The 46,781-nt window shown below is 73.5% G+C and carries 36 protein-coding genes, 2 tRNA genes and 1 pseudogene; 12 read left to right on the plus strand and 27 right to left on the minus strand.

Going from position 1 to position 46,781, the window contains the following annotated elements:
- Positions 1-28: 28 nt before the first annotated feature.
- Positions 29-2,587 carry an FtsX-like permease family protein gene (locus tag ACFT41_RS22245; RefSeq protein ID WP_377588271.1) on the minus strand — a complete coding sequence of 853 codons (2,559 nt, stop codon included), beginning with the start codon at positions 2,585-2,587 and terminating at the stop codon, positions 29-31.
- Positions 2,584-3,336 (minus strand): ABC transporter ATP-binding protein, encoded by a 753-nt coding sequence (locus ACFT41_RS22250; protein WP_377588272.1) that lies wholly within the window; start codon positions 3,334-3,336, stop codon positions 2,584-2,586. The genes ACFT41_RS22245 and ACFT41_RS22250 overlap by 4 nt, the downstream gene beginning before the upstream one ends.
- Before the next feature lie 153 nt (positions 3,337-3,489).
- On the opposite strand from ACFT41_RS22250, the gene ACFT41_RS22255 reads away from it, so the two are divergent.
- Positions 3,490-4,749, plus strand: coding sequence for a sensor histidine kinase (locus tag ACFT41_RS22255; protein ID WP_377588273.1), 1,260 nt, complete (start codon positions 3,490-3,492; stop codon positions 4,747-4,749).
- On the plus strand, positions 4,746-5,387 hold the full coding sequence (locus tag ACFT41_RS22260; RefSeq protein WP_377588274.1) for a response regulator: 642 nt from the start codon (positions 4,746-4,748) through the stop codon (positions 5,385-5,387). Before ACFT41_RS22255 ends, ACFT41_RS22260 begins: the two co-directional genes overlap by 4 nt.
- Positions 5,388-5,515: 128 nt before the next feature.
- Here the strand turns inward: ACFT41_RS22260 and ACFT41_RS22265 are convergent, their stop codons facing one another.
- From ACFT41_RS22265 to ACFT41_RS22275, 3 genes are all read right to left on the minus strand, one after another.
- Positions 5,516-5,890: a VOC family protein gene (locus tag ACFT41_RS22265; protein ID WP_377588275.1), complete on the minus strand. Its 375-nt coding sequence runs from the start codon at positions 5,888-5,890 to the stop codon at positions 5,516-5,518.
- Positions 5,891-6,125: 235 nt separating this feature from the next.
- Positions 6,126-6,986 (minus strand): amidohydrolase family protein, encoded by an 861-nt coding sequence (locus ACFT41_RS22270; RefSeq protein WP_377588276.1) that lies wholly within the window; start codon positions 6,984-6,986, stop codon positions 6,126-6,128.
- Between the two features lie 60 nt (positions 6,987-7,046).
- Positions 7,047-7,937, minus strand: a complete 891-nt coding sequence (locus tag ACFT41_RS22275) for an SDR family oxidoreductase (protein WP_377588277.1) — start codon at positions 7,935-7,937, stop codon at positions 7,047-7,049.
- Between the two features lie 151 nt (positions 7,938-8,088).
- Between ACFT41_RS22275 and ACFT41_RS22280 the strand changes: the two genes are divergently transcribed.
- Positions 8,089-8,991, plus strand: coding sequence for a LysR family transcriptional regulator (locus ACFT41_RS22280; RefSeq protein WP_377588278.1), 903 nt, complete (start codon positions 8,089-8,091; stop codon positions 8,989-8,991).
- Between the two features lie 46 nt (positions 8,992-9,037).
- Here ACFT41_RS22280 and ACFT41_RS22285 read toward each other — a convergent pair whose 3' ends face one another.
- Positions 9,038-9,868 carry a helix-turn-helix domain-containing protein gene (locus ACFT41_RS22285; protein ID WP_377588293.1) on the minus strand — a complete coding sequence of 277 codons (831 nt, stop codon included), beginning with the start codon at positions 9,866-9,868 and terminating at the stop codon, positions 9,038-9,040.
- A 41-nt stretch (positions 9,869-9,909) separates the two neighbouring features.
- Here ACFT41_RS22285 and ACFT41_RS22290 point away from each other — a divergent pair, with 41 nt between their 5' ends.
- On the plus strand, positions 9,910-10,407 hold the full coding sequence (locus ACFT41_RS22290) for a VOC family protein (RefSeq protein ID WP_377588279.1): 498 nt from the start codon (positions 9,910-9,912) through the stop codon (positions 10,405-10,407).
- 307 nt (positions 10,408-10,714) lie between these two features.
- Here ACFT41_RS22290 and ACFT41_RS22295 read toward each other — a convergent pair whose 3' ends face one another.
- Genes ACFT41_RS22295 through ACFT41_RS22305 form a run of 3 tightly spaced genes read right to left on the minus strand, consistent with a single transcriptional unit; the run spans position 10,715 to position 13,814 of the window.
- The gene (locus ACFT41_RS22295; protein ID WP_377588280.1) at positions 10,715-11,959 is read right to left on the minus strand and encodes a BREX system ATP-binding domain-containing protein; all 1,245 of its coding nucleotides are present in this window, start codon (positions 11,957-11,959) and stop codon (positions 10,715-10,717) included.
- A complete protein-coding gene (locus tag ACFT41_RS22300) occupies positions 11,959-12,936 on the minus strand; it encodes a BREX system ATP-binding domain-containing protein (protein ID WP_377588281.1) in 978 nt (325 codons plus the stop codon). Before ACFT41_RS22300 ends, ACFT41_RS22295 begins: the two co-directional genes overlap by 1 nt.
- On the minus strand, positions 12,933-13,814 hold the full coding sequence (locus tag ACFT41_RS22305; protein WP_377588282.1) for a hypothetical protein: 882 nt from the start codon (positions 13,812-13,814) through the stop codon (positions 12,933-12,935). Before ACFT41_RS22305 ends, ACFT41_RS22300 begins: the two co-directional genes overlap by 4 nt.
- Before the next feature lie 61 nt (positions 13,815-13,875).
- On the opposite strand from ACFT41_RS22305, the gene ACFT41_RS22310 reads away from it, so the two are divergent.
- The 4 genes from ACFT41_RS22310 to ACFT41_RS22325 all read left to right on the plus strand — a co-directional run bounded on the left by ACFT41_RS22310 (position 13,876) and on the right by ACFT41_RS22325 (position 20,102).
- Positions 13,876-16,056: a TerB N-terminal domain-containing protein gene (locus tag ACFT41_RS22310; RefSeq protein WP_377588283.1), complete on the plus strand. Its 2,181-nt coding sequence runs from the start codon at positions 13,876-13,878 to the stop codon at positions 16,054-16,056.
- Positions 16,053-17,351: an ATP-binding protein gene (locus ACFT41_RS22315; RefSeq protein WP_377588284.1), complete on the plus strand. Its 1,299-nt coding sequence runs from the start codon at positions 16,053-16,055 to the stop codon at positions 17,349-17,351. The genes ACFT41_RS22310 and ACFT41_RS22315 overlap by 4 nt, the downstream gene beginning before the upstream one ends.
- A gap of 4 nt (positions 17,352-17,355) precedes the next feature.
- Positions 17,356-19,566 (plus strand): DEAD/DEAH box helicase, encoded by a 2,211-nt coding sequence (locus ACFT41_RS22320; protein ID WP_377588285.1) that lies wholly within the window; start codon positions 17,356-17,358, stop codon positions 19,564-19,566.
- 302 nt (positions 19,567-19,868) lie between these two features.
- Positions 19,869-20,102 carry a hypothetical protein gene (locus tag ACFT41_RS22325; protein ID WP_377588286.1) on the plus strand — a complete coding sequence of 78 codons (234 nt, stop codon included), beginning with the start codon at positions 19,869-19,871 and terminating at the stop codon, positions 20,100-20,102.
- A gap of 825 nt (positions 20,103-20,927) precedes the next feature.
- Here ACFT41_RS22325 and ACFT41_RS22330 read toward each other — a convergent pair.
- Both ACFT41_RS22330 and ACFT41_RS22335 read right to left on the minus strand, forming a co-directional pair.
- Positions 20,928-21,134 carry a DUF397 domain-containing protein gene (locus ACFT41_RS22330; protein WP_377588287.1) on the minus strand — a complete coding sequence of 69 codons (207 nt, stop codon included), beginning with the start codon at positions 21,132-21,134 and terminating at the stop codon, positions 20,928-20,930.
- Entirely contained in the window at positions 21,127-21,993 is an 867-nt protein-coding gene (locus ACFT41_RS22335) for a helix-turn-helix domain-containing protein (protein ID WP_377588288.1), read from the minus strand. The genes ACFT41_RS22330 and ACFT41_RS22335 overlap by 8 nt, the downstream gene beginning before the upstream one ends.
- 183 nt (positions 21,994-22,176) lie before the next feature.
- Between ACFT41_RS22335 and ACFT41_RS22340 the strand changes: the two genes are divergently transcribed.
- Complete coding sequence (locus ACFT41_RS22340) at positions 22,177-22,917, plus strand: helix-turn-helix domain-containing protein (protein WP_377588289.1); 741 nt, start codon at positions 22,177-22,179, stop codon at positions 22,915-22,917.
- A 365-nt stretch (positions 22,918-23,282) separates the two neighbouring features.
- Positions 23,283-24,728 (plus strand): UDP-N-acetylmuramate--L-alanine ligase, encoded by a 1,446-nt coding sequence (murC, locus tag ACFT41_RS22345; RefSeq protein WP_377588290.1) that lies wholly within the window; start codon positions 23,283-23,285, stop codon positions 24,726-24,728.
- A 9-nt stretch (positions 24,729-24,737) separates the two neighbouring features.
- On the opposite strand, the gene murF is transcribed toward murC, so the two are convergent.
- From murF to ACFT41_RS22370, 5 genes and pseudogenes are all read right to left on the minus strand, one after another.
- Positions 24,738-26,129 carry a UDP-N-acetylmuramoyl-tripeptide--D-alanyl-D-alanine ligase gene (murF, locus tag ACFT41_RS22350; RefSeq protein ID WP_377588291.1) on the minus strand — a complete coding sequence of 464 codons (1,392 nt, stop codon included), beginning with the start codon at positions 26,127-26,129 and terminating at the stop codon, positions 24,738-24,740.
- A 221-nt stretch (positions 26,130-26,350) separates the two neighbouring features.
- Positions 26,351-26,424: transfer RNA gene (locus ACFT41_RS22355), tRNA-Ile, on the minus strand.
- Between the two features lie 213 nt (positions 26,425-26,637).
- Positions 26,638-26,908: pseudogene (locus tag ACFT41_RS22360) on the minus strand (FAD-dependent oxidoreductase); the annotation flags it as partial.
- Between the two features lie 49 nt (positions 26,909-26,957).
- Positions 26,958-29,072, minus strand: coding sequence for an MMPL family transporter (locus ACFT41_RS22365; protein ID WP_377588292.1), 2,115 nt, complete (start codon positions 29,070-29,072; stop codon positions 26,958-26,960).
- A gap of 324 nt (positions 29,073-29,396) precedes the next feature.
- Positions 29,397-29,469: transfer RNA gene (locus ACFT41_RS22370), tRNA-Asn, on the minus strand.
- A gap of 285 nt (positions 29,470-29,754) precedes the next feature.
- Here ACFT41_RS22370 and ACFT41_RS22375 point away from each other — a divergent pair.
- Both ACFT41_RS22375 and ACFT41_RS22380 read left to right on the plus strand, forming a co-directional pair.
- Positions 29,755-30,183: a hypothetical protein gene (locus ACFT41_RS22375; RefSeq protein ID WP_377590505.1), complete on the plus strand. Its 429-nt coding sequence runs from the start codon at positions 29,755-29,757 to the stop codon at positions 30,181-30,183.
- Positions 30,184-30,464: 281 nt separating this feature from the next.
- Positions 30,465-31,649, plus strand: coding sequence for an ROK family protein (locus tag ACFT41_RS22380; RefSeq protein WP_377590506.1), 1,185 nt, complete (start codon positions 30,465-30,467; stop codon positions 31,647-31,649).
- Positions 31,650-31,756: 107 nt separating this feature from the next.
- Here ACFT41_RS22380 and ACFT41_RS22385 read toward each other — a convergent pair whose 3' ends face one another.
- The 11 genes from ACFT41_RS22385 to ACFT41_RS22435 form a co-directional block, all read right to left on the minus strand.
- Positions 31,757-32,767 (minus strand): sugar phosphate isomerase/epimerase family protein, encoded by a 1,011-nt coding sequence (locus ACFT41_RS22385; RefSeq protein ID WP_377590452.1) that lies wholly within the window; start codon positions 32,765-32,767, stop codon positions 31,757-31,759.
- A gap of 268 nt (positions 32,768-33,035) precedes the next feature.
- Positions 33,036-34,748: a ThuA domain-containing protein gene (locus ACFT41_RS22390; protein ID WP_377590454.1), complete on the minus strand. Its 1,713-nt coding sequence runs from the start codon at positions 34,746-34,748 to the stop codon at positions 33,036-33,038.
- Between the two features lie 63 nt (positions 34,749-34,811).
- Entirely contained in the window at positions 34,812-37,688 is a 2,877-nt protein-coding gene (locus ACFT41_RS22395; protein WP_377613967.1) for a carbohydrate-binding protein, read from the minus strand.
- A 296-nt stretch (positions 37,689-37,984) separates the two neighbouring features.
- A complete protein-coding gene (locus tag ACFT41_RS22400) occupies positions 37,985-39,064 on the minus strand; it encodes a polyprenyl synthetase family protein (RefSeq protein ID WP_377589732.1) in 1,080 nt (359 codons plus the stop codon).
- Between the two features lie 32 nt (positions 39,065-39,096).
- Positions 39,097-40,488 carry an alkaline phosphatase family protein gene (locus ACFT41_RS22405; RefSeq protein WP_377589733.1) on the minus strand — a complete coding sequence of 464 codons (1,392 nt, stop codon included), beginning with the start codon at positions 40,486-40,488 and terminating at the stop codon, positions 39,097-39,099.
- Positions 40,485-41,669 (minus strand): metabolite traffic protein EboE, encoded by a 1,185-nt coding sequence (gene eboE / locus ACFT41_RS22410; protein ID WP_377589734.1) that lies wholly within the window; start codon positions 41,667-41,669, stop codon positions 40,485-40,487. The genes ACFT41_RS22405 and eboE overlap by 4 nt, the downstream gene beginning before the upstream one ends.
- Positions 41,669-42,583: a TatD family hydrolase gene (locus tag ACFT41_RS22415; protein WP_377589735.1), complete on the minus strand. Its 915-nt coding sequence runs from the start codon at positions 42,581-42,583 to the stop codon at positions 41,669-41,671. Before ACFT41_RS22415 ends, eboE begins: the two co-directional genes overlap by 1 nt.
- 2 nt (positions 42,584-42,585) lie before the next feature.
- Positions 42,586-43,233: an EboA domain-containing protein gene (locus ACFT41_RS22420; RefSeq protein ID WP_377589736.1), complete on the minus strand. Its 648-nt coding sequence runs from the start codon at positions 43,231-43,233 to the stop codon at positions 42,586-42,588.
- Positions 43,234-43,267: 34 nt separating this feature from the next.
- The gene (locus ACFT41_RS22425; protein WP_377589737.1) at positions 43,268-44,260 is read right to left on the minus strand and encodes a sugar phosphate isomerase/epimerase family protein; all 993 of its coding nucleotides are present in this window, start codon (positions 44,258-44,260) and stop codon (positions 43,268-43,270) included.
- Positions 44,257-45,102, minus strand: coding sequence for an SCO3242 family prenyltransferase (locus tag ACFT41_RS22430; RefSeq protein ID WP_377589738.1), 846 nt, complete (start codon positions 45,100-45,102; stop codon positions 44,257-44,259). The genes ACFT41_RS22425 and ACFT41_RS22430 overlap by 4 nt, the downstream gene beginning before the upstream one ends.
- Positions 45,099-46,370 (minus strand): inositol-3-phosphate synthase, encoded by a 1,272-nt coding sequence (locus ACFT41_RS22435; RefSeq protein ID WP_377589739.1) that lies wholly within the window; start codon positions 46,368-46,370, stop codon positions 45,099-45,101. The genes ACFT41_RS22430 and ACFT41_RS22435 overlap by 4 nt, the downstream gene beginning before the upstream one ends.
- Between the last annotated feature and the right edge of the window lie 411 nt (positions 46,371-46,781).

Here is a 46,781-nt window from a genome sequence, read left to right on the forward strand (position 1 = left end):
GGGCACGAGCCCGGCGCACCGGTGACGGTCAGTCGCCGGTGCCCAGGGCGGCCACGGGGCTCACCCGGGCCGCCCGGCGCGCCGGCAGCAGCCCGGCGAGCGCCGTCGCCGCCGCGAGGGCCAGCACCACCCCGGCGAGCTGCCCCGCCGGGAACTCGACGGGCGCGTCCTGGCCGAGCGCGGCGACGGTCAGCCACGAGTACGGCCACGCCAGCAGCAGGCCGAGGGTCGCGCCGAGGACGCCGTACAGGGCCGCCTCGACCGTCAGCATCGCCCCGAGCCGGCGACGCGACAGCCCGACGGCGCGCAGCAGGCCGGACTCCCGGGTGCGCTCCACCACCGACAGCGCCGTGGTGGTGCCGACGCCGACCACGGCGACGACCGCCGTCAGGCCGAGCACGGACAGCAGCACCCCCAGCAGCGCCCCGAGCCTGCGTTCCAGCTCGTCGCGGTCGTCGGCGGTCAGCTGGATACCCACCTGCTGACCGCCGGCCGCGCGCAGGGCCCGCACCGCCGCCGCGCGTTCCTGTTCGCCGTCGCCCGCCACGTCGGCCAGCAGGCCGGTCGGGCCGGCCGGCACGCCGAGCCGATCCAGGTCCGCCGGGTCGAGCAGCAGCCCCGCGCCGACCGGCGTGTTCGCCATGGTCGCGGCCACCCGCAGCCGCACAGACCGGTCACCCCGGGTGACGGTCACCTCGTCGCCCGGCCGCGCGCCCGCCTGCTCGGCGAGGAACCGCAGCAGCACCACCTGCCCCGGGCCGGCGTCGGTGAGCCGCCCGGCGCTCGCGCCGAAGTCCGCCCAGGTGGCCAGCGCGCGCAGGTCCAGGTCGGTGGCGGCGAGCCCGTCGACCTCCGCGCCGGCGACGCGCACGTCGGGGCTGCTGCGGTACGGCACCACCCGGTCCAGCTCGCCGATGCCCTGGACCCGCTGCACGAGCCCGGCCGGCAGCGGCCCGTCGCCCCGGGCGGTGACGGCGACGTCGGCCGGTGCCATGCCGGCGAGTTCCCGCTTCAGCAGCGTCCCGAGCGAGGCGCTGCCGACGAGCGCCCCCGCGACCAGGGTGACCCCGAGCGCGACGACGACGCTCACCGCCGCCGCCCGGCGGGGTGCCCCGCCGACCCCGCCGACGGCCAGCCGGCCGAGCGGGCCGAGGCGGCGCAACGGCCAGCCGACGACGGCCAGCACCGGGCGCACCAGCAGCGGCCCGAGCGCCACCAGCGCGGCGTACGCGAACGCGCCGGAGGCCACGATCGCCAGCAGCGGGGTCGACGGGTCGTAGTTCTCCGGGTCGGGGCCGGGCAGCCGGCTCGCCACCAGCACGGCGACCAGCACCGCACCGGCGGCGAGCAGCAGTCCCGCTGCGGCGCGCAGCCGGCCGATGCCGCGCCGGCCGGCGGTGGTGCTGGCGGTGCGCAGCGCCTCCAGCGGGGCGACCCGGGCGGCGGTGACCGCCGGGGCGAGCACCGCCAGCGCCGTAACCAGGGCCGCGCCGAGCACCACGGCGACCGCCGCCACGACCGGGTGGCCGGGCGAGGCCACGGCGGGGCCGAACGCCCGCAGCACCGGCGGCAGCGCGTGCCCGACGCCGTACGCGGCCAGCACGCCGGCCAGGCCCGCGACGAGGCCGGTGCCCGCGCCCTCGACGACCAGCGCCCCGAACAGCCCGGCGCGGGAAGCCCCGACGGCGCGCAGCAGGGCGAGCTGCCGCATCCGCTGGGCGAAGACGATCCGGAACGTGGACGTGGCGACCAGCACCGCCGCCACGGCGGCGACCGCCACGAACATCGTGACGAGGGCGAAGAGGTCCTGGACGCGCTCGCTGACCTGGTCGGCCTCCGCGCGGCGGACCTCCACCCCGGCGCGGACGACGAGGCCGGCACCGGCGCGCTCGGACGGGCCGGAAGCCGACGGGCCGGGAGCCGACGCGGCGCGGGCCAGTGCGGCGGACACGGCGTCGGGGTCGACGTTGGAGGCGAGCCGCACCTCGACCTGCCGGAGCTGGTCGGAGCCGCCGAGGCGGGCGGCGAACGCCTCCGTGGTGTAGCCGGTCTCCCCCGGGTCGTCAGGGGCCTCCACCACGCCGACGACGGTCACCCCGACCGGCCGGTCCGGCGTGGCACCCGCCAGCCGCAGGGTGTCACCGACGGTCAGCCCGAGCCGGTCGACGGTGCGCCGGGTGACGGCCAGTTCGCCCGCACCGACCGGGTACCGCCCCTGCACGACGCGGACCGTGGCGAGCGGGCCGGCTCCGGGGTCGGCGTACACGGACAGGCCCGCGCGCGGGTCGTCGGCGAACTCGTGGAAGGCGTCCGTGCGGCCCACCGCCTCGGCGACGCCGGGCAGCCGGCGGGCCGCGTCCAACGTCCGCAGGGAGACGCCGTCTGCGCCGGTGACGACCAGGTCGGCCGCCGCCGGGGTCCCGCTGAAGCCGGCGAGCACGGTCCGCTCGGTGGCCTGGTACGCCAGCACGGTGCCGAACACGACGAACGCCGCGACGACCACGGCCAGGCCCATCAGCAGCGTCCGGGCGGGGCGGCGGGCCGCCTCGACGAGCTGCGCGCGCAGCACCACGGCGCGCCGGCTCACCGGGCCGCCGCCAGGCCGTGCAGGGCGGCGGTGACCGCACCCCGGTCGGGCTCGGCCAGGTCGCCGGCGACCCGGCCGTCCGCGAGCAGCACCACCCGGTCGGCGTACGCGGCGGCGGCCGGGTCGTGGGTCACCATGACGACGGTCTGCCCGAGGGTACGCACGCAGTCGCGCAGCAGGCCGAGCACCTCGGCACCGGCGCGGGAGTCGAGGTTGCCGGTCGGCTCGTCGGCGAAGACGACCTCGGGGCGGGACACCAGGGCCCGGGCGAGGGCGACCCGCTGCTGCTGGCCGCCGGAGAGCTCGCTGGGGCGGTGCGCCAGCCGGTCGCCGATGCCGAGCACGTCCACCACGTGGTCGAGGAACTGCCGGTCGACGCCGCGCCCGGCGAGGTCGAGCGGCAGGGTGACGTTCTGCCCGGCGGTGAGCTGGGGCAGCAGGTTGAACGACTGGAAGACGAACCCGATGCGCTCCCGGCGCACCCGGGTCAGCACCCGGTCGGACTGCCGGCCGAGGTCGGTGCCGCCGAGCAGCACCTGCCCCGAGGTGGCCGGGTCGAGGCCGGCCAGGCAGTGCATGAGGGTGGACTTGCCGGAGCCGGACGGGCCCATGATCGCCGTGAACGCGGCGCGGCGGAAGCCCACCGTCACGCCGTCGAGGGCGCGTACCGCCGTGGCTCCCCTGCCGTACACCTTGACCAGGTCGACCGCCGCGACGGCCGCCGTGGGGTCGGGATGGTGCGTCGTCATCTCTCCTCCATCTCCGGTGCCGGTCACCGGGACGCCGCAGAGCCTCCCGGTGGGCGGGCCGCCCGCGCATCCGTCCGGGGTCGGGTCCGCGCCCGCCGGCTCCGACTTTCGGCAGATCCGCCCGCGCCGGCCGGGTGGCTACGGTGGGGGGCGATGACCGGAACCCTCAGCGTCGGGTGGCGGCGGGCCGGGCAGGCCGCCGCCCTGGCCGGCATGGCGCTGCTCGGTCTCGTCGACGTCGTCGGCGGCCGGATGTTCCCCGTCGGCGGCGCCCTCGCCCTGCCGGCCGCGCTGGCGCAGGTCGCGCTGGCGGTCACCACCGCGGCGGTGTGGTTGCCCGCCCACCGGCAGGGCTCCCGCCGGCTGGCGGCGGCCGGCGGCGCGGTGGCGGCCTGGTCGCTGGCGACGACGGCGGCGTACGCCCTCCTACGCCACACCGGCGGCCTGGACGGCCGGGTGCCGGTGCGAGACTCCGACCATATGTGGGGCCTGGCGGAGTCGGCCGGGCTGCTCGGGATGGTCTTCGTGCTGGCTCGGCGGGCCGCCCCGCAGCCGGCCCTGGCCGCCGTGTCCGCGACCGGCCTCGCCGTCGCCGCGCTGCCGCTGCGCGGCGGGGTGGACAGCATCTACCTGATCATCGGCATGGCCTACGCGCTGCTCGCGGCCGGGGCCGCCGCCGCCGGCATGTACCTGCGGCTGGCGGAGACCGCCCGGGAGCGCCGGCTCGCGGCGGTACGCGCGGAGCAGCGCGCCGAGTTCGCCCGGGACCTGCACGACTTCGTCGCCCACCACGTCACCGGCATCGTGGTGCAGGCCCAGGGCGCCCGGTACGTCGCCGGGCGGGACCCGCAGCGGGCCGTCGCCGCGCTGGAGCAGATCGAGCGGGCCGGCGCGGAGACCATGACGGCGATGCGCCGGATGATCGGGATGCTGCGCGGCCACGACGGGCCGCCCGACGCCCCGGTGACGCCCCTGGCCGGGGTGGCCGACCTGGCGGAGCTGGTCGCGGCGTTCACCACGGCCGGCCCGGTGCCGGCCCGCCTGCACACCGACGGGCCGCTCGGCGACCTGCCGGTCGAGGTGATCACGTCGGCGTACCGGGTCGTGATGGAGGCGTTGACGAACGTCCGGCGGCACGCCACCGGGGCGCGGCGGGTGGACGTGCTGGTCAGCCGCACGCCGCAGTGGTTGTCGGTGCGGGTCGTCGACGACGGGCGGGGGCAGCGCGGCGGCCGGCCCGGGTACGGGCTGGCCGGGCTGACCGAGCGGGTGGGCGCGCTGGGCGGCCGGCTGCGGGCCGGCCCCGGCGTCGACGGAGGATGGGTGGTCGACGCGGCGCTGCCGCTGGGCGGCGGGTCGACGGCGGCTCGGTGGCCGGGCAGCGCGGGGCCCGGCGGGGAGGGCGGCCGGTGATCCGGGTGCTGGTGGCCGACGACCAGGCGATGGTGCGCACCGGGTTCGGGATGATCATCGGCGCGCAGCCGGACATGGAGCTGGTCGGCGAGGCGGGCGACGGCGTCGAGGCGGTCGAGCTGGCCCGTCGGCTGCGCCCCGACGTCGTGCTGCTGGACATCCGCATGCCGAGGCTGAACGGGCTGGACGCGCTGCGCCGGCTCGCCGGCCCCGGCGTCGTCGATCCGGTGCGGGTGGTCGTGGTGACCACGTTCGACCTCGACGAGTACGTGCACGCCGCGCTGCGCAACGGCGCGTGCGGGTTCCTGTTGAAGGACTCCGGGCCCGCCCTGCTGGTGGAGGCGGTCCGGGCCGCCGTCTCCGGGGAGGCCCTGATCAGCCCGTCGATCACCGTACGGCTGCTGCGGCACCTGAATCCGCCGGAGCCGGCCCGCCCCGACCCGACGGGGCTGTCGCCCCGGGAGCTGGACGTGGTGCGGCTGGTGGCGCGGGGCGCGACCAACGCCGAGATCGCCGCGAAGCTGTTCATCTCCGTCGGCACGGTCAAGACGCACCTCGGCAGCGTGCAGGCGAAGCTGGACGCCCGCAACCGGGTGGAGATCGCCGCCTGGGCCTGGGAACGCCGCCTGGTCGGCTGACGGCGAGGTTCCCGGTACGGGCCGCGTACGCGTCGAGGTGTCGTTCCGGCTCGGCCGTTCGGCGGAGGCGGCGGGACGGGCCAGGCGGCCGGACGGTGGACACGCCGCCCGGCCGCGGAACCCCGCGACTACAGGTACGGGCGGGTGATCAGCTCGATGGCGTGGCCCGCCGGGTCCTTGAAGTAGACCCCCCGGCCGCCGTGCTCGGTGTTGGTCTCGCCGGGACGGCGCATCTGCGGATCGGCCCAGTGCTCGATGCCCTGATCACACAGCCGCTGGTACGCCCGGTCGAACAGGTCGTCGTCGACCAGGAACGCGTAGTGCTGCATCTGGATCTCCACCGGCGGCTCGGCGAACTGGAGCAGCACGCCGTCGGTGAGCTGGATGTTGGTGAACACGCCCCAGGACGGCGCTTCCGGCAGTTCCAACAGCTGGCGGAAGAACCGCGCCGACTCCTCGCGGTCCCGGGCGGCGATGATGGTGTGGTTGAAGGTGACTGTCATTCGACTGACCTCGCGGTGCTCGACACGGATGGGGCCGACGGTGTGCAGGCCGCCGGGAGGTCCACGTGCCGAGCCTGGCGGGTGCCCTGCCGGCACCCGCCGTGCGGTCAGTCCTCCACCGGATCGCCGATCCGTGCGTGGCGAGATGCCGGTCCGGTGTTCACGATCGGTGACGCTACCCGGGGCGTATCGCTGCCGCAAACATCATTTCCTTCACCCGGCCCCGCGCGAGCGATCAGGGCACGCCCAGGACCCGGCGGGCCGTGCCGCCGAACAACGCGGCCTGCTCGGCCGGGGAGAGGTCGAGCCGGTCGAGCAGGTAGTGCAGGGCCTGGGCGTACGAGTGGTGGCCGGGGTACCTGGGCAGCGGATCGAGGCCCGGCAGGCGTCCGGAGACGCGGTGCTGGTCGGTGGCCCACATGCACCGGTCGACGCCGAACGCGTCGAGCACCTGCCGCAGGTGGGGCCAGACGTCCGGATACGGGTAGGGAACGGCCGAGAGGGTCGGTGCGCCCGAGAGCTTGACCGAGACGTTCGGGAACTCGGCGAGCGTCAGCAGGTGCGCGAGGTCGCGCCAGGCCGGGTCGGCCGGCGTCTGGTAGGGCGGCTGCGCCAGGCCGAGGTGGTCGACGACCAGCGGCAGTGACGGGTGGGCACGCGCGATGACCGCCACGCCGGAAAGGTCACCGGTGGCGAGCAGGCACACCGGGACCCGGTGGCGTTCGGCGGCGGCCAGCAGGGTCTCGTACGCGCCCGCGCGGAGCCGCCCGCTGTTGCCGGGCGGCCAGGTGGTCGTCACCCGCAGGCCCAGGATCCCTGGCCTCGTCCTGAGCCGCGCCACCTGCTCGGCGATGTCAGGGGCGCTCTCGTCCAACTGCAGCACCGCGGCGAGCCGGTCGGGATGCCGTGCCACGGCCGCTGCACACCCCGCGGCCGGAGCGAACAGCGGGTGGCTGACCAGAACGGCCATGTCGACCCCGGCGGCGTCCAGTTGGGCGACCAAAAGTTCGCCCTGTAGGTCCAGGAACGACTCGTCGCCGTGGTCCCAGGGCCGCTGGGTGCGGGGCAGGTGCAGGTGGGCGTCGATGATTTCCATGGGCGTGCTCGTCTCGTGCGTGGCGGTCGGGGGTTCCGGCTCGGCGTGGACCGGCGGACGTCAGGGGGTGAGGTAGTGCCCGGCGTCGAGGTCGTCGAGCAGCGTGGGATGCGTCGGCTGCCAGTCGAGGAGCTTCCGGGTCTGCGTGCCGGAGGCCGCCGTGTCGTTCGCGGCGAGGGCGCCGAGGAAGCCGAACTGCTCGCCCGCCTGCGCGGCGTCGATCGAGGTGACGGGCACGTCGAGCTGACGGCCGATGGCCTCGGCGATGGCGCGGAAGGGCACCCCCTCGTCGGCCACCCCGTGCAGCCGGCTGCCGGCCGGCGCGTTCTCCACCGCGAGGCGGAACAGGCGGGCGGCGTCAAGGCGGTGCACCGCCGCCCACCGGGTCGCGCCGTCCGCGACGTACGCCGAGAAGCCCTTGTCCCGGGCGATGCCGATCAGCCGGGGCAGGAAGCCGCGCGCGTCGCCCCGGCCGTGCACGCTCGGCGGTAGCCGCAGCACCGAGGCCCGCACGCCCCGCCCGGCGAACCCGAGCGTGGCCTCCTCGGCGCGGCCGCGGGGGAAGTCCGGCCCGGCTGCGTCGTCCTCGGTGCTGACCCGTCCGGGGGTGAGCAGCGTCGTGCCCGACGTGACGATCAGTGGCCTGCCGGAGCCGACCAGGGCCTGACCCAACGTCTCGACGGCCCGCAGGTCGGTGCGCAGCGCGGCGGTGAAGTCGGTGAAGTCGTGGATGAACGCGGTGTGGACGACGCCGTCGGCGGCCCTGGCGGCGGCACGGAGGCGGTCCAGGTCCTCCAGCGAGCCGAGGTGCGCCTCGGCGCCGGCGGAGACCAGGGCGGCGGCCGAGGAGTCCGAGCGGGCCAAACCGACGACCTGATGGCCGGCGCCCAGCAGTTCCCGGACGACGGCGGCACCGACAAAGCCGGTCGCGCCGGTGACGAACACACGCATGGGGTCTCCTTCGGGGCAGGACCCGGCGAGCCGCCGGGCCGATGCCCACCACGGTGCCGGGCCACACCGGCGAAGGTCCAAAGCCTGTTCGGTACGACGCCATACGCGGCGGGCATGACCGGAGTTCACGGCGCTGGCCTACCGTGGGCCCATGCCCGATTCACCGTCGGCCGCCGACCTCGATCTGCGCCTGGTGCGGTACTTCACCGTCGTCGCCGCGCACCAGCGGTTCGGGCGGGCCGCCGAGGAGCTGCACGTCACCCAGCCGTCGCTGAGCCGGCAGATCCGCCGCCTGGAACGGCAGATCGGGGCGCGACTGCTGGACCGTACGCCGCAGGGCAGCCGGCTCACCGAGGCCGGCGAGACGTTCCTGCCCCGGGCGAGGGAGTTGCTGCGGGCGGCGGCGCAGGCCACCACCCAGGCGCGCGCCGCCGCGCGACCGCAGCGGATCACCATCGGCTGGACTGCGGACCTGTTCGTCACCCCCGTGGTGCGCCAGCTGCGGCACCGGCACCCGGACTGCGAGGTCAGCACCCAGCACCTGGACTGGCGTCAGTGCCGCGAGGCGCTGATCGAGCGCCGCGTCGATGCCGTGGTGAGCCGCCTGCCCCTGGCCTCCGACGGCCTGGACGTGACGGTCCTCTACGACGAGCCGCGGGTGCTCGCGGTTGCCCTCGACCACCGGCTGGCCGGCAAGGAGTCCGTCGCCCTCGACGACATCGCCGACGAGCCACTGCCCCGGGTGGCGGATCCCGCCTGGGACGCGTACTGGCGCATCGACCCGCGCCCGGACGGACGCCCGGCCCCCGACGGCCCGCTGGTCCACGCCGCCGAGGACAAGATCGAACTGGTCGCCTCGGGCCAGGCGGTGGCGATCGTCCCGGCGTGCGCGCGAGGGCTCCGCCCGGACGTGACGACCGTCCGGCTCGCCGACGTCGACCCCGGCCACGTCGTGGTCGCCGTCCGCGCCGACGACCGCAACCGGCTCGTCACCGACTTCTGCGACCTCGCCCGTCGTCACCTACGTGGCGCAGAACTCGGCGGGCAGCACTGACGAGGTCACCAGCAGCTCGCGGAGGTCTACGGGACGGGATGCCGCATCAGCCCTCGGCGCTCGGGCGGTGCACCTGCGTGCGATAGCCGCTGAGGGTCAGCCCCAGGGCTGACCGGAACTCGTTGGCCAGGTGAGCGTGGTCGGTGTAGCCGAACTCGGCGGCGACCTCGGCCAGGCTGCCTCCGGGTGCTGCGCGCAGCCGGTCGGCTGCCTCCTGGAGACGGCGCCGACGAATCATCGCCGACGGCGGCAACCCGACGTAGCGGCGAGCCAGTCGTTGCAGCGTCCGGACCGACACGTGCAGGCGTCCGGCCACGTCCTCGACCGTGAGCATCGCGGGGTCGGTGTCGATGGTCTCGGCCAGGGCGTTGGCCAGCAGGGCCTCCGGGGTGGGCGTCGGAACGGCCTGGCACAACAGGTCGGTCAGCGCCTCGACGGCGTGGCGGTGACGGGTGTGCCGGTCCTCGGGTCCCGTCATCGCTGCGCACACCGCGGCATGCAGGGCCGGCAGCCGCACCGGCTGAGCGCAATCGCGCAGGGCCGTGGGATCGTCGGTGAAGGCCGGCACCGCTGCCGGCCGCAGTAGGGCGCCGACAGCCCAACCGGTCCCCGTGAGGTCGCGGTACGAGGCCCGGGTGGTGGGGCCGGCGAAGCCGACCCCGTCCGGCTCGACCACGAGGTTGCAGGCGGGAAAGCCGATGGTGTGCTGCCGGGAGGACCGGCCCGGGGCGATGCGCCACTCCGGGATCCAGAACCAGCGCACCAGCGCCGCCACCCGCTCCGGCGCAGCAACCCGATGGAACGTCGGCAGCCGCGCCGGGTAGAGGACTCCCCGAGAGGCCAGGCTCACCGCTCCATCGTACGAGTTGTCGCGCATCTCCAAGCCCGGCCCGGCCCGCGTCGGTACGGTCACGTCCTATGACCGACTTGACCAGTGCCGCCACGGGCGAGCACACCACCAACGGCACTCCTCACGGCACGACCACCCTGACCCCGTTCCTGGTCATCCCCGACGCGCGAGGAGCGATCGACTTCTACCGCGACGTGTTCGGGGCGCGCGTCGTGGACGTGACGGAGATATCCGGGATGGTCGCGCACGCCGTCCTCGACTTCGGCAACGGGCTGCTGCAGCTCGGTGCGCCCATGCCCGACTTCGCGCTGGTCGCTCCGCCCGAGCCGGACGACGCGTGCTACTCCATCGGCCTCTACTGCCCCGACGCGGACGCCCTCGTCGCCCGCGCCGAGGCCGCGGGTGCGACCATCCGCGAGCCGCTGTCCACCTTCGTGTCCGGTGACCGCTTCGCCAGCATCCGGGATCCGTTCGGGGTGCGCTGGTCGATCATGACCCGGGTCGAGGACCTCTCCGAGGAGGAGAGCGCCCACCGGGTCGCCGAGTGGGCCGCCGGCCAGGCCTGAGCGGACTTGCCTCCCGCGACGCGTCGACAGCGCTGTACGACGTGGACGTCCTGATAGTGCTCGTCGTCGGTCGTGTGGTGTTCCTGGGGCCACCGCCGTCGTGCCTCGGCCCGCTCCTGGCGCTGATGTCGTCTGAGGCTGGCACTGATGTCGTCTGAGGCTCGCGGAGGTCAGGCGGATCCATGCCGCACCGCCGCAGGACGCCTCGACGAATGGGTGGCGCTGTTCAACCCGGCTGGCCAGCGATCTGCTGACGATCGTTGCCGGCCCGGGCCGGGTGGTCAGGCCCGGGCCGGCAACGGCCCACCTACTCGGAGTCGGCGTGCTCCAGGTCAGGGTCCTCGCGATAATCGCTGATCACCGTGACGGCTTCGGTTTCCGGCCGATATCCGGGGTCGAGTCGCACGAGGTCCCATTCGTTGATCCAGGCCCGCACGTACTGCCGCATCCGGGTGGCGCCCAGCCTCTCCAGCCCGGTCACGTCGGGCGGATACCATCCGAACGCCTGCCCGTGCAGTTCGCGCAGCTGCGTGTACACCTGCTTGAGCTCGGCGTCGTCCGGCGGGGTGAGCAGGTGTGTCTCCCGGTCGATGATCCGCATGCCGAGTTCGGCGGCGGCCGCGAGCTCGGCCGCGTCCGGCGTTCCCTTGGCCAGCAGCCGCTCCGGGACGACGTGCCGATCGTTGCGCCCGGTGATCACGGCCGCCTCGAAGTCGTCGGTCATGGCGAGCACCGCAGCCATCGGGGTGCCTCTGCCGTTCTCACCTCGCATCCACCGGGCCAGCTCCGCATACGACTTGGCCCGCTGGAGCAGCGAGTACCGTCCGATGAGCTCGACCTCGTCGAAGAGGACGAGCCAACCGGGTGACCCTGCGGCAGCCAGCAGGCGGGCCGCGAACCGCATCCGCTGCCGGGCCAGTTCGGCCGCCGCCACGGGCGCGAAGACGGGTCGTTGCTCGCCGACCTCCCGCATCCGCCGGCGCAGTTCCGGGATCGCGATCGGATCACCGGACCAGAAACGCAGAACGGTCTCGGCGAATGACGGGTCTCGCTCACGGAGGTGGGCGAACAGCACCAGACTCGCCGGGAACCGCTCGTTCAGCTCGGATCCGCTCGACGACGCCCAACGCAGCAGCTCGGCAAAGTCGCGGCCGTCCAGGTCGAGCCCGGCCGCCGCCTCGATGATCGCGGGCCGGGCCTGCCCGTCGCGCAGCGCGGAGTCGGCCGCCGCGCGGAAGACCTTGGCGGGATCGTGCAGCGGCGTCTCCTTGCTGACGACGACGCGGCTGACGGTCCATCCCTTGTTCAGCGCCAGCCGGGCGAGGTGCTCGAGCAGATGGCTCTTGCCCGCGCCGAATCCGCCCCCGATCAGCATGCTCGCGGGAGAACCCGCCGCGGCCGAGGCGCACATCGTCTCGAAGCGGTCCTCGATCGCCGACTGTCCACTGCCGAGCGCGGCCACCGCGTCCCGGCTGGGCACTCCCGCCCGCAACGCCTCGATCGCGCGCCGGGCCACGACGGCAGGGGACCGCCCGTCGGTCAGGCCGATCATCAGGACACCTCCGCGGAATCGGAACCGATACGCACCAGCGTGGCGTACGGGTTCGACCGGCGCCGGTCGCGCACCTCGTCGGCGACCCGCAGTTGCAGTGCCGTGTACGCGGGCAGCCCGCGTGCCTCGTCGTGCACGAGGACCGGCGGCACCTGCACGGCGACGAACAGCCCCTCGATCTCGTCGACCGCGTCGATCAGCTGACGGACCAGCTCGTACGCGTCGAGCGTCGCCGCCTTCGCGTAGTAGAAGCCGTCCCGCAAGCCGGCGGGCGGGCGCCGGCTCACGGCCAGCCGGTCCAGGTCGAGCCGCAGCACCAGGCCCGGCCGGCCGGCGATCCGCAGCCAGCGGGTCAGCGACACCAGCAGCGGCCGCGCGTTGTAGCGGTTCACCTTCGTGTTCAGGCCCACCCGGCGCAGGTCCGCGGCGGGCAGCCGCTCACCGTGCAGCCAGCCGATCACAGTCTGCCGTTCGTCGGCGGTGACGTCACCCCGGCCGAGGCGTTCCTGGCAGAGCCGGAACATCGCCACCCGGAACTCGTGGCTCATCTCCGTGTCCCGCAGGACCAGCTGCTCGACGGCGCGGCGGGCACTGCGGTACAGCTCCGCGGCGTCGACGTCGTGGTGCCGGGCGATCACCCCGAGGTCGATGCCGTCGGTCTCGGCCGGCGCCGGGAAACCCGCGTGGTCCAGGGCCGCGCGCACGACGGAAGCGGCGAGCCCGACCCAGTCCAGCTGACGGGCGACGGTGGTGAACACCTGGTCGATCAGATGGACGCGGGTGGTTGCGGCATCCACTTCGGCGTACGCGAAACCCTGCCCGATCTCGGCGAGCGCGGCGGCCAGCCGGTCCCGCACGGTGTCGTCCGCCGGGCACAACAGCTTGACCGAGGCGCCGCCGCCGGCGATGTACCCGGTCAGATACTCCCGCTCGACGAACTGGAGGTAGTCGTCGACGCCGATCCCGGCGGCGCTCACTCCTGCGGCCCCGGCTCGGTGTCCTCGGCGGTGAACGACACACCCCAGTACCGCTGTTCCTGACCGTTGCGCGCCACTGTGGTCAGCACCCCGGAGCCCTTGGTGCCGGTGCTGGCCGCCCAGCGCAGCGTCCGCGGGCTCCGCTCGGTACGGAGGACGCCGCTCTGATCCAGCAGGTAGAGGTCGCGGGCGAACTCCTGCCGCGAGTACTGGGTGCGCTGGCCCGGCATCATGGTCAGCACCGTCCAGATGTCGGCCAGGCGGATCACCGCATCGGCGCGCTTGCCGTCAGCTGCGACACGAAGCTCGTAGGCCGACCGGAGACTGTCGAGGAACTGCTCGGCCTTGAAACGTGTTCCCCGTTCCTGTGCCCGAGCCAGCGCGCCGACCAGCACCGAGGGCCGCAGCCGCCGGTCGCGTGCCTTGTCGATCTCGATCGCGGCGTCGCCGGGGAGCACCCGCAGCAGGGACGGGTAGCACAGGAGCCGATCGTCGTCGCCCTCGACGATCGCGAGTCCCCGGGCCTCCGCCTCGGCCAGCAGCTCCTTGACATATCCACCCGAGGACAGGTAGGCGCGCTCGTCGAACGTGAAGGCGTCGCCGATCGCCCGGGTGTCCGCGGCGAGCTTGTCGGCCGTTGTCCGGGCACCGGCCAGGGCCTTCCGGAGGTCGCGGATCTGCCCGGAGTGGGCGGCGGCGAGCGCCCGCTTCAGTTCCCGCACTGCGGCGTTGGCGCCACGCAGGGCTTCTTCAAGCGTCCGCTCGGTAACGGCGAGCGCACTCTCCAGGCCCTCCGTGGCGTCCGGCTGGGCTGCCGGGGTGTGAAGGTCGCCGATCGGCTCAGCGAAGCCCGGTTCTGACACGAGTGGAAATCCCATCTTGCGGAGAGTAGTGACCGCCCCGGAGCTGGGACATCGCCCGGTGGCTACAGTGTGGTGTGTGGCCACCCCGCTGCACTCCGCCATCGGGCGCTGGGTCCCGCCTGGGGAGCCCACCGAGGTCGGCGGCCATGCTATACCGGGTGGCTTGTTCTACCGCGGCAGGCAGCTGCCCGGCGCGTCCGGCCCGGTAGAGCCGTCTCTCGTCGACCCCGACCTGCCGGTTGCCAGCTCCCCCGGTCGCCACAGCCTGCCCGGCGGCGGCCAGAATCCGGCGTACCACCTGCTCTCACCATTCACCCGCAAGGCGTACCTGGTCTGGCTGGCCGGCGGCCGGCGATCGGACGTCGCGCCCGGTCTGGTCCGGCTGTTCTGCTTCGGCCTGGAACGACGGATCCTGGTCGACGGGGACGTCGATCCCGCGGTGCAGCGGGAACTGCCGGCGATCGCCGCCGAGGTCCGCCGGCTGCGGGTCCGGTACGGCGACACGACGGCCCTGCGGGAGACGCTGGACCACCTGCTCGACCTGCTTGGGCTGCTGACCGCCGAGCGCACGGTGCCCGGGGCCGAACCCGACCGCGAGTCCCCGACGGCCGTGAAGATCGCACTGGCCAGGTTCGCGGTCTCCTCGACCCCGTTGCCTGCCGTCTGGGCCCGCGCCTGGACGCGGCACCACCCGTCGCTCGGCCCACGCCGAAGTGAGATCGACTGTCCGGCCGAGTTCGACAAGCTGTTCACCATGCGTTACCGCGAGCGGTACGGTCGCGGGGTGGTCGCGCCCGGCGACGGCGCCGGCATTCGGCTGCGTTACCGCCCGTCCCATCCGGGTCTGGCCACCGCCCTCGTCTGGCGCGCGGACCTGCCCGATCTGCTGGTCGACAACAACAGCATCCGGGCGCTCGCGGCCTTGCGGGACGAGACGGCTGCCGACCTCGACCCGTACCGTCGATGGCTTGCCCGGTTCCCGCAGGGCCGGGACTCGCTCGCCGCCGTGCCGCTGCTACCGGCGGAACTGGTCGACGCCCGCCACGGCAGGCTCGGCGCGCTACGGGTCTGGGCCGAGCGCCGGCTCGACGGGCGGGCCCGCGTCATGGTCGACGGAGGCGAGTTCTGGGACTTCTGGTCGGCCGCCGATCCGCATCGGATGGCCACCGACGAGACCACCGCTCTGCTGTCCGTGCTGGCACGACTCGATCTCGGCGTCGAGCCGGACGTCCGCTTCGGTGCGCCGCCGCTGGCTCGTGGCCCGGCCGCCCTGTTCCGTCTCGGCAGACCGGCGGCCGGCGGGCCGGGGCCGCGCTTCGCCTCCGCCGCGGCGATAGTCCGGTGTGCCGTCGCGGTGGCCTCGGCGGCTGGGCCGGTCGACCCCCAGGGGCTGGCCGGTGCCGCGATGGTCGGCACCGTCGCCGACCTCGCGGCCGCTCTCCGGCTGACTCCGGGCGAGGACCTTCGGCTGGCGGCGCGGCTGAGCTGGCTGCTGACCACGCGGGTGGAAGTGGACCGGCTCGCCCGGCAGACGGCGGTGACGACGCCGGCCGAGCGGGAGGTAGCCGGCCACTACCTGGCCACCGTGGCGGTCACGGCCGATCCGGTGATCGGCCCGGCCACCGTCGCCGTGCTGACGCGGGTGTACCGGATCCTCGGTCTACCGGTGGACCTGGTCTTCCAGCGGCTCCACGAACGGGGCACCGGAGTCGTGCCGTCTCTCCCCCTGGCCGCCAGCGCCGAGGAACTGCCCCCTCCGGTCCGGCGGCGAGCCTCGGCGGCCGGTGCCGAACAGCCGGACGAACCGGTCGTGGTCCAGGCCGGTGATCACCGGCCGACCGGGTATGCGCTGCCCTGGGCGGCGGCGGCCGAGCCGGCGCCCGCCGGGTTCCGGCTCGACCACGCCCTGGTCCAGCGAAAAGCCGCCGAGAGTGACACCGCTGCCGCGCTGCTGAACACGATCTTCGACGAGGAGGAAACCGGGTACGCGAACCCGCAACCACCGTGCCCGGTTCGTGAGCAGCCTGCGGTTGCGGGCCTGGACCGGATGCACGGCGCCCTGTTGCACGCCCTCGGCGAACGCCCGGCCTGGAGCCGTGCGGAGTTCGATGCCCTCGCCGCGGCACACGGGGTCCTGCCGGACGGTGCGCTCGACGTGCTGAACGAGGCGGCGATCGACGTCACCGGAGCCCCGGTTCTCGAGGGTGACACGATGCTCGCCGTAGCCGACGATGTCCTCCTGGAGCTGCTCACATGACACACCCCGGCACCTCGACCGCAACCGGACGGATCCGGCCACGCGAACGGGATGCGATCATCGCGTCGCTGCGCGCCGGCATGGTCCCGCGCGTCGGGCAGCAGCACATCCAGGTCGGCCGCGCAGCCGAGGTGCAGGCGGCGGTGCGCGACATCGACCGGATCGCCGACGGTGGCGCCGGGTGCCGGTTCGTCATCGGCGAGTACGGCTCGGGCAAGACCTTCTTCCTGCACCTGGTTCGCTCGGTCGCGCTGGAACGGCGGCTGGTCACCGTGCACGCGGACCTGTCGCCGGACCGGCGCCTGCACGCGGCCTCGGGGCAGGCCCGTGGCCTGTACGCCGAGCTGATGAGCAACCTGGCCACCAGGGCGAGACCGGACGGGGCGGCGCTGGCCAGCGTTGTCGAACGGTTCGTCACCGGGGCGTTGCGGGAGGCGGCCGATGCCGACGCGGACCCGGCCGGCGCCATCCGGGCGAGGCTGGCGTCCTTGACCGAGATGACCGGTGGCTACGACTTCGCAGCGGTGGTCGGCGCCTATTGGCGGGGATACGACAGCGGGGACGAGCAGTTACGGGCCGATGCCGTGCGCTGGCTGCGCGGGGAGTTCACCAGTCGGGTGGACGCCCGCACCGCGCTGGGCGTGCGCACCATCGTCGACGACAGCAGCTTCTACGACCATCTGCGGCTGATGGCCCGCTTCGTCCGCCTCGCTGGATTCGACGGCCTTCTGGTCTGTCTGGACGAGATGGTCAACCTCTACAAGATCACCGGGTCGGCGGCCCGCAACGCCAACTACGAGCAGTTGTTGCGCATCGTCAACGACACGGCCCAGGGCGGCGCCGAGCACATCGGCTTCCTGTTCGGCGGGACACCCGAGTTCCTGCTCGATCCCCGGCGTGGCCTGTTCTCGTACCCCGCGCTGGCCTCCCGCCTGGCGCCGAACCGCTTCGCCGGGCCCGACCGCATCGATCATTCCGGTCCGGTGATCCGGCTCGGCAACCTGACCCCGGAGGACGTCTTCGTCCTGCTGACCAGGCTCCGGCACGTGTTCGCCGCCGGCGAACCGTCCCGGTACCTGCTCCCCGACGAAGCGCTCACCGCGTACATGGCACATTGCTCCGCACGGCTCGGTGACGCCTACTTCCGTACCCCGAGGGAGACCATCCGCGGCTTCCTGGACCTGCTCGCGATGCTCGAGCAACATCCTGAACTGCACTGGTCCGCCCTCATCGGAAAGCTCGAACTCGCCGCCGACGGCGACGAGGACGACGAACTCGCCTCCTTCCAGCTGTGATCCGGTGAGCGAGAACCCGCCGTCGCAGGCGTACGCCCTCTATCACCCCGCCATCCAGCAGTGGATCTACCAACAGGGCTGGGAACGGCTGCGTGACGTCCAGGAACATGCCGCCGGGCTGATCCGCGCCGGGCAGCGTGACGTGATCATCGCCTCGGCCACGGCCAGCGGGAAGACCGAGGCGGCGCTGCTCCCGATCTGCTCGGTCCTCGCCGTCCGGCAGGAGCAGGGGCTCGGCGCCGGTGTGGCGGCGCTGCTGGTGAGCCCGCTGAAAGCGCTGATCAACGACCAGTACGGCCGGATCGCCGAGCTGGCCGACCCGCTCGGCCTGCCGGTGCACCGGTGGCACGGCGACGCGCCGGCATCCGGCAAGGCCCGGGTCCTGCGGGCGCCGCAGGGACTGTTGCTGATCACGCCGGAGTCCCTGGAGGCGCTGTTCGTCCGGCACGGCGACCGGGCCCGACGCGTCTTCGGGGGCCTGCGATACGTGATCGTCGACGAGTTGCACTCGTTCATCGGCACCGAACGGGGAGCCCAGCTCCAGGCCCTTCTGCACCGGGTGGAGGAGGCCGCCGGCAGGCGGGTGCCACGGGTGGCGCTGTCGGCGACCCTCGGCGACTTCGGCGGTGCCGCGGAGTTCCTCCGGCCGGGCGGCGGCACGGAGGCCGCGGTCGTGTGCTCCACCGAACCCGGCGGCGAGATCCGGCTCCAGGTCCGCGGTCACGTCGACCCGGCCCGGCCACCGGAACCGGGCAGGGAACCCGCCGACCGTGCCGCGATCGCCGACCATCTGTTCCGGACCCTACGGGAAACCGACAACCTGGTCTTCGCGAACTCGCGCGCGGCCGTCGAGGTGTACGCCGACATGCTCACCCAGCGCGCCACCCGGGCCGGGGTACGGGCCCGCTTCCTCGCCCACCACGGCAGTCTCTCCAAGGAGGTACGCGAACACGTCGAGGAACGGCTCAAGGATCCGGCCACCCCGGTGACCGCGATCTGCACCTCGACCCTCGAACTCGGCATCGACGTCGGCTCGGTGGACTCGGTCGCCCAGATCGGCGCCCCGCCGACGGTTTCCGGCCTCCGCCAGCGGCTCGGACGTTCGGGACGCCGGCCGGGCCAGCCGGCCGTCCTGCGCGTCTACGTGGCGGAGCCGGAACTCAGCGCCGGAATCGCCCCCGCCGACGCGCTCCGCTCCGAACTGTTCCAGACCGTCGCCATGATCGAGCTGTTGACCGCTGCCTGGTACGAACCGCCGGACGACACCGGCCTGCACCTGTCCGCACTGATCCAGCAGATCCTGTCGATCTGCGCGCAGCACGGCGGCGCGCGGGCCGGCCGCCTCTTCGCGACACTCTGCGACACCGGCCCGTTCCGGCGCGTCGACCGGACCGTCTTCGCGCTGCTCCTACGCGACATGGGCCGGCACGGGCTCCTTGAGCAACAGCCCGGCGGCGCGCTGCTTCCGGGCCGGGAAGGCGAACGGCTACTGGGGCACTACAGCTTCTACGCGTCCTTTCACACCTCACTGGACTACCGTCTCGTGGCCGACGGATACACCCTCGGCTCGCTCCCGGTGGACCGCCCGATCCTTCCCGGCACGATGCTCATCTTCAGCGGGGCGCGCTGGCGGGTCCTCTCCGTGGACACCGCCCAACGGGTGATCGAACTGACCGCCGCCGAAGCCGGCAGACCGCCCGTGTTCCCCGGCACCGGCGGTGAGATCGCCGACGAGGTCCGCCGGGCGATGTTCCGGCTGTACCGTTCCACGGAGAATCCCCGCTACCTCGACGTCACCGCACGGACGCTGCTGGCCGAGGGCCGGGCCGCCTTCCACGCGTACGGTCACGCGACTCGCCGGGTCTTCGCCCAGGAAGCCGGCACCCTTCTGTTTCCCTGGCGCGGCGACCGGATCATGAACACGCTCGCGGCCGTCCTCGGCATGCGTGGCCTGGTCGTGGGCCAGGACGGTCTGGCGATCACGGTTCGTGACTGCACCCCGGCTCGGCTGCTCCCCGTGCTCCGGAGCCTGGCCACCGGCCCGGCCCCGGATCCCGTCGCCATCGCGGCTGCCGTGCGCGCGAAGCAACATGACAAGTACGACCGCTACCTGAGCGAAGACCTGCTGAACCTCGGGTACGCGGCGCGCGCGCTCGACGTACCCGGAGCCTGGGCCTGTCTGACCGACCTCGCGGACAGCGACACCGTGGGCTGACGGATTCGGCCGGCGGGACTCCCCTCCTCCAGGGGTGCCGTCGCCCAGCACCCTCGCCCGGATCCGCAAGCACCTGGACCACGTCGGCGCTGCTGATGCGGCTACTCCAGCACCGGGCGTGCGTTGTCCTCGACACCTACGGCGACACGTGGCATGAACTGGCGTACTGGCGGTCCACGACGGGACGCCTCGACCTGGCCGCGTGGGCGATGGCGACGCTTGACCTCGACGCTGCGGTGCTCACGGCGGACGGGAAGTTGTACGGCGGGCCCCCGTCATCGACGTTGAGGAGGTGTGACCGCATGCGTGTTCACGACTTCGAGGGCTGGCTTGCCGAGTCGCTGGCCGCCCAGCCGTGGGCCGGCACGGTAGCCCGCTGGTCGGCGGACGGCGGGCCGAAGCCGGTCGGCGTCACCCTCGCCGGCAAGGTCAACATGCAGTTCGTGAAGGCCGAGCCGAGGTGTATTGCCTGGTGGGCCGGAGGCACCACCATACGAACCACGTCGCCACCATCGCCGGTGATCTACTACCGCTGAGTTTGCCCAGCTCGCCGATAGCGGGCGCTGACCGGTGACCCCGGTCAGCGGACCGCGTCGGTGGACCTGTCGGTGCTTCAATGAAGAGCAGCTCCGGTGAGAGCTGCGGCAGGGCGGAGGTTTTACCCACCCTGGGCTGCGTTTCGACCTGTCCACCGCGAAGGGTGTGCGCTCCACAGGGCACGGTGACGCAGCGACGCCAGGATCGCGTCACGCTACAAAGCACGTGAGCTGGGCAGACACCCTCGCGACAGGTACACGCTCACGGGCGGGACGACGCAGGCTTCGCCAGTGCTTCTCTAGAAGATCGCCGGCCCATGGCCCGTGATGGTCCGGCTGCAACCGATCACATCGACCGTCCGGCGGTGGTCGTCACGAAGGATACCCAATCGCGGAACAAGACGGAGTCCGCCTGCTCTGGCGGCACGTCAGAAAGGGGCGGCTCTGCGGCAGGCGGCGGCCCGCTGAGCACGCTGTTCGACCAGATCGATGGTTTTGGTTCGCTTGCGGCCCAACAGTTTAGCGAGCGTGCGAGCAGCCAGCGAGTGGAAGCGGCACACCCCCGTGAGCCGACCCTGATCTCCTTGGAGCCGGTCAGGGTCAGCTCGCGGGTGCAGGTCTCGATGGTCACGAGGTGGGTGTCGACGGCAAGCGGGGACGGACAGCGATTGGCGTACCGGGCGGCGAACCGGCGCCACCCACCAACTCGGAAGCCGAATCTCACTCCTCGACGGACTGGCGGTCCATTGCAGACCGCCCGTCAAAGCACGACCATGCGTTGCTGCCGAGATTGACTGCTCCGCTGTTGGCGTAGTAGCGAAACGGTCACCTTGGAGCCTTGGCGAAGCCGAGGAAGGCATCCCATCCGGCAGAAGTGAAGACCAGCACCGGCCCGCGCTGGTCTTTGCTGTCTCGGACGGCAACGAGTCCCGGGATGTTGGCAGCGACCTCCATGCAGTTGCCCTGAGAGCTGCTGCGGCTGCTCTTCCGCCAAGCCGCGCCAGTCAGATCAATGCCAGTCAGATCAGTCATGATTTCTCTCCTTGATTGCTTGCATGAGTTTGCGGGACTCCTCAAGGCTCAGGGCTTGATGCGTAAGGGTTTTCCACACCTCGGCGTACGCTCGCACCTCTTCTAGGCGGTCGATGTAGAGGGCTCCCGAGAGTCCTTCGTTGTAGACGGTCGTCGGCTCTGCGGAGCGGGCGCCGTTCGTCGGGAAGTCCAGGATGACGAAGCTGCCAGCGATGGCTGCCTGGCTCAAGCTCTTGCTCAGTGGTAGGAGTCTGACGGACACGTTGGGTGCCGTGCTCGCCTCCACGAGTCGATCGATCTGCCCGGCCATGCCGGGCACGCTGGCGTGTAGGAGCGCCTCCTCGATGATCACTTCCAGGGTGGGGGCGGCCGGCCGCTTTCGGACTAGCAGGCGTTGGCGCTCCGTTCGTAGGCCGACGAGCTTGGCGACCTCTTCGTCGCTGACACCTGGTCGAGTCCGTGCCACCTCGGCGGCATATTCGGGTGTCTGCAACAGGCCGGGCACCAGGGCATGTTCGTAGGTTCGTATCCGGTTGGCTGCGGACTCAAGCCCTACGTACAGCTCGAACCATCGAGGGATGATCTCGCCGTAGGCGTGGTACCAGCCTTTGCTTTTGGACTCCTTGGCGAGGCTGATCAGGACTTCGGTCATCTCCGGTGATGCCCCGTACAGGCGGCACATCTGGTCGACGTCGAGCGCGCGCACGGGGGTCTGCCCTGATTCGATGCGGTACATCTTGGCGCGTGACCACTCGAGGTCAGAGGCCGCAGCTTCCAGGCCGATACCGGCTTGCTCCCGGGCTTGCCTCAGCAGCCGGCCAAGCTCCCGCCGCGGCACCGTCGATCCCGCCTCAGTCATCGGCACCATCCTCCCAGTCTCATGCTGATGCAGCGTTCGACGTGCCGCGAGACGGCTGTTGCATCACCATCCGCTAGTCGCGTCTCAGTCTGATCGTCTCACCAAGAGTGTTGCAAGGTGAATTGATCCTGCCGGATCGTAGCTGGCAGGAAGGCTGATGCACGGACACCGAAGGTGACTTGGATGCCCCGATGGAAGTGGTTCCAGCGCAAGGACGAACCCGTGGACGTCGTAGAGCGCGGGGAGTTCAACCACCATGGCGAGCGTCTGCGGCGATGCTCGTCCGACGTCTTCGTGGGCAGCCCCCACGACGCCGCTGGCTCACGACCACACCCCGCCGACGCAAAGCGGCGTGGGGTGAGCCGATCCGGCGGACAGCAGCAGGGCAGGCACCAGCACACCTGCCGGATTGGTAGCGGTTCGGTGGAGGTCTCGGGTGGGGGTGGGGTCGTCCGCGTCGTGGTGTTCGAGCAGGTTCCGACTACGACTCGTTCGTCGGCGGAGTTGGTGACACCGGAGGAGGTGGCGGACGCCCGCAGGCTGGCAGGGGATGGGCTGGCCGCAGTGCGACGGGCTGCCGGTGTGACTCAGGTGCGCCTGGCACGGATGGTGTCTTGGTCGCGCAGCACGGTGGCCAATGTGGAGATAGCCCGTCAGACGGCGCCAATGGAGTACTGGGCGGCCTGTGATGCGGCCTTGGACGGTGAAGGGGCCTTGCTGGCTGGGTGGGAGCGGCTGGAGGTGTTGTCGCGTCGCCTGCGAGAGCAGAAGGCGGTGGAGCTGTTCCGGCAGCGTTTGGCGCGGCGACAGCTGAGCTGCGCGTGTGGCGATCATCTTCGGTCGCTCGCTGGACCTGGCGCGTCGTTGTCCCTCGAACGCATGTCCGCTGCGCTTGCCGGAGCGGATGGGAGCGATCGTGGATGACGACGATGCGGCGCTGCTCCGGCCGAGGCATCGCCGGCATCGGTCACGCCGGTTCCCAGGTGGTCGGCCCTGCATCTGTCCGGCCTGCCGAATGGAGCGAAAGCGGGAGCGGCAGCCTCCCAACCCTGCGGTGCGGCTCGACGGCTTCCGCCGGCCTCCTGGCATCAGTGCCGCGCCTCCCGACGCGGTGAACCGGGCGGTGGATGGGCCGACGCAAATCGATTGGACCCGCGCGGCCGAGCTCGTGACCCGAGGCCAGCTCGGCCGCGCGCAAGGGATCGCACGAGTGGAAGGAGCTTGTCCCTCTAGCACGTCAGCTCATGGCATCTACCTGTCAGCTCTCACATCGAAGGAGACACGGCACCATGACCGACACGATCACTGGTAATCCGACCATCGAGGCGTACTCCGGCCCGATCGACCTGTCCCGCCCCCACTTCGTGGGCGTCGGCGGTTCCGCAATGTCCGGTCTGGCTCGGCTGCTGGCTGAGCTGGGCCACCAGGTCAGCGGAAGCGACGTGCAGGACTCCGACAGGTTGGCGGCGCTGCGGACGGCCGGCGTCTTGGTGCGCTCGGGGCACGACGCCTCGCACATCGAGGGCGCGAGCTGCGTCGTCTTCACCACCGTTGCGCGGAACACGCCGGAGGTGCGGGCGGCGCGCGCCGCTGGCGTCCCCGTGGTGCACCGGGCGCAGGTGCTCGACAAGCTGGCCGCCGGGCAGCGGCTGGTGGCGGTGTCCGGCTCGCACGGCAAGTCCACCACGGCCGGCATGCTCGCTCACGTCCTGCGCACCCTCGGCGAGGACCCGACCTACCTGATCGGTGCCGACCTGACCGGGCCGGGCTCAGGCGCGCACCTCGGCCGGTCGAAGCTGCTGGTCGCGGAGGCCGACGAGTCGGACCGGTCGTTCCACTTCCTCACCCCGTCGATCGCGGTCGTCACCAACGTGACCGACGACCACCCGGAGAACTTCGTCAGCCACGCCGACGTGCTGCGCGCCTACGTCGGGTTCGGCTGCCGGATCGCGCCGGACGGGTTCCTGATCGTCAACGCCGACTGCGTGGGCGCGACGGTGGCCGCCCAGGTCATCGCCGACGAGCGTCCCGACCTGACGGTGTTGCGGTACGGCCGCGACCGCACGGCGGACGTGCGGCTGTTGGACGTGCACGCCGACGGCTGGTCGGCGTCGGCGACGGTGCGGATGCCCAACGGCACCGAGGTACGACTGACCCTGCCGACCCCGGCGACGCACCACCTGGACAACGCGACGGCGGCCCTGGCGTGCGCGGTGGCCCTGGGCCTGGACCCCGCCGAGGCGGCCGGAGCGGCGTGCACCTTCGGCGGGGTACGCCGCCGGTTCGAGCACATCGACACCCGCGCCGGAGTGACTGTGATCGACTCCTACGCCGACCACCCCAACGAGATCGCGGCCGATCTGCACGCTGCGCGGACCCTGGCCCGGGGGCGGGTGTTCGTGGTGTTCCAGCCCTCCGGACACGCCCGCGTCCTCGCCTTCGGCGAGCGCATCGGGCGGATCCTGGCGGACAACGCCGATCACATCCTGCTCTTGGACGTGCACGGCACCGTGCCGGATGGACAGCCGGTCGCGGACGCCACCGCCATCACGGCGCGGCTGCGCGACGGCGACTACTGCCTGCCGCTGGGCCCCGACCACGCTGCCCGGGTGGTCGCGCGGATGGCCGGACGCGGCGACGTGGTGCTCACGATGGGCACCGGTGACGTGACCGGCTACGGTACGGCGATCCTGGACAGCCTGAGCTGCCGAACCGAGGTAGCCCTGTCCGCCTGATCTTCCCTGTCAGGCAGTGACAGCGCCGGGTTCCTCGATCAGCTTGTCCGCGAGCGCGAGGAGCCCGGCGCTGTTGGCCGCCTTCACCAACACCACATCCCCGGGCCGTAGCCCGTCGCGCAGCAACTCCCACGCCTCGGCCACGCTCGCTGCCCGGTCCACCGTCGTGCCGTTGCCGGCAGCCCCAGCCGCGTACTGCCCGGCCTCCGTCCCGCCGATCGCCACCAGCCATCCGGCCCCGATCTGGGCCACCTGCTGCCCGATCTCCCGGTGCACCTGTGGGGCGTGCTCGCCCAACTCGGCCATCTCGCCCAGCACCGCGACCGCCCGCCGGCCGTCCCCGGTCATCGTGTGCAGGGCACGCAGCGCAGCACGCATGGCGTCGGGGGCGGCGTTGTAGGCGTCGTTGATGACCGTCACGCCGTCGGCGCGGGTGGTGACCTGCATCCGGCCCGGTGACACCGCCTCGGCCCGTGACACCGCGTCGGCCACGGCCTCGATGGGGTGGCCGAGCCCGAGCGCGACGGTGGCGGCGGCCAGGGCGTTGGATGCCTGGTGCAGCCCGTAGAGACGCAACCGCACCTCGGCGGCCTGGCCGTCGTACATCAGCCGGAAGCCGGCCCGGCCCAACTCGTCCATCGTGACGCCCTCGGCGCGTACGTCTGCTGGGTTGTCGATGCCGTAGGTCAGGACGCGGGCGTTGGTGCGGCTCGCCATGGCGGCCACGAACGCGTCGTCGGCGTTGAGCACCGCCAACCCGCCGCCCTGGGCGTCGGGAAGGGCTTCCACGATCTCGCCCTTGGCCTGGGCGATGTTCTCCACCGACCCGAACTCGCCAAGGTGCGCGTGCCCGACCCGGGTCACGACGCTGACGGTGGGCGGGGCGATCCGGGTCAGGTAGGCCACGTGACCGATGCCCCGCGCTCCCATCTCCAACACGAGATAACGGGTGTCGGCGGTGGCGCGGGTGACCGTGTACGGCAGCCCAAGCTCGTTGTTGTTCGACGCCCGGTTGGCCACCGTCTCACCCCAGGTGGGGAGAACCTGGGCAAGGATGTCCTTGGTCGACGTCTTGCCCACCGACCCGGTCACCCCGATCACCATGGTCTGCGGCAACCGATCCACCACCGCACGGGCCAGTCGCCCATACGCCGCCGGAACGTCCTCGACGACCACCGCCGGCACCCCGACCGGCCGTGACGCCAGCACCGCCGCCGCACCAGCCTCGATCGCCTGGGCAGCGTAGTCGTGCCCGTCGACGCACTCACCGGGCAACGCCACGTACATCCCGCCGGGCTCCACCCGCCGGCTGTCGAACACCACCGGCGCCGTCACCGTCACCGCTCCGGGGGCGTCGTGGACGGCTCCGCCGACAACGGCCGCGATCTCTTGCAAGGTCATCGGAAGCACGAGATGAACTTACCGTGCGCAGTCAGCGGGCTGGGCGGGTCGCCGATGGGTGTAACCGGATGTGTGGAGGGCTCCAGCCGACCTGCGCTTCAGTCTCGCCGCCTTCGCGTGAGCATTCTCAGTTCCTTACCGAATCGCGAGACTACCGTCCTGAGGAATGGGCGAAGTGGTGGGGAATTTCGCGCTGGCGGTGTGGACGCGGGAGCGGTCGGTGGGGCGGACGGGACTCGAACCCGTGACCGAGGGATTATGAGTCCCCTGCTCTAACCCGCTGAGCTACCGCCCCGCTACCGCGCCGGATCGTAACCCGCCCCGTCGATCACCGGCCAGCACGAACAGCCTCGTCCGCCGACGGCCGATCGATGATCCAGCACGATGGGCAACGCGAGGATAACAGCACGCAGCCGTCCGCGATGGCCTCAGCCCGGCGCGCGCAGCTCGGCCAGCACCGCCCCGGCGGCACGCCAGCCGCTGGCAACGTCCCTGGCTGGACGGCGCAGGTCGCCGCGCTGGGTGCGTACCCGATGGGGGTTGACCTCGGCGACCGGCGTGCGCAGCTCGACCAGGTCGGCGGGCGGCGGCGCGGCGATCGCCCGGGGCAGCGCCCCCATCCCCCGCGCCGGCACGCCGATGCGCCCCGCGCGAACGAGCGCAGCACCATCGCCAGCACGTGGCTGGAGGCCCCCAGCGCCCGGTCGACGAGCACGCCGGACAGGACCCGGCCGCAGCAGCTCCTCGATGATCGCGCCGGACAGGTCGGCGCGGCGCAGCCGGCGGGCCGCGGCGAGGCCGCCGCCGACGACGATGACGACGTCGGTCTCAACGGGCATCGCGCGCCTCCCGGTCCGTGCGGCCCAGCCGGCCGGGCCACCAGATCCGGGCCCCGATGTCGTACGACAGGGCAGGCACCAGCAGCGAGCGGACGACGATGGTGTCGATCAGGACCCCGACGGCGACGGCGACGCCAAGCTCGACGAGGACGACCAGCGGCAGCACGGCGAGTGCGGAGAACGTCGCGGCGAGCACGATGCCGGCGGAGGTGATGACGCCGCCGGTGACGGCGAGGCCGGCGAGCACGCCGGGGCGGGTGCCCCGGTGCACCGACTCCTCGCGGACCCGGCTCATCAGGAAGATGTTGTAGTCGATGCCGAGGGCGACGAGGAAGACGAACGCGAACAGCGGAAACGACTGGTCGACACCGGGGAAGTCGAGCACGTGCCGGAAGATCAGCGCGCACAGCCCGAGCGTGGCGAGGAACGACAGCACCACGGTCGCGATGAGCAGCAGCGGGGCGAGCAGTGCGCGCAGCAGCAGTGCCAGGATGACCGCGATCACCAGCAGCACCACGGGGATGATCACGTTGCGGTCCCGGGCGGACGCGTCGGAGGTGTCCACGTTGATCGCGGTGAACCCGCCGACGACCGAGTCCGAGCCGGGTACGCCGTGCACGGCCTCGCGGAGGGCGCGGATGGTCCGCTCCGCGCCGTCGCTGTCGGGCGGGTCGGCGAGGGTGGCCTCGAACTGGACGCGGCCGTCGACCACCTTCGGCGGGGCGTTCGGGTCGGGCGGGCCGGCCTGGCTGCGCTGGGTGACGGGGCGGACGGCGGCGACGCCGGGCACCCGCTGGGCCGCCTCGGCGACCTGCTGGGCGCTGGCCTGGTCGGTGAAGATGGTGGCCGGGCTGCCGGTGCCGGCCGGGTAGTGCGCAGCGATGACGTCCTGGCCGGCGACGGAGTCGGTGCGCTGGGTGAACAGGTCGGTCTGGCCGAGGGTGGTGACGCCGAGCTGGGTCAGGCCGATGGTGAGCAGGGCCAGCACGGCGGCGGTGGCGAGCCAGACGACCCGGGCCCGACGGGCGACGAAGCCGGCGATGCGGCTCCAGAGGCCGTGCTCGGTCTGCGGGTCGGCCCGATCGGCGGCGGGCCGGCGCGGCCAGAACGCCCACCGTCCGCCGAGCACCAGCAGTGCGGGCAGGAAGGTCAGCATGACCAGCAGGGTGGCGGCGATGCCGATGGCCGCGACCGGGCCGAGCGCCCGGTTGGAGTTGAGGCTGGACAGCAGCAGGCAGAGCAGGCTGACGATGACGGTGCCGCCGGAGGCGATGATCGCCGGGGCGGCTCCCCGCCAGGCGGCCCGCATCGCGGCCCAGGGGCGCTCGTGCCGGTGCAGTTCCTCGCGGTAGCGGGCGATGAGCAGCAGCGCGTAGTCGGTGCCCGCGCCGAAGACGAGGACGGTGAGGATGCCCTGCGCCTGGCCGTTGAGCTTGACCACGTCGTGGTCGGCGAGGAGGTAGACGAAGACCGCCGCGAGGGCGTACGACGTCGCGGCGGCGAGCAGCGGAAAGATCCAGAGCACCGGGCTGCGGTAGACGACCAGCAGGATGATCAGCACCACGCCGAGGGTGACCAGCAGCAGCGGCCCGTCGATGGCGCCGAAGACCTCGATGAGGTCGGCGAGCAGCCCGGCGGGCCCGGCGACGTCCACGGTGAGCCCGTCCCGGTCGTCGCCGACGATGGCGCGCAGTTCGTCGACGACCTGCCCGATCCGTTCCCCCTCGGCCGCGTCGATCGGCACGACCACCTGAAGGGCCTGGCCGTCCTGGCTGGGCACGGGCGGCGGGAGCGGTGCGACGACGCCAGGGACCCGGGCGAACCGGGCGGTGTCGGCGGCGGCCCGCTGCCGGTCGGCGTCGGTGATCCCGGTGGTACGCGCGTAGACCACGAGCGCCGGGGTGGTCTCCCGGTCGGCGAACCCGGCAGTCAGGTCCTGCGCCCGGGTGGCCTCGGCCTCGGTGGGCAGGAAGGAGGCGTTGTCGTTGGTCGCGACCTCCCCCAGCTTCCCGGCGTACGGCCCGGCCACGCCGCCGACGACCAGCCAGCCGATCACGACCAACGCCGCGACCAGCGTGGCGATGCCGCCCCGTCTTCCGGCCAATTCACCCACCCACCTCTTGAATCGACGCAGCGATCGACTCAGCGGGAGTCCGAGTCGACATCGACCATCCTGCCGGCCGAGCGCGCCCGGGCGGGCCGAAACCGTCCCGTTGCCCCCATCCCGACCCGCGCCCACGCCGCAGCCCCGACTCGGGCGGGCTCACGACCCAGCCGCGCTCGCGCCTAGCTCTCGCCGGCCGGGCCGGGAGGGTGAGAGGGGAACCCTTCTCTACCGCAGGCATTAACAGTGGGCCCTTCCTTACACCAAACACGCGCAATGCGAGAAGGCCCGCCGGCGGGGCCGGCGGGCCTTCTCGCTGCGCTGCTCCCCCCTTTTGACTCGAACCAAAAACCTGCCGGTTAACAGCCGGCTGCTCTGCCAATTGAGCTACGGGGGACCGCTCGCCGCCCGGGATCGGATCTCTCCGGCACCCTCGGCGACGGCACAAGAGTACAGGATTCACCCGGGGTTTGGTCCAGGGGGTTCGGCCGCGGGACGCGCCGGGACCGGGGACCTCCGAAGCGCCCGACAAGCAGACAATTCGTCATCCGGGCACCACCAGGTATGAGCGCGGTGGAGGATGGGTAGTTAGCTGCCGACAGAGGACGTAGGCGCGAAAGCTCGTCGCCCGCGGGGTCCGCCCCGGGGAGGCGACGGCGCGTCAGGTACGGAAGGAGCCGCCATGCGCGGAAAGATCATGTTTCTTGGCGGGCTGGCTGCGGGATTCGTCCTGGGCGCCCGTGCCGGCCGGGAGAAGTACGAGGAGCTGGTCGTCCGGGGCCGCAAGGTGCTCGACCACCCGACCGTCCAGGAGGCGGCCGGCGTCGCGCAGGCCCAGGCCAACCGGCTCTACAGTGAGGGCAGGGACAAGCTCAGCCAGTCCAGGCTCGGCGAGAAGCTGAGCAGCAACGGCGGCAGCAGCGGCAGCAAGCATGAGCTGACCGCCGCCGACAAGCCGTTCGCGGGCACCCCGGCGACGGTCGGCGCGAAGGCGGGCAGCGGCTCGTCGGGCACCGGCTCGTCCGGGTCGACCGCGAGCGGGTCGGCCTCCGGCGGTGGCTCGGCCCGGACGAAGCCGTCCGGCACGGGCACCAACGGCAGCACGATCTGACCCACGGTTCGCAGCGGGCCGGCCACCTCCGGGTGGCCGGCCCGTCTGCCGTCTCCGCCCCCGAGCGGAGGTGCCGGACCCGGCCAGCAGCAGCCACCCGGCCCGACGGGGACGCCGCCGAGCGGTGGCGAGCGCAACCCGAGCCGACCCGGGCGGGGCCGCATCCGGGGTAACCGGGCGCGGCCCCGCCCCGCGTCCGGGGTGACCTGGCACTCGTTGCCCCCCTCGACGGGCGCGGCCCAGGGGCGACGGGGGAGGATTCCGGACGGAGGTGGTCTGAGATGACGTACGACGGCCCGGACAGCGCCGACCAGGCCCGGCTGCTGCGGCTGCTCCGCGACGACGGCCCGCGCTCCCGGGTCGAGCTCGGCGACGCCGCTGGCCTCACCCGGGCGCGGCTCGTCGCGGAGATCGACCGCCTGGTCGCCCTTGGCCTGGTGGAGACCGCCGGCCCGGCCGCGTCCCGGGGCGGTCGCCGCTCGTCGCTGCTGCGCATCGCCGGCGGGGTCCGCTTCGCCGGGATCACGATCGGCCCCCGGGAGATCGACGTCGCGCTCACCGACGGCGAGCTGACCGTCCTGGCCCGGCGCCGCGAGCCCGTCGACGTCCGCCTCGGCCCGGAACCGACCATCGCCCGTACGCTCGAACTGCTCGGCAAGGTCCGCGCGAACCTCGGCCTGGGCCGGTTGACCGGGGTGGGGATGGCCCTGCCCGCCCCGGTCGCGTTCCGTGAGGGTGCCCCGGTCTCCCCGCCGGCCCTGCCCGGCTGGCACGGGTACGGCGTCCGCGACGCGCTCGCCGCCCGGCTGGGCTGCCCGGTGCTGGTCGACAACGACGCCAACGTGATGGCGCTCGGCGAGCAGCACGCCGGCACCGGCCGCGCCTTCGACGACTTCCTCTACGTCAAGCTCGGCACCGCCATCGGCTGCGGCCTGGTGCTCGGCGGGAGGCTGCACCGGGGCGCCACCAGCGGCGCCGGCGGCATCGGGCACCTGCGGCTCGGCGACGGCGGCCCGATCTGCGCCTGCGGCGAGGCCGGCTGCCTGGAGGCGTACTGCTCGGACGGGGCCCTGGTCCGGGAGGCGCTCGCGGCGGTCGACTCCGGACGGTCGCCGGCGCTCGCCGCCCGGCTGGCCGAGGCCGGCGCGCTCACCGTGGCGGACGTGGGGCGGGCGACGGTGGCCGGCGACGCCGCCGCGCAGGCGCTGGTCCGCGACGCGGCCCGGCGGCTCGGCCGCGTCCTGGTCGGGCTGGTCAGCTTCGTCAACCCGGGCATCGTGATCATCGGCGGGACGGCCGCGGGCCTCGGGCCCACGATGCTCGCCGAGATCCGGTCGGTGGTCTACCGGCAGTCGCCGCCGCTGGCCACCGGCAACCTGCCGATCGTCCTGTCCGACCTGGACGACACCGCCGGCGTGGTGGGCGCGGCCCGCCTGGTCAGCGACGACGTCTACGCCGCGCCCTGACCGGCGGCACGACGCCGGGGGTGACCGGCGCGGCCGGCCGGACCCGGGCGGGTCCGGCCGGCGCGTACGGCTCAGCCCGTGTGGCTGCTGAACGCCACGTCGTCGGCTCAGTCCTTGTTGCTGCTGAACGCGGCGTCGAAGGCCGCCGACGGGGCGTCGAAGGCGAGCCGCCGGACGAACTGCAACGCCTCGGGCGCACCCACCAGGCGGTCCATCCCGGCGTCCTCCCACTCGACGGAGATGGGGCCGGCGTAGCCGATGGCGTTCAGCGCCCGGAAGCAGTCCTCCCACGGCACGTCGCCGTGCCCGGTGGAGACGAAGTCCCAACCCCGGCGCAGGTCGGCCCAGGGCAGGTGGGACGCCAACCGGCCGCGGCGGCCGTCGCCGGTGCGCACCTTCGCGTCCTTGCAGTCGACGTGGTAGATCCGGTCGGCGAAGTCGAAGATGAAGTTCACCGGGTCCAGCTCCTGCCAGACGAAGTGCGACGGGTCCCAGTTCAGCCCGAACGCGGGCCGGTGCCCGATCGCCTCCAGGGTCCGCTTCGTCGTCCAGTAGTCGTACGCGATCTCGCTGGGGTGGACCTCGTGGGCGAAGCGCACCCCCACCTCGTCGAAGACGTCGAGGATCGGGTTCCACCGGTCGGCGAAGTCCTGGTAGCCGCGCTCGATCATCTCCGGCGGCACCGGCGGGAACATCGCCAGGGTGTGCCAGATCGACGAGCCGGTGAACCCGACGACGGTGTCCACGCCCAGCTTCGCCGCCGCCCGCGCGGTGTCCTTGATCTCCTCGGCGGCCCGCTGGCGTACCCCCTCCGGCTCGCCGTCGCCCCAGATCCGGGCGGGCAGGATCCCCTGGTGCCGCTCGTCGATCGGGTGGTCGCAGACGGCCTGGCCGACCAGGTGGTTGGAGATCGTGAAGACCTTCAGGTTGTGCTTCGCCAGGGTCGCGAGCTTCCGTTCGACGTACGAATCGTCGGCGAGGGCCTTGTCGACCTCGAAGTGGTCGCCCCAGCAGGCGATCTCCAGCCCGTCGTAGCCCCACTCGGAGGCGAGCCGGCAGACCTCGTCGAACGGAAGATCGGCCCACTGGCCGGTGAAGAGCGTGATGGGTCGCGCCATGAGTCCTACTCCCCTGAGGTGGTGATGGGGGATTCCGTGTGCGTGACCGGGGCGAGGGTGGCCGGGTGGGGCCGGGCTGGTGCATGGCGGCCGGGGCGGGGTGCCGGTGGGCGCTGGGCAGCGCCTGGGCCCAGCGGGTTGCGCCTCCCGCCGGGTCACCGGCAACCGCGTACGGTCGCCGCCGCTCACTCTATGGCCGCCTGCGGCGGTTAGGAAGGGCCCCCTGTACGACAGAATGCGACAACAAGGGGCCCTTCCTTGCATCTAGCTAGGGCAGGGTCCACTTCTGGTTGGCGCCGCCGTGGCAGGACCACTGGTGCACGATCGCGCCGTCGGCGGAGTTGTTGCCCGAGACGTCGAGGCACTTGCCGGACTGGGTGTTGCGCAGGCTCCCGTCGGCCTGCGCCGCCCACCGCTGGGGGCCACCACCGTTGCAGGACCAGAGCTGGACCTTCGCCCCGTCGGCCGAGGAGCCGCCGTTGACGTCCAGGCACTTGCCCAACGACCGGATCGTGCTGTCCGTGCCCACCGTCCACTGCTGACCGGCGGCGCCGTTGCAGGTGTACAGCTGGATCTGGGTGCCGTCGGCCGAGGAGCCGTTGCGCACGTCCAGGCACTTGCCGGCCAACCCGACGACCCGCCCGGTGCGGGTCGGCGGCGGGTTCGTACCGCCCAACTCCTTGATCCGGATGTTGCGGAACGACACGTCGTCGCCGGGGCCGTGGTTCTGGATGCCGACATAGCCGGCGAGCGAGCGGGCCGGGTCGGTGTTGGTGAAGTCGTTGATCTTCACGCCGTTGAGCAGGACCTGGAGCCGCTCCCCCTCGACCAGCAGCTCGTAGGTGTTCCACTCCCCCGGCGGGTTGAGCGCCGCGTCCCTGAGGGCCAGGTCGGCGGACTTGACCCCGTAGATCGCGCCGGTGGTGCGGTCGGCGGCGTCGGTGGCGTCGATCTGCACCTCGTAACCGTTGGTCATCGCCGAGTTCGGGTCGCTGGAGGCGGGGAAGCCGACGAACACCCCGGAGTTGTCGTCCCCGGCCGCCCGCCAGTCCAGCTTCAGCGAGTAGTTGGTGAACTGCTTCGCGTTGTACCAGTACAGGCCGAGGCCGTCGTAGGAGCTGAGGGTGGCGTCGGCGTTGGTGAACCCTCCCGGCCCCGCCTGGGTCCAGCCGGTCGTGGAGCCGTTGTAGAGGGCGGTGTAGCCGGTCTCGGGCCGGCAGTCGGCCTTCGTCCGGCCGGCCGCGTACCGGATGCCGCCGAGCAGGTGGGCGCGGAACGCCTGCTCGGAGTACGACGACTGGGTGTGGCCGGCGCCGGTGTAGAAGGACCGGCCGCCGCTGTACGTCTTGCACCAGGCGTGCGGGTGGTCGCCGCCCATCGCCCCGCCGGAGTACGACGTCTCGTCGAGGCTGGCCAGCACGTGCGCGGTGGAGCGGGCGTTGGTGCGGTAGTCGTACCACTCGTCGGTGCGGGTCCAGGTCGGGCCGAGGTGCGCGGTGGCCGCGTGCGCCCGGTCCTCCACCTTCACCCGGGCCTGCTGGATGGCCGGGTGGGAGGCGAACCAGGCGCCGACGAGGTTGCCGTAGAACGGCCAGTTGTACTCGGTGTCGGCGGCGGAGTGCACGCCGACGTAGCCGCCGCCGGAGCCGATGTACGACTCGAACGCCGCCTGCTGGGTGTCGTTGAGCACGTCGCCGGTGGTGTTGAGGAAGATCACCGCCTCGAAGCGGGCCAGGTTGGCGGTGGTGAACTGGGCGGCGTCCTCGGTGGCGGTGACGGTGAAGCTGTTGGCCGCGCCGAGCTCACGGACGGCCTGGGTGCCCACGGCGATGGAGTCGTGCCGGAACCCGGCGGTCTTGGAGAAGACCAGCACGTCGTACGGGGCGTCGGCGGCCGACGCCGGGGTGGCCGGGGCGGTGCAGGCGAGTACGGCCAGGGCGGCGGTGGCCGCGCCGAGGAGGGGACGGAGGAGTCTTCGCATGTCGTTCTCCTGGGTGTGGTGGCGGTGCGGTCCCCCGCCGGAGGCGGGGGACCGCAGGTGTGCCTAGGGCAGGGTCCACTTCTGGTTGGCCCCGCCGTGGCAGGCCCACAGGTGCACGACCGTGCCGTCGGCGGAGTTGTTGCCCGAGACGTCCAGGCACTTGCCCGACGGGGTGTTGCGCAGCGAGCCGTCGGACTGCGCCGCCCACTGCTGCGCCGCACCACCGTGGCAGGTCCAGAGCTGGACCTTCGCCCCGTCGGCCGAGGAGCCGCCGTTGACGTCCAGGCACTTGCCCAACGACCGGATCGTGCTGTCCGTGCCCACCGTCCACTGCTGACCGGCGGCGCCGTTACAGGTGAACAACTGGACCTGGGTGCCGTCGGCCGACGACCCGTTACGCACGTCCAGGCACTTGCCGGCCAACCCGACGACCCGCCCGGTGCCGTTCGTCGGGGGCGGCGCGGTGCCGGTGTTCAGGGTGAACGCGTCGACGTCGTACAGCGTCCCGGAGCCACCGGCGAAGGTGAGGTAGAGGGTGGTGGTGCCGGTCGGCGGGTTGGTGATCGCCCCGGTGACGGTGGTGAAGGTCTCCCACGACCCGGTCACCGGGACGGTCACCGAGCCGAGCACCGTGCCGGTCGGCGAGCCGGTGCGGATCTGGAGCGTGCCGCCCGCGCCGGCCGAGGAGACCCGGGCGGTGAACGAGGTCGCGTTCCCGATCCGGTACGGCTCGAAGGCGATCCACTCCCCGTTCTGGATGTCGCCCACGGTCTTGCCGCCCTCGGCGGTGGTCTTGTCGTAGGTGCTGATGCCGGACGAGGTCTTGAAGTGCTCGGCCTGCCGGTGCCGGGGCTGGAGGATGTGCTGGGTGTGTGTGGTCAGGCCGCCGGCGTCGGTGTACTCGGCGTCGAAGACGGCGAAGATGTTCGCCGCGTCGTCGTGCTCGCCGTCGACGGGGATGGTGATGTTGCCGGAGCAGCCGTTCTGCGAGGCGATCTGGTGACCGTGCTGGTCGTGGCCGAGCACGTAGGTCATCTTGACCTTGGCGCAGTCGATCGTGCCGTCCTCGGGGTCGGTGACGGTGATGCTGAACGGCACGGTGTCACCGAAGGAGAACAGACTGCCGTTGGCCGGCCCGGTCACGGTGACCGTCGGGGCGGTGTTGCCGACGTTGACCGTCACGCTGGTGGAACCGGTCGCGCCCTGCGGGTCCCGCACGGTGAGCGTCGCGGTGTACGACCCGTTCGCGGTGTACGTCTTCGTCGGGTTGGCCGCCGTGGAGGTGGTGCCGTCGCCGAACGCCCACGAGTAGGTCAGCGCCGCGCCCTCGGGGTCGGCGGACCCGGCGGAGGAGAAGTTCACGGTCAGCGGCGCCGGCCCGGAGGTCCGGTCGGCGCTGGCGCGGGCGGCGGGCGCCCGGTTGCCGACGCCGACGTAGTCGAAGCGGTAGAGGGCCGAGTTGGCGTCGCCGTTGTAGTAGCCGGTGCCGTAGTCGAGCAGGTAGTACGCCCCGTCGGGGCCGAACGCGGAGTCCATCACCTGCTTGCCCACCCAGGGGAAGCTGTCGATGGTGCCGGGCGACCCGTCGGCGTTGAGGTGGATCGGCTTGATCCAGCCCCGGCCGAACTCGGTGGCGAAGAACTGCCCGTCGAAGGACTGCGGGAACTTCGTCGCCGAGGGGTTGTCGGGGTCGAACCGGTAGACGGGGCCGGCCGCCGGCGACTCGGAGCCGGTGCCGAACGCGGGCGGGCTGCCGGAGTCGCCGCCGTACTTGATCCAGGACGCCTTGGCCGGCGGGAGGGTGCCCTGACCGGTGTTGCGGAACGAGTTGTTGGTCGGCCCGCCGGTGCAGTTGAACTTGGGCCCGGTGGAATTGCTGTTGAAGTCCCACTCGTTGTACGTCTCGGCGGTGGTGTTGGTGCCGGTGCAGTACGGCCAGCCGTAGTTGCCGGGGCCGGTGACCCGGTTGAACTCGACCTGGCCGGAGGGCCCCCGGTTGGAGTTGGTGCTGCCGGCGTCCGGCCCGTAGTCGCCGACGTAGACGACGCCGGTGGCCTTGTCGACGCTGATCCGGAACGGGTTGCGGAAGCCCATCGCGTAGATCTCCGGGCGGGTCTGCGCGGTGCCGGGCGGGAAGAGGTTGCCGGCCGGGATCGAGTACGTGCCGTCGGCGTTCATCTTGATCCGCAGGAGCTTGCCGCGCAGGTCGTTGGTGTTTCCGGCGCTGCGCTGCGCGTCGTACGCCGGGTTGCGGTTGGTCCGCTCGTCGAGCGGCGAGTAGCCGGCGGAGTCGAACGGGTTGCTGTCGTCGCCGGTGGACAGGTAGAGGTTGCCGGCGGCGTCGAAGTCGATGTCGCTGCCGACGTGGCAGCAGATGCCCCGGTCGGTCGCGACGTCCAGCACGTCGACCTTGCTGGACATGTTGAGGGTGAAGTCGGCGTTCAGGGTGAAGCGGGACAGCCGGTTCACGCCCTGCCAGGCGGACCAGTTGGTGCCGGTGGCGGGTGCGTCGCCGCCGGGGGTGGACAGCGGCGGCGCGTAGAAGAGGAAGATGTGACGGTTGGTGGCGAAGTTCGGGTCGACCCCGAGGCTCTGCATCCCATCCTCGTCGTGGGTGTAGACGGGGATCGTGCCGACGACCGTGGTGTTGCCGGCGGCGTCGGTGCGCCGCAGCGTGCCGTTGCGGGCGGTGTGCAGCACCGACCGGTCCGGCAGCACGGCCAGCGACATCGGCTCGCCCATCTCGGAGACGCCGCGGGCCAGCTCGACCTGCTGGAAGTCGCTGGCGTTGATGGTGTGCGCGGCGGCCGGCGCCGCCGACACGGCGACGGCGGTGGCCGCGGCGACCACCGTGAGCAGGGCGGTGCCCGCCGCCCCCCAGCTCCGTGCCGGACCGTGGTGACCGGCGGCGCGGTGGTGGTTACGAAGTCTTCTGTACATGCAGGGGTGCCCTCTCTGGCCGGTGATGGCGGGGCGCGTCATCGCGCCGGATACCGCGGCGGACGTCCCTTCGGCACACCGGTGGACGTTCCTCGGCGGGCTGCGCTCGTCGACAGGGTCGAGACCATCGGCACACAGGGGACAGAGATGGCGGCCGGCAGTTGACGACGAGGGCACCGCGCCCACTGGAGACACCTCGTCGAATCGATTCGCAGCACAATCACATTAATCGATCTGCGCGGATGTGTCGAGGATGTTTCGACAATGTGCGCCCGCCGCCGGGCCGGCGGCGGGCGTCAGACCGTCCGGATGATCGTCCGGGCGGCCAGCCCGGCGAGCGCCTCCCGCGCAGCGGGGGCGAGCGGCGCATCGGCCAGGGCACGCAGGCCCGCCTCGGCGCGGACCCGGATCATCCGCTCGATCTCCTCCCGGGCCCCCGTGGCCTCGATGATGGCCCGCAGCTCGGCGGCACCGTCGTCGTCCAGGTCGGCGTTGCCGAACAGCTCCCGCAGCCGGGCGCCCTGCGCCCGGTCCGCCGCCTGCCGGGCCAGCGCCATCATCACCGTCGGCTTGCCCTCGCGCAGGTCGTCCAGGACGGACTTGCCGGTGACCTGCGGGTCGCCGAAGACGCCCAGCACGTCGTCGCGGAGCTGGAAGGCATCGCCGAGCGGGTCGCCGAACTCGGCCAGCGCCTCCGCCAGCTTCGGCGGGCCGCCGGCCAGCGCCGCGCCGATCTGCAACGGCCGGGTCACCGTGTACCGGGCGGCCTTCAGCCGGATCACGGTCAGCGCGCTGGCCACCGAGCCGTCGCCCACCCCGGAGACCAGGTCCAGATACTCCCCCGCGATCACCTCGGTGCGCATCAGCGCGAACACCGCGTACCCGCGCAGCAGCTCGGCGCGGCGCAGCCCGCACTCGTGGAACATCTGGTCCGCCCAGGCGGCGCAGAGGTCGCCGCAGAGCAGGGCGGTGTTGCGCCCGTACGCCTCCGGGTCGCCCCGCCACGCCGAGCGGGCGTGCAGGTCGGCGAAGAGGCGGTGCACCGACGGCGCGCCCCGGCGCCGGTCGCTGCGGTCCAGGATGTCGTCGTGGATCAGCGCGAAGGCGTGGAACAGCTCCAGCGCCGCCGAGGCGACCAGGATCGGGGTGCCGTCCCCGCCGTCGTCCTCACCGCCGGCGGCCCGCCAGCCCCAGTAGCAGAACTGCGGGCGCAGCCGCTTGCCACCGGCCAGGACGAACCGGTGCAGGGCGGCGAAGATCCCCCGGGGTGCGCCGTCCGGCCAGTCCGGGGCCTGCCGGTCGAGGAAGGCGGCCAGCTCGGTGTCGACCCGGGTGCGCAGGCCGCTCGCGTCGCTGGGCGCGGCCGTCACCGTCATGTTGTTTCTCCCTGTTCAGTGGCGAAGCCGGTTCACCCGTGGTGGGTCAGGCCGGCCAGCTCCAGCAGCAGCGCCTTGACCTCGGTCGCCGCCACCGCGTCGCGGGCCGGGCCGGGGTCGGAGCAGAGCAGCACCGGACCGTCGGCCGGGTCGGCCGGCAGCCGGCCGTGCGACCCGCGCACCGCCCGCGCACCGGCGTCCAGCCCCACCACGCTCATCAGGTACCGCATACCCAACTTCTTTCGGGCCAGCGCGGTGGCGGCCCGGCGTTTCGCCGCGCCCGGGGCCGCCGGGTCGAAGAACAGCTCGGCGGGGTCGTACCCGGGCTTACGGTGGATCTCCACGAGCCGGGCGAAGTCGGGGGCGCGGGCGTCGTCGAGCCAGTAGTAGTACGTGAACCAGGCGTCCGGCTCGGCCACCAGCACCAGTTCGCCGCTGCGCGGATGGGCCAGCCCGTACGCGGCCTGCCCGTCGGCGTCGAGCACCTCGGCCACCCCGGGCAGCCCCGCGCAGAGCTTCGCCACCGCCGGCACGTCGGCCGGGTCGCGGACGTACACGTGGGCGATCTGGTGGTCGGCCACGGCGAACGCCCGGGACGTCCACGGGTCCAGGTATTCCATACCGGCCTGGGTGTGCACCCGCAGCAGCCCCTCGGCGCGCAGCAGCCGGTTGACGTCCACCGGGCGGGAGACGTCGGTGATGCCGTACTCGGACAGGGCCACCACCGTGGCGTCGCGAGCCCGGGCGGCGCCGATCAGCGGCCCGAGCGCCCTGTCCAGCTCCGCCGCCGCGGCGGCGGCCTGCGGCGAGGACGGCCCGAACCGTTGCAGGTCGTAGTCCAGGTGCGGGACGTAGACCAGGGTCAGGTCGGGGGCGTGGTCGGCGAGGATCTGCTCGGCCGCCCGGCAGATCCACGCCGACGACGGCAGCCCGGCCCCCGGCCCCCAGTACGTGAACAGCGGGAAGGTGCCCAACTTCGCGGTCAGCTCGTCGTGCAGCTCGGGCGGGTCGGTGTAGCAGTCCGGCTCCTTGCGGCCGTCGGCGTGGTAGACCGGGCGGGGGGTGACCGTCCAGTCCACGTCCGCGCCCATGGCGTACCACCAGCAGACGTTGGCCACCGTGTAGCCCGGCTCGACCCTGCGGGCGGCCTGCCACAGCTTCTCCCCGCCGACCAGGGCGTTGTGCTGCCGCCAGAGCAGCACCTCGCCGAGGTCCCGGAAATACCAGCCGTTGCCGACGATGCCGTGCCCGGCCGGCGGCTCGCCGGTGAGGAACGTGGACTGCACCGAGCAGGTGACCGCCGGCAGCACCGTGCCCAGCGGCGCGGTGAACCCGCCGTCGGCCACCGACCGCAGCCGGGGCATGTGGGCCAGCAGCCGCGGCGTCAGGCCCACCACGTCCAGCACCACCAGTCTCCTGCTCACCGCAGCACCCCCGTCCCAAGTGATGTGAGGCCCACGGCGACCAGCTCGTCGCGGGCGAAGGCCAGCTCGGCGGCGATCCCCGCGGCCAGCTCCGCGTCGTCGCGGGGCCGCCGCTGGACCGGCAGCACCCCCCAGGTGTACGTCTCGACGTCGAGGTGGTCGCAGCCGGCGACCGGGCCGGCGAACAGCGCGGCCAGCGCGGCGCGCAGCACCGGCACGGTCGCGGTCAGCGGCGGCTCGGGCGGGGCGTGCAGCGGCACGTGGTAGTGCACCCGCCACGCGCCGGGCAGCCGGGCGGCCAGGGCCGCGTCGAGGTCGTCGGCGGCGTACGCCGGGTCGGCAGGGTCGGCGGCGTGGCCGCAGCCGGCGGCACGGGTCTGGTGCAGGAAGCGCGGCTCGACCCAGCGGCGCAGCGCCTCCGCAGCACCGGCCGGGGCTTCGATCGCGGCGGACACCTGCACCTTCACCACCGGCAGCCCGGCGGCGGCGAGCCGGCCCAGGGCGGCGGCCGGCTCCTCCCACGCGCAGGCCAGGTGGGCCAGGTCCAGGCAGACGCCGAGCCGCTGCGGGTCGGTGCCGGCGAGCAGGGCGGCTGCCTGGCCGGTGGACTCCACCACGCAGCCCGGTTCCGGTTCGAAGCCGACCCGCACGGTGCGGCCGGTGTCCCGCTCGACGGCGGCCAGGCCGGCGGCCAGCGCGTCGAGCCGCCGCCGCGCCGCGTCGGCCCGGCCGGCGTCCCACGGGTTGCGCCAGGCCAGCGGCAGGGTGGACACCGAGCCCCGGGCCGCGTCGTCGGGCAGCAGGTCGGCGAGCACCCGGGCCAGGTCCAGGGTGTACGCGAGCCGCTCGGGCGTCGTCCAGTCCGGGTGGTAGACGGCGTGCTTGACCACCGGGGCCTGGAACGCCGCGTACGGGAAGCCGTTGAGCGTCACCACCTCCAGCCCGCGCGCGGTCAGCTCGGCGCGCAGCCGGCGGCGGGCCGCCGGGTCGGCGGCGAGCGCGGCGGCCACCGGGGCGGCCAGCCACAGCCCCAGCCCGAGCCGGTCGGCGTCGAGGGCGCGGCGCACCGGCACCGCGTAGGTGTCCAGTTGGGCGAGGATGCCGGCGAGATCCTCGGCCGGGTGCACGTTGGTGCAGTAGCCGAGGTGGACGGTCTCGCCGCCGCCGTGGCGCAGCCGCATCAGCTGCCGCCGCGCAGGATCGAGTTGCCGGCGAACGTGCCGCCCGCCGGGGCGGGTCGCCCCGCCCCGCTGCCCGCCGACGGCCCGGCGGCCCCGGCCGGGGCGTCGGCGTCGGCGAGGCCGGTCAGGTCGAGCCGGCCGGACTGGCCGTAGAACTCGGCCGGGTTGCGCCACAGCACCCGGTCGACGTCGTCGGCGGTGAACCCGGCCAGCAGCATCGCCTCGCCGGTGGCCCGGGTCAGCAGCGGGTCGGAACGGCCCCAGTCGGCGGCCGAGTTCACCAGCATCCGTTCGGTGCCGTGCAGCCGCAGCAGCTCCACCATCCTCGGCGGCGACATCTTGGTGTCGGGATAGATGGAGAAGCCCAGCCAGCAGCCGGTGTCCCGGACCAGGCCGGCGGTCACCTCGTTGAGGTGGTCGAGGACCACCCGGCCCGGGTCGATGCCGGACTCGGCGACCACGGCGAGGCTGCGCTCCACGCCCCGGGCCTTGTCCCGGTGCGGGGTGTGCACCATGGCCGGCAGACCGTGGGCGACGGCCAGGGCGAGCTGGGCGGCGAACGCCTCGTCCTCGGCCGGGGTCATCGAGTCGTACCCGATCTCGCCGACCGCCACCACGCCGTCCTTCTCCAGGTAGCGGGGCAGCAGGTCGAGCACCGGCCGGCAGCGCGGGTCGTTGGCCTCCTTCGGGTTCAGCGCGATGGTGGCGTGGTGCCGGACGCCGAACTGCGCGGCCCGGAACGGCTCCCACCCGATGATCGAGTCGAAGTAGTCGGCGAAGCTGTCCGGGCTGGTGCGCGGCTGCCCCAGCCAGAACGCCGGCTCGACCACCGCCCGGACCCCGGCGGCGGCCATCCGCTCGTAGTCGTCGGTGGTGCGCGAGGTCATGTGGATGTGCGGGTCGAAGATGCGCATGGTCACGCCTTCCGGGCGTCGGACGGTACGGCGGCGGGGCTCGCGGCGGGGAACCCGGTGGCGGCGGTGAGCCGGTCGAGCAGGGCGGCGGCATCGGCCGGCACGTCGCGGCCGGCGGCCCGCCGCTCGGCGGCGAGCCCGCCCAGCATCGCGGCCAGTTCCGCGTCGGCGCGGGCGTCGAGGTCGTGCACCACGACCAGCGGCACGCCGGTGAAGACGCACTTGAGCACGGCCTGCCGCCAGGCGTCCGCGTCGAGGTGCCGGGCGTACGGACCGAGGGCGGCGGTGATCAGCCGGGTGTCGTTGGTGCGGATCGCGTCGTGCAGCAGCGGCTCGCACTCCGCGCCGATCGGCAGCAGCGGCAGGGCCCGCAGCACGGCCCGCTTCTCGGCGGCGTCGCCGTACCGGTAGACGTCGGCGGCGTGGCCGGCGTGGCCGGCGGGCAGCGCCGCCAGCAGCAGCGCCCGGGCGGCCTCGTCGGCCGTCCAGCCGGGGGCGTCGGGCAGCGGGTCCCGGCCGCAGCGGCGGGCGGCGGCGGCGAACCACCGCGCGATCGTCGCCGGTTCGGCCGCGACGCGCGCGATCGCCGCGTCCAGCCACTCCGGGTCGGGTACGCCCCGCAGGGCGGCGCGTAGTCGTTCGGGTGTCATCCCGGTCTCCCTTCCGAGCTGGTACGGACGGCGCTCAGCCGCCACCGGGGTGGTCGGACGGCGCGCCGGGCGCGGTGACGGTGCGGCCGATGACCGCGGGCCCGGCGGCGGCGTGGCCGGCGGCGGCGTGGAGGAAGTCGAGCGACCGGGCGGCCACCTGCGGGGCGGCGTGCGAGTGCCGGGGCAGTTCCACGGCGACCAGCCCGGCGTAGCCGACCTCGGCGAGCGCGGCGAGCACCGGCGGGAAGTCGATCTCGCCGGTGCCGAACTCCAGGTGCTCGTGCACGCCCCGGCGCATGTCGTCGATCTGCACGTTGACCAGGTGCGCGCCGACCGACCGGACGCAGTCGGGCACGTCGACCGGCTCCAGGCAGCGGCAGTGTCCGATGTCGAGGGTGAGGCCGAACGCCGCCGGGCGGCCGAGGGCGTCGTGCAGCCGCCGCCAGCCGGCGATGTCCTCGACGAGCATCCCGGGCTCCGGCTCGAAGCCGAGCGGCACCCCGGCGACGTCGGCCGCCGCGCAGACGGTGGCGCAGCCGGCCACGAGGCGGTCCCAGGCGACGGCCGGCGCGACGTCGGCGGGGCGTACCCCGGCCCAGCAGGAGACCGCCTCGGCGCCCAGGTCCGCGCCGACGGCGACGGCCCGGCGGAGGAACTCGATGCGGCGGGCCGGGTCGTCGTGCAGCAGGGTCGGGGCGTGCTTGTGCCACGGGTCGAGCAGGTACCGGGCCCCCGTCTCGATCACCACGGCGAGCCCGAGCGCGTCGAGGCGACGGGCCACGGCGGCCGTGCGGCGGGCCAGGTCGGGGGCGAACGGGTCGAGGTGGTCGTGGTCGAGGGTGAGCGCCACCCCCTCGTAGCCGAGGTCGGCGATGACGGCGAGCGCGTCGTCGAGCCGGTGGTTGGCGAAGCCGTTCGTCCCGTAGCCGAACCGCAGCCCGGCGGGCCCGGCCGCGACGACGGCGCGGCCATCGGGGGCGGCACGGCGGTCGGGGGCGGCGGGCCGGGCCGGCGGGCCGGCGGTCACGTCGGGGACACCTTCCGGGCCAGCAGCCGGCCCAGCGGCGCGGCGGCGGCGATCGCCAGGCCGAGCAGCCCCGCGCCGGCGCGGGCGGTCAGCGCGCCCTGCAACGCGGGCAGCCCGGTGATGCCCGCGCCGACGGCGGCCCGGACCCGGCCGGCCGACGGGTCGGCGAGCACCCGGGCCTGCGCCCCGCCGTAGCGGGCGAGGTAGCCGGCGGCGAGGGCGGCCGGCGCGGCGGCGGGCCGAGGGCCGACGGCCGCGGCGGCGACGAGGGCCGTGCCGGCGAGGGTCGCGCCGGGCAGGGCCCGGTCGGTGCCGCCGACCTCGCGGCGGGACAGGGCCGTGACCGTCCAGGTGTGCGCGGCGACGGTGGCCGCCGCCGGCAGCGCCCGGGACAGCCGGCCGCCGGTCGCGCCGAGCAGCACGTCCAGCCCTCGGCAGGCCGCCATCACAGCGGGGCCGGCGGCGGTGTTCTTGGCCGCCAGGTCGTACGCCCAGACGGCGGCGGCCAGCGGCACGGCGACGACGGCGGCCCGCCGGCCGCCCGCCGCGCTGGCCAGGGCCACCCCGGCCGCGGTGAGGCCGGCGGCGAGGCCGAGCGCGGCGGGCGGGCTGACCCGGCCGCTGGGAATGGGGCGCTCCGGCCGCTCGACCGCGTCGAGCCGCCGGTCGGCCCAGTCGTTGGCGGCCATCCCGGCCCAGTACAGCAGCACCGACGCGGCGGCCAGGCCGGGCGTACGCCGCCCGAGCGACCCGGCCGCCGCCGCGCCGGCCAGCACGTCGCCCGGCACGGAGAGCCCGGCCGGGGCACGGACCAGCTCGGCCAGGTCGGCGAGGGTGCTCACGCGGCACCGCCGGCCGGCGGCGAGCCGGCCCCGGTGTGCAGGTCGACGGCGAGCGCGGCCAGCCGGGCCCACTGCTCGGCCAGCGCGTGGCTGGGGGCGCGGCCGGCGGTCGCACCCGCGTCGGGCGCGGAGCCGGCAGCACCCGGGTCGGCGGGGCCCTCGGCGTCGGGCGCGGAGCCGGTGGGACCAGGGTCGGCGGGGTCGAGCGGGTCCTTGAAGAAGAACGCGAGGTCGGTCAGGGGACCGTGCCGGCCGGCGGCGTGCGCAGCGGCGGTGATCCGGGCCAGGTCGAGCACGAGCGGGGCGGCCAGGGCCGAGTCGCAGCCGTGCCAGGTGAATTCCAGCCGCATGCCGGTGCCGAGGAAGCCGGCGAAGGTGATCAGATCCCAGGCGGTCTTGAAGTCGCCCAGTTCCTCGACGTAGTCGATGCGGGTGTCGCCCTGCGGGACGTACCCGAGGATCTCACCGAGGACGCGCTGCTTGCTGGCGACCTTGGCGGCGTTGGCGTCCGGCTGGGCCAGGGTCGCGCCGTCACCGCCGCCGAGCAGGTTCGTCCCGGACCAGGAACGCACCGCGAGGTGCCGCATCGCGAACATCGGGGCGAGCACCGACTTGAGCAGGGTCTCCCCGGTCTTGCCGTCGTGCCCCGCGTACGGCAGGGCGTGCCGGGCGGCCAGCGCCGCGAGGGCGGGCAGCCGGGCCCCGGTCGACGGGGTGAAGTCCACGTACGGGCAGCCGGCGGTGAACGCCGCGTACGCGTACAGCGAGCTGGGCGGCAGCACCTCCTCGCCGGCCGCGAGCGCGGCGGCCAGGGCGTCCGCGTCGGCGTGCGCGGGGTGCGGGCGGGCGGCCGGTTCGGTGGCGGAGACGTTGACCACCACCACCCGGTCCAGCCGGTGCCGCTCGCGGAACGCGGTGAGGTCGGCGACGGCGGCGGCAACCCGGTCGGCCTGGGTCCCGCCGACCGGGGCGGGGCGCACGTCGTCGCCGACGGCGGCCAGTTCCTCGCCGAGCGCGGCGACCAGCCGGGCCGGGACCACCCCGGCGTCGGCCAGGGCCTCGGCGCGCTTGGCCAGCGGGGTGGTGGCCACGTCGTGGCCGCCGAACACGAGGTCGGCGAAGGACGGCCACGCGGGACCCCGCAGCTCGGGCAGCTCGGTGACGCAGCCGGTCGGGCCGGTGAGCCCGGCCCGCAGGGCGAGCGCCCCGACGATGCTGGTGGTCGCGACCGAGCCGCGCGCCCCCACCAGCCAGACACCCGTACGCATGGTGCTCCTTCCGCCAGTGGCTCCAGCATAGATCAAAGTCAATATTACGCGCCCCGCCCGGCCGCCCGACCCGATTCCCCGCGCCTCGGCGCCGAAAGCGGCGACAACGGTGCCGGGCGGGTTCGTCGGGTCGGGCGGCGGACGGGACTGGCAGGCAGGGTCGGTCGGCGTCCCGTCCCTGTCTCCCCCGCATGCGTGGTGCGTGGTGCGCGGCCCTCCGGCGCGGCCGGGGAATCCCGGTCCGGCCGCGCCGGAGGTGCCGTCGTGCTGTCGTGCGCGCCGGGCGGGTGCCCGCCGTCGCACGCCCTCCGGAGCCGACCCCGTCCCCGCCGCGGGGCGCAACCGCGGCGGGTCCTCGCCGGCCGGTCCGGAAAGCCTCTGGTCGGGCGGTGCCGGCACGCGGGCCGGCAC

Origin of the sequence: Micromonospora sp. NPDC057141 (assembly GCF_042670805.1) — a bacterium.
GTDB lineage: Bacteria > Actinomycetota > Actinomycetes > Mycobacteriales > Micromonosporaceae > Micromonospora.

Excerpts from the sequence above, each read along its gene's own strand:
- ACFT41_RS22415 (WP_377589735.1), bottom strand. The coding sequence starts at position 42,583 with ATGCGCATCTTCGACCCGCACATCCACATGACCTCGCGCACCACCGAC.
- ACFT41_RS22305 (WP_377588282.1), bottom strand. The coding sequence starts at position 13,814 with ATGGGATTTCCACTCGTGTCAGAACCGGGCTTCGCTGAGCCGATCGGC.
- ACFT41_RS22250 (WP_377588272.1), bottom strand. The coding sequence starts at position 3,336 with ATGACGACGCACCATCCCGACCCCACGGCGGCCGTCGCGGCGGTCGAC.
- ACFT41_RS22330 (WP_377588287.1), bottom strand. The coding sequence starts at position 21,134 with ATGACTGATCTGACTGGCATTGATCTGACTGGCGCGGCTTGGCGGAAG.
- ACFT41_RS22315 (WP_377588284.1), top strand. The coding sequence starts at position 16,053 with ATGACACACCCCGGCACCTCGACCGCAACCGGACGGATCCGGCCACGC.
- ACFT41_RS22375 (WP_377590505.1), top strand. The coding sequence starts at position 29,755 with ATGCGCGGAAAGATCATGTTTCTTGGCGGGCTGGCTGCGGGATTCGTC.
- ACFT41_RS22280 (WP_377588278.1), top strand. The coding sequence starts at position 8,089 with ATGCCCGATTCACCGTCGGCCGCCGACCTCGATCTGCGCCTGGTGCGG.
- ACFT41_RS22295 (WP_377588280.1), bottom strand. The coding sequence starts at position 11,959 with ATGATCGGCCTGACCGACGGGCGGTCCCCTGCCGTCGTGGCCCGGCGC.
- ACFT41_RS22435 (WP_377589739.1), bottom strand. The coding sequence starts at position 46,370 with ATGCGTACGGGTGTCTGGCTGGTGGGGGCGCGCGGCTCGGTCGCGACC.
- ACFT41_RS22270 (WP_377588276.1), bottom strand. The coding sequence starts at position 6,986 with ATGGAAATCATCGACGCCCACCTGCACCTGCCCCGCACCCAGCGGCCC.
- ACFT41_RS22385 (WP_377590452.1), bottom strand. The coding sequence starts at position 32,767 with ATGGCGCGACCCATCACGCTCTTCACCGGCCAGTGGGCCGATCTTCCG.
- ACFT41_RS22265 (WP_377588275.1), bottom strand. The coding sequence starts at position 5,890 with ATGACAGTCACCTTCAACCACACCATCATCGCCGCCCGGGACCGCGAG.
- eboE (WP_377589734.1), bottom strand. The coding sequence starts at position 41,669 with ATGCGGCTGCGCCACGGCGGCGGCGAGACCGTCCACCTCGGCTACTGC.
- ACFT41_RS22395 (WP_377613967.1), bottom strand. The coding sequence starts at position 37,688 with ATGTACAGAAGACTTCGTAACCACCACCGCGCCGCCGGTCACCACGGT.
- ACFT41_RS22285 (WP_377588293.1), bottom strand. The coding sequence starts at position 9,868 with ATGCGCGACAACTCGTACGATGGAGCGGTGAGCCTGGCCTCTCGGGGA.
- ACFT41_RS22400 (WP_377589732.1), bottom strand. The coding sequence starts at position 39,064 with ATGACGGTGACGGCCGCGCCCAGCGACGCGAGCGGCCTGCGCACCCGG.
- ACFT41_RS22340 (WP_377588289.1), top strand. The coding sequence starts at position 22,177 with ATGCCCCGATGGAAGTGGTTCCAGCGCAAGGACGAACCCGTGGACGTC.
- ACFT41_RS22390 (WP_377590454.1), bottom strand. The coding sequence starts at position 34,748 with ATGCGAAGACTCCTCCGTCCCCTCCTCGGCGCGGCCACCGCCGCCCTG.
- ACFT41_RS22420 (WP_377589736.1), bottom strand. The coding sequence starts at position 43,233 with ATGACACCCGAACGACTACGCGCCGCCCTGCGGGGCGTACCCGACCCG.
- ACFT41_RS22380 (WP_377590506.1), top strand. The coding sequence starts at position 30,465 with ATGACGTACGACGGCCCGGACAGCGCCGACCAGGCCCGGCTGCTGCGG.
- murF (WP_377588291.1), bottom strand. The coding sequence starts at position 26,129 with ATGACCTTGCAAGAGATCGCGGCCGTTGTCGGCGGAGCCGTCCACGAC.
- ACFT41_RS22325 (WP_377588286.1), top strand. The coding sequence starts at position 19,869 with ATGCGTGTTCACGACTTCGAGGGCTGGCTTGCCGAGTCGCTGGCCGCC.
- murC (WP_377588290.1), top strand. The coding sequence starts at position 23,283 with ATGACCGACACGATCACTGGTAATCCGACCATCGAGGCGTACTCCGGC.
- ACFT41_RS22290 (WP_377588279.1), top strand. The coding sequence starts at position 9,910 with ATGACCGACTTGACCAGTGCCGCCACGGGCGAGCACACCACCAACGGC.
- ACFT41_RS22255 (WP_377588273.1), top strand. The coding sequence starts at position 3,490 with ATGACCGGAACCCTCAGCGTCGGGTGGCGGCGGGCCGGGCAGGCCGCC.
- ACFT41_RS22275 (WP_377588277.1), bottom strand. The coding sequence starts at position 7,937 with ATGCGTGTGTTCGTCACCGGCGCGACCGGCTTTGTCGGTGCCGCCGTC.
- ACFT41_RS22335 (WP_377588288.1), bottom strand. The coding sequence starts at position 21,993 with ATGACTGAGGCGGGATCGACGGTGCCGCGGCGGGAGCTTGGCCGGCTG.